Origin of the sequence: Moorena sp. SIO1F2 (assembly GCF_010672755.1) — a bacterium.
Classification (GTDB): Bacteria; Cyanobacteriota; Cyanobacteriia; order Cyanobacteriales; family Coleofasciculaceae; genus Moorena.
This window is the reverse complement of sequence record NZ_JAAHFV010000008.1, coordinates 1-48,372: the sequence shown is the minus strand read 5'-3', so window position 1 is coordinate 48,372 and position 48,372 is coordinate 1. Positions and strand designations below refer to the sequence as shown.

Annotated in this window: 54 protein-coding genes, 1 tRNA gene and 2 pseudogenes; 24 read left to right on the top strand and 33 right to left on the bottom strand. The window is 43.3% G+C overall.

Translation table 11 applies throughout. From position 1 onward, the window contains the following. Nucleotides 1–451: 451 nt before the first annotated feature. From F6J94_RS02285 to F6J94_RS02275, 3 genes are all read right to left on the bottom strand, one after another. Nucleotides 452–583: a hypothetical protein gene (locus tag F6J94_RS02285; protein ID WP_293036493.1), complete on the bottom strand. Its 132-nt coding sequence runs from the start codon at nucleotides 581–583 to the stop codon at nucleotides 452–454. A gap of 316 nt (nucleotides 584–899) precedes the next feature. After that, nucleotides 900–4,067 (bottom strand): CHAT domain-containing protein, encoded by a 3,168-nt coding sequence (locus F6J94_RS02280; protein ID WP_293036491.1) that lies wholly within the window; start codon nucleotides 4,065–4,067, stop codon nucleotides 900–902. Nucleotides 4,068–4,101: 34 nt separating this feature from the next. After that, nucleotides 4,102–5,052: a hypothetical protein gene (locus tag F6J94_RS02275; RefSeq protein ID WP_293036489.1), complete on the bottom strand. Its 951-nt coding sequence runs from the start codon at nucleotides 5,050–5,052 to the stop codon at nucleotides 4,102–4,104. A 678-nt stretch (nucleotides 5,053–5,730) separates the two neighbouring features. On the opposite strand from F6J94_RS02275, the gene F6J94_RS02270 reads away from it, so the two are divergent. The 3 genes and pseudogenes from F6J94_RS02270 (at nucleotide 5,731) to F6J94_RS02260 (ending at nucleotide 7,713) form a co-directional block, all read left to right on the top strand. After that, entirely contained in the window at nucleotides 5,731–6,594 is an 864-nt protein-coding gene (locus tag F6J94_RS02270) for an Rpn family recombination-promoting nuclease/putative transposase (protein WP_293036487.1), read from the top strand. Between the two features lie 535 nt (nucleotides 6,595–7,129). Beyond that, nucleotides 7,130–7,423, top strand: a pseudogene (locus F6J94_RS02265) (pentapeptide repeat-containing protein); the annotation flags it as partial. A 47-nt stretch (nucleotides 7,424–7,470) separates the two neighbouring features. Beyond that, entirely contained in the window at nucleotides 7,471–7,713 is a 243-nt protein-coding gene (locus F6J94_RS02260; RefSeq protein ID WP_293036485.1) for a hypothetical protein, read from the top strand. Between the two features lie 203 nt (nucleotides 7,714–7,916). Here F6J94_RS02260 and F6J94_RS02255 read toward each other — a convergent pair whose 3' ends face one another. Both F6J94_RS02255 and F6J94_RS02250 read right to left on the bottom strand, forming a co-directional pair. Continuing rightward, nucleotides 7,917–8,291, bottom strand: a complete 375-nt coding sequence (locus tag F6J94_RS02255) for a Nif11-like leader peptide family natural product precursor (RefSeq protein ID WP_293036483.1) — start codon at nucleotides 8,289–8,291, stop codon at nucleotides 7,917–7,919. 82 nt (nucleotides 8,292–8,373) lie between these two features. Further along, a complete protein-coding gene (locus tag F6J94_RS02250) occupies nucleotides 8,374–9,216 on the bottom strand; it encodes an inositol monophosphatase family protein (RefSeq protein WP_293036481.1) in 843 nt (280 codons plus the stop codon). A gap of 21 nt (nucleotides 9,217–9,237) precedes the next feature. On the opposite strand from F6J94_RS02250, the gene F6J94_RS02245 reads away from it, so the two are divergent. Next, nucleotides 9,238–9,468 carry a hypothetical protein gene (locus F6J94_RS02245; RefSeq protein ID WP_293036479.1) on the top strand — a complete coding sequence of 77 codons (231 nt, stop codon included), beginning with the start codon at nucleotides 9,238–9,240 and terminating at the stop codon, nucleotides 9,466–9,468. A gap of 97 nt (nucleotides 9,469–9,565) precedes the next feature. Here F6J94_RS02245 and F6J94_RS02240 read toward each other — a convergent pair whose 3' ends face one another. Together F6J94_RS02240 and F6J94_RS02235 are read right to left on the bottom strand one after the other, a co-directional pair. Beyond that, nucleotides 9,566–10,012, bottom strand: coding sequence for a thermonuclease family protein (locus F6J94_RS02240; protein WP_293036477.1), 447 nt, complete (start codon nucleotides 10,010–10,012; stop codon nucleotides 9,566–9,568). 109 nt (nucleotides 10,013–10,121) lie between these two features. Beyond that, nucleotides 10,122–10,490, bottom strand: coding sequence for a 2Fe-2S iron-sulfur cluster-binding protein (locus F6J94_RS02235; RefSeq protein WP_075905329.1), 369 nt, complete (start codon nucleotides 10,488–10,490; stop codon nucleotides 10,122–10,124). A gap of 84 nt (nucleotides 10,491–10,574) precedes the next feature. Here F6J94_RS02235 and F6J94_RS02230 point away from each other — a divergent pair. The 5 genes from F6J94_RS02230 (at nucleotide 10,575) to F6J94_RS02210 (ending at nucleotide 13,576) form a co-directional block, all read left to right on the top strand. Beyond that, a tRNA-Ser gene (locus F6J94_RS02230) sits at nucleotides 10,575–10,661 on the top strand. A gap of 76 nt (nucleotides 10,662–10,737) precedes the next feature. After that, nucleotides 10,738–10,863: a hypothetical protein gene (locus F6J94_RS02225; protein ID WP_293036474.1), complete on the top strand. Its 126-nt coding sequence runs from the start codon at nucleotides 10,738–10,740 to the stop codon at nucleotides 10,861–10,863. Between the two features lie 233 nt (nucleotides 10,864–11,096). Further along, nucleotides 11,097–11,783, top strand: a complete 687-nt coding sequence (locus F6J94_RS02220; RefSeq protein ID WP_293036472.1) for a carbonic anhydrase — start codon at nucleotides 11,097–11,099, stop codon at nucleotides 11,781–11,783. Between the two features lie 214 nt (nucleotides 11,784–11,997). Continuing rightward, complete coding sequence (locus tag F6J94_RS02215; protein WP_293036470.1) at nucleotides 11,998–12,375, top strand: transposase; 378 nt, start codon at nucleotides 11,998–12,000, stop codon at nucleotides 12,373–12,375. A gap of 94 nt (nucleotides 12,376–12,469) precedes the next feature. Next, the gene (locus tag F6J94_RS02210) at nucleotides 12,470–13,576 is read left to right on the top strand and encodes a hypothetical protein (protein ID WP_293036468.1); all 1,107 of its coding nucleotides are present in this window, start codon (nucleotides 12,470–12,472) and stop codon (nucleotides 13,574–13,576) included. A 75-nt stretch (nucleotides 13,577–13,651) separates the two neighbouring features. Here F6J94_RS02210 and F6J94_RS02205 read toward each other — a convergent pair whose 3' ends face one another. Continuing rightward, complete coding sequence (locus tag F6J94_RS02205; RefSeq protein ID WP_293036466.1) at nucleotides 13,652–13,882, bottom strand: hypothetical protein; 231 nt, start codon at nucleotides 13,880–13,882, stop codon at nucleotides 13,652–13,654. Between the two features lie 121 nt (nucleotides 13,883–14,003). Then, nucleotides 14,004–14,150: a hypothetical protein gene (locus tag F6J94_RS02200; protein ID WP_293036464.1), complete on the bottom strand. Its 147-nt coding sequence runs from the start codon at nucleotides 14,148–14,150 to the stop codon at nucleotides 14,004–14,006. Between the two features lie 23 nt (nucleotides 14,151–14,173). Here F6J94_RS02200 and F6J94_RS02195 point away from each other — a divergent pair, with 23 nt between their 5' ends. After that, a complete protein-coding gene (locus F6J94_RS02195) occupies nucleotides 14,174–14,458 on the top strand; it encodes a hypothetical protein (RefSeq protein WP_293036462.1) in 285 nt (94 codons plus the stop codon). A 171-nt stretch (nucleotides 14,459–14,629) separates the two neighbouring features. After that, a complete protein-coding gene (locus F6J94_RS02190) occupies nucleotides 14,630–16,792 on the top strand; it encodes an ABC transporter substrate-binding protein (protein WP_293036460.1) in 2,163 nt (720 codons plus the stop codon). Here F6J94_RS02190 and cofG read toward each other — a convergent pair. The 3 genes from cofG to F6J94_RS02175 form a co-directional block, all read right to left on the bottom strand. Further along, nucleotides 16,767–17,789 (bottom strand): 7,8-didemethyl-8-hydroxy-5-deazariboflavin synthase subunit CofG, encoded by a 1,023-nt coding sequence (gene cofG, locus F6J94_RS02185; RefSeq protein WP_293036458.1) that lies wholly within the window; start codon nucleotides 17,787–17,789, stop codon nucleotides 16,767–16,769. The genes F6J94_RS02190 and cofG overlap by 26 nt on opposite strands. Nucleotides 17,790–17,922: 133 nt before the next feature. Continuing rightward, nucleotides 17,923–18,555: a helix-turn-helix transcriptional regulator gene (locus F6J94_RS02180; protein WP_293036456.1), complete on the bottom strand. Its 633-nt coding sequence runs from the start codon at nucleotides 18,553–18,555 to the stop codon at nucleotides 17,923–17,925. 419 nt (nucleotides 18,556–18,974) lie between these two features. After that, nucleotides 18,975–19,280, bottom strand: coding sequence for a hypothetical protein (locus F6J94_RS02175; protein WP_293036454.1), 306 nt, complete (start codon nucleotides 19,278–19,280; stop codon nucleotides 18,975–18,977). 543 nt (nucleotides 19,281–19,823) lie between these two features. Here F6J94_RS02175 and psbA point away from each other — a divergent pair. After that, complete coding sequence (gene psbA / locus F6J94_RS02170) at nucleotides 19,824–20,903, top strand: photosystem II q(b) protein (RefSeq protein ID WP_070395652.1); 1,080 nt, start codon at nucleotides 19,824–19,826, stop codon at nucleotides 20,901–20,903. Here the strand turns inward: psbA and F6J94_RS02165 are convergent. Continuing rightward, nucleotides 20,900–21,154, bottom strand: coding sequence for a hypothetical protein (locus F6J94_RS02165; protein ID WP_293036450.1), 255 nt, complete (start codon nucleotides 21,152–21,154; stop codon nucleotides 20,900–20,902). The genes psbA and F6J94_RS02165 overlap by 4 nt on opposite strands. A gap of 155 nt (nucleotides 21,155–21,309) precedes the next feature. On the opposite strand from F6J94_RS02165, the gene F6J94_RS02160 reads away from it, so the two are divergent. Further along, the gene (locus F6J94_RS02160; RefSeq protein WP_293036448.1) at nucleotides 21,310–21,699 is read left to right on the top strand and encodes a hypothetical protein; all 390 of its coding nucleotides are present in this window, start codon (nucleotides 21,310–21,312) and stop codon (nucleotides 21,697–21,699) included. A 164-nt stretch (nucleotides 21,700–21,863) separates the two neighbouring features. Next, nucleotides 21,864–23,270, top strand: coding sequence for a transposase (locus tag F6J94_RS02155; RefSeq protein ID WP_293036446.1), 1,407 nt, complete (start codon nucleotides 21,864–21,866; stop codon nucleotides 23,268–23,270). On the opposite strand, the pseudogene F6J94_RS02150 reads toward F6J94_RS02155, so the two are convergent. From F6J94_RS02150 to F6J94_RS02135, 4 genes and pseudogenes are all read right to left on the bottom strand, one after another. Next, nucleotides 23,220–23,945 (bottom strand): annotated as a pseudogene (locus F6J94_RS02150) (formylglycine-generating enzyme family protein); the annotation flags it as partial. The gene F6J94_RS02155 and the pseudogene F6J94_RS02150 sit on opposite strands and share 51 nt — an antisense overlap. A gap of 156 nt (nucleotides 23,946–24,101) precedes the next feature. Beyond that, complete coding sequence (locus F6J94_RS02145; protein WP_293036444.1) at nucleotides 24,102–26,762, bottom strand: formylglycine-generating enzyme family protein; 2,661 nt, start codon at nucleotides 26,760–26,762, stop codon at nucleotides 24,102–24,104. Nucleotides 26,763–26,774: 12 nt separating this feature from the next. Then, entirely contained in the window at nucleotides 26,775–27,872 is a 1,098-nt protein-coding gene (locus F6J94_RS02140; protein WP_293036442.1) for a MoxR family ATPase, read from the bottom strand. A gap of 1 nt (nucleotide 27,873) precedes the next feature. Then, nucleotides 27,874–29,070, bottom strand: a complete 1,197-nt coding sequence (locus F6J94_RS02135; protein ID WP_293036497.1) for a hypothetical protein — start codon at nucleotides 29,068–29,070, stop codon at nucleotides 27,874–27,876. A gap of 118 nt (nucleotides 29,071–29,188) precedes the next feature. Here F6J94_RS02135 and F6J94_RS02130 point away from each other — a divergent pair, with 118 nt between their 5' ends. Next, on the top strand, nucleotides 29,189–29,605 hold the full coding sequence (locus tag F6J94_RS02130; RefSeq protein WP_293036439.1) for a DMT family transporter: 417 nt from the start codon (nucleotides 29,189–29,191) through the stop codon (nucleotides 29,603–29,605). A 60-nt stretch (nucleotides 29,606–29,665) separates the two neighbouring features. On the opposite strand, the gene F6J94_RS02125 is transcribed toward F6J94_RS02130, so the two are convergent. From F6J94_RS02125 to F6J94_RS02115, 3 genes are all read right to left on the bottom strand, one after another. Next, nucleotides 29,666–30,562, bottom strand: coding sequence for a hypothetical protein (locus F6J94_RS02125; protein WP_293036436.1), 897 nt, complete (start codon nucleotides 30,560–30,562; stop codon nucleotides 29,666–29,668). 271 nt (nucleotides 30,563–30,833) lie between these two features. Continuing rightward, on the bottom strand, nucleotides 30,834–31,427 hold the full coding sequence (locus tag F6J94_RS02120) for a hypothetical protein (RefSeq protein ID WP_293036433.1): 594 nt from the start codon (nucleotides 31,425–31,427) through the stop codon (nucleotides 30,834–30,836). A gap of 8 nt (nucleotides 31,428–31,435) precedes the next feature. Continuing rightward, entirely contained in the window at nucleotides 31,436–31,564 is a 129-nt protein-coding gene (locus tag F6J94_RS02115) for a hypothetical protein (RefSeq protein ID WP_293019670.1), read from the bottom strand. Between the two features lie 440 nt (nucleotides 31,565–32,004). On the opposite strand from F6J94_RS02115, the gene F6J94_RS02110 reads away from it, so the two are divergent. Beyond that, nucleotides 32,005–33,741, top strand: a complete 1,737-nt coding sequence (locus F6J94_RS02110; RefSeq protein ID WP_293036431.1) for an ABC transporter ATP-binding protein — start codon at nucleotides 32,005–32,007, stop codon at nucleotides 33,739–33,741. Between the two features lie 521 nt (nucleotides 33,742–34,262). On the opposite strand, the gene F6J94_RS02105 is transcribed toward F6J94_RS02110, so the two are convergent. The 5 genes from F6J94_RS02105 to F6J94_RS02085 form a co-directional block, all read right to left on the bottom strand. Beyond that, complete coding sequence (locus F6J94_RS02105) at nucleotides 34,263–34,517, bottom strand: hypothetical protein (RefSeq protein ID WP_293019667.1); 255 nt, start codon at nucleotides 34,515–34,517, stop codon at nucleotides 34,263–34,265. Between the two features lie 291 nt (nucleotides 34,518–34,808). Then, a complete protein-coding gene (locus F6J94_RS02100; RefSeq protein WP_293036430.1) occupies nucleotides 34,809–35,156 on the bottom strand; it encodes an SDR family NAD(P)-dependent oxidoreductase in 348 nt (115 codons plus the stop codon). Nucleotides 35,157–35,340: 184 nt separating this feature from the next. Beyond that, nucleotides 35,341–35,472, bottom strand: a complete 132-nt coding sequence (locus tag F6J94_RS02095; protein ID WP_293036429.1) for a hypothetical protein — start codon at nucleotides 35,470–35,472, stop codon at nucleotides 35,341–35,343. A 3-nt stretch (nucleotides 35,473–35,475) separates the two neighbouring features. Then, entirely contained in the window at nucleotides 35,476–36,057 is a 582-nt protein-coding gene (locus F6J94_RS02090; protein ID WP_293036426.1) for a TetR/AcrR family transcriptional regulator, read from the bottom strand. Nucleotides 36,058–36,076: 19 nt separating this feature from the next. Next, complete coding sequence (locus tag F6J94_RS02085; protein WP_293036422.1) at nucleotides 36,077–36,238, bottom strand: hypothetical protein; 162 nt, start codon at nucleotides 36,236–36,238, stop codon at nucleotides 36,077–36,079. A 586-nt stretch (nucleotides 36,239–36,824) separates the two neighbouring features. Between F6J94_RS02085 and F6J94_RS02080 the strand changes: the two genes are divergently transcribed. Genes F6J94_RS02080 through F6J94_RS02070 form a run of 3 tightly spaced genes read left to right on the top strand, consistent with a single transcriptional unit; the run spans nucleotide 36,825 to nucleotide 38,670 of the window. Next, complete coding sequence (locus F6J94_RS02080) at nucleotides 36,825–38,030, top strand: tetratricopeptide repeat protein (RefSeq protein WP_293036419.1); 1,206 nt, start codon at nucleotides 36,825–36,827, stop codon at nucleotides 38,028–38,030. A gap of 14 nt (nucleotides 38,031–38,044) precedes the next feature. After that, entirely contained in the window at nucleotides 38,045–38,425 is a 381-nt protein-coding gene (locus F6J94_RS02075) for a hypothetical protein (protein ID WP_293036416.1), read from the top strand. 50 nt (nucleotides 38,426–38,475) lie between these two features. Continuing rightward, nucleotides 38,476–38,670 (top strand): hypothetical protein, encoded by a 195-nt coding sequence (locus F6J94_RS02070; protein WP_293036413.1) that lies wholly within the window; start codon nucleotides 38,476–38,478, stop codon nucleotides 38,668–38,670. A gap of 78 nt (nucleotides 38,671–38,748) precedes the next feature. On the opposite strand, the gene F6J94_RS02065 is transcribed toward F6J94_RS02070, so the two are convergent. Together F6J94_RS02065 and F6J94_RS02060 are read right to left on the bottom strand one after the other, a co-directional pair. After that, the gene (locus F6J94_RS02065) at nucleotides 38,749–40,200 is read right to left on the bottom strand and encodes a BCD family MFS transporter (protein WP_293036410.1); all 1,452 of its coding nucleotides are present in this window, start codon (nucleotides 40,198–40,200) and stop codon (nucleotides 38,749–38,751) included. A 387-nt stretch (nucleotides 40,201–40,587) separates the two neighbouring features. After that, complete coding sequence (locus tag F6J94_RS02060) at nucleotides 40,588–41,397, bottom strand: hypothetical protein (RefSeq protein WP_293036408.1); 810 nt, start codon at nucleotides 41,395–41,397, stop codon at nucleotides 40,588–40,590. 232 nt (nucleotides 41,398–41,629) lie between these two features. On the opposite strand from F6J94_RS02060, the gene F6J94_RS02055 reads away from it, so the two are divergent. After that, the gene (locus tag F6J94_RS02055) at nucleotides 41,630–41,806 is read left to right on the top strand and encodes a hypothetical protein (protein ID WP_158069405.1); all 177 of its coding nucleotides are present in this window, start codon (nucleotides 41,630–41,632) and stop codon (nucleotides 41,804–41,806) included. Nucleotides 41,807–41,877: 71 nt separating this feature from the next. On the opposite strand, the gene acsF is transcribed toward F6J94_RS02055, so the two are convergent. The 3 genes from acsF to F6J94_RS02040 form a co-directional block, all read right to left on the bottom strand. Continuing rightward, complete coding sequence (gene acsF, locus F6J94_RS02050; RefSeq protein WP_293036404.1) at nucleotides 41,878–42,954, bottom strand: magnesium-protoporphyrin IX monomethyl ester (oxidative) cyclase; 1,077 nt, start codon at nucleotides 42,952–42,954, stop codon at nucleotides 41,878–41,880. 624 nt (nucleotides 42,955–43,578) lie between these two features. After that, nucleotides 43,579–43,776 (bottom strand): hypothetical protein, encoded by a 198-nt coding sequence (locus tag F6J94_RS02045; protein ID WP_293036401.1) that lies wholly within the window; start codon nucleotides 43,774–43,776, stop codon nucleotides 43,579–43,581. A gap of 62 nt (nucleotides 43,777–43,838) precedes the next feature. Continuing rightward, nucleotides 43,839–44,870 carry a pentapeptide repeat-containing protein gene (locus tag F6J94_RS02040; protein WP_293036399.1) on the bottom strand — a complete coding sequence of 344 codons (1,032 nt, stop codon included), beginning with the start codon at nucleotides 44,868–44,870 and terminating at the stop codon, nucleotides 43,839–43,841. A 471-nt stretch (nucleotides 44,871–45,341) separates the two neighbouring features. Between F6J94_RS02040 and F6J94_RS02035 the strand changes: the two genes are divergently transcribed. Both F6J94_RS02035 and F6J94_RS02030 read left to right on the top strand, forming a co-directional pair. Next, entirely contained in the window at nucleotides 45,342–45,524 is a 183-nt protein-coding gene (locus F6J94_RS02035; protein ID WP_293036397.1) for a hypothetical protein, read from the top strand. A gap of 277 nt (nucleotides 45,525–45,801) precedes the next feature. Further along, on the top strand, nucleotides 45,802–46,137 hold the full coding sequence (locus F6J94_RS02030; RefSeq protein ID WP_293036395.1) for a DUF433 domain-containing protein: 336 nt from the start codon (nucleotides 45,802–45,804) through the stop codon (nucleotides 46,135–46,137). On the opposite strand, the gene F6J94_RS02025 is transcribed toward F6J94_RS02030, so the two are convergent. From F6J94_RS02025 to F6J94_RS02015, 3 genes are all read right to left on the bottom strand, one after another. Continuing rightward, nucleotides 46,108–46,470: a pentapeptide repeat-containing protein gene (locus F6J94_RS02025; protein WP_293036393.1), complete on the bottom strand. Its 363-nt coding sequence runs from the start codon at nucleotides 46,468–46,470 to the stop codon at nucleotides 46,108–46,110. The genes F6J94_RS02030 and F6J94_RS02025 overlap by 30 nt on opposite strands. Before the next feature lie 286 nt (nucleotides 46,471–46,756). Continuing rightward, nucleotides 46,757–47,329, bottom strand: a complete 573-nt coding sequence (locus tag F6J94_RS02020; RefSeq protein WP_293036391.1) for a DUF2996 domain-containing protein — start codon at nucleotides 47,327–47,329, stop codon at nucleotides 46,757–46,759. 36 nt (nucleotides 47,330–47,365) lie between these two features. Then, nucleotides 47,366–47,539, bottom strand: a complete 174-nt coding sequence (locus tag F6J94_RS02015; RefSeq protein ID WP_293036389.1) for a hypothetical protein — start codon at nucleotides 47,537–47,539, stop codon at nucleotides 47,366–47,368. Between F6J94_RS02015 and F6J94_RS02010 the strand changes: the two genes are divergently transcribed. Both F6J94_RS02010 and F6J94_RS02005 read left to right on the top strand, forming a co-directional pair. After that, nucleotides 47,525–47,656 (top strand): hypothetical protein, encoded by a 132-nt coding sequence (locus tag F6J94_RS02010; protein ID WP_293036387.1) that lies wholly within the window; start codon nucleotides 47,525–47,527, stop codon nucleotides 47,654–47,656. The genes F6J94_RS02015 and F6J94_RS02010 overlap by 15 nt on opposite strands. A 25-nt stretch (nucleotides 47,657–47,681) precedes the next feature. Next, a complete protein-coding gene (locus tag F6J94_RS02005; RefSeq protein WP_293036385.1) occupies nucleotides 47,682–47,822 on the top strand; it encodes a hypothetical protein in 141 nt (46 codons plus the stop codon). Nucleotides 47,823–48,372 lie beyond the last annotated feature (550 nt).

Genomic DNA, 48,372 nt, shown 5'->3' with positions numbered 1-48,372 from the left:
TCTTAATTCTTAATTCTTAATTCTTAATTCTTAATTCTTAATTCTTAATTCTTAATTCTTAATTCTTAATTCTTAATTCTTAATTCTTAATTCTTAATTCTTAATTCTTAATTCTTAATTCTTAATTATCCTTGACAAATTAAACTATAATCATTATAATTATAGTTATAACCTAAAAAACAATTTCTCGATTATGCATCAAAATTATCAGCCCAATTCAAACAATAATTCAAACGGATTCATTGTTCCGTACATTTTGAAAGGGTCTCGCCAGCAAATCACCCATACCGCCTATATCCTGAATGCTCTTGGCTACATCCAAATTTCGGAATGGGGTCCTCTTCAGCCCACTGGAACTCCAGACGAATATATTACGATGATCACCAGATATTGGATTTGGCGTTAACACCTTAAATTTCTGGGGGGGTTTCCCCCCCTGGCCAAAGGCCAATCACATCCGATCAGGATTGGATTGCTGAGAAAATTGAGTGCATAGTCGAAAAATCCTAGCCGTGGAAAGTATTTCTGCGGCTACTTTTTTTTGGTTAGCAGGTTGAAGGTTAGTTGGTTGAAGGTTAGTCATAATTTAGAATTTAGAATGAAGAATGAAGAATGAAGAATTTAGTTTTGTAGGGTGGGCAAGGGGAAATAAATTGCTTGGAGCGCTTGGGTTGAGCAATCACCTTGCCCACCCTACAGGATCTGACTTTTTGGTGGGCAAAATTCCTAGAGTTTTCCCTACAGCTGATCTGTGCTCACCTTTTGCCCACCCTACAGGATATCAATTCTAAATTCTCCATTCTCCATTCTCCATTCTAAATTCTTCATTCTCCATTCTCCATTCTAAATTCTTCATTCTTCATTCTTCATTCTTCATTCTTCATTCTTCATTCTTCATTCTAAATTCCTTGGGAAACAAAACCAGCCCAAAAGAAAGGATGAGCAAAGGGAAAATCATCCTTACTCAAAGACTCCAAACGCTTTGGCTGTATCTCGAATTTATCGACAATGTCGATCCACTTATCTAACTCTTCTTCATCTCCCTGATCCTTAGCATTCTGTTTAGCAGCTTTGGCCTCCGTTAACTTGTGTTCCAGATGTTCCGTTAACTGACGCTGATAGTTATCAGCAAACTCCTTTCCCGTTAAATTGCGCAATTTAATTTGCCCTTGCTGTAGTGCTTGGCAACAGCTCATCCCTGACCTGCGGCCATGGTAGTAAAAAATTGCTAATAAAGCACTGGCCAAATCATCTACGGACCACTGGGTACTAACCACACTCCTGGCTCCAGCACAGAGAAAACCCGTAGCTAGACTAAGCAAATCATCAGTTTCTTTGGTAACAGTGAAATTAACCTCGCAGGCTGAGGCAAAAACTTCTGAAAGATTGGGCATGCGCCAACCAGGAGTTAAGAGTTGACCGAGGGTAAGGGAACCATCTCCTAACCTTAACTCAGATTTCAAGGGCTCCATGAAGTTAGATTTGGCATGATGGCTGGAGTGGAAGATATGCACTTGCTGGGCTAAGGTTTGGTATGATTTGACCGTGGCATTCCGTCCTTGTAAGCGCTGCTCAGCAGGAACTTGATACATTTCCGCCAGGGTTTTGCATTCAAAACTGGTAAAGGGCAGATCCTCCGTAGCATCTTCGACTATACCCATTTCCTGACCTGCAATTGCTGGGCGTTGGTGACAATAGTGCAGGATTTGGCAACTGGGAACCAAGCGAATACGAAAGCGATCGCATAAATAAGTAGTGTTGGTAACAGGTTTAGTGGCAGAGACTTTGGAGGATTTGCTGGCGAAGACCATACCGCGAGTTTGGGGAAGATCCCCCCTAACCCCCCTTAACAAGGGGGGGACGATTGCGGCATTTTCTGTTAATAAACCCTCTTGCTCCGCCGTTTTTAAGGGTAATAAACCCTCTTGCTCCCCCCTTATTAAGGGGGGCTGGGGGGGATCCACAATCGGCAACGCAGCAAAAGGAATCTGATGCAAAGCTAAATGAGGCACAATAATCAACTCCTCAATCCCAGTCAGATATTTTGCCACCAGCTCCTGCAACTGCAAGCGCTCAGCAAGTTCCTGAAGAAAATCCCCCATCTTCTCTTTCCATTCACTTTGTGCCTTAAGATAGGGATTGAACCAGTTTTTTACAATCCAATTCTGTAACTTATCCACCCCCTGCCCAACACAAGTAAAAACTTGAGGACTGCGATCCTTACGTAGGATAAAAATATGAGTATCCTTTATTGTTGTGTAAAAACTAAGCAGAGCAGTCGTTGGTTCCTCGATTAACTGCTGGATTTGCTGCCAATCGAGATGCTCCACTTGAATTTGTCCTGCCAAAACCGGGTCATAGCGGCGCAGTTGTTGCCAAACTTGCTGTTTTTGTGCCTCTAATTCCTGGATTTCTTTCTGGTATTGTAATAAAGCGTCCCTAGTTAAGGATTGACCAGATTGCTTTGCTCCCATTCCCAATGACAGGGTTTTATCAGGACTTCCTGCCAAAACTGGAACAGCTTCCGAAGCAGAACCAAAACGGAGGAGATTGATACGCTGTTGCAATTCCTCGTAGTCCAGCAAAAGCTGTTTTAGTTCTGGGAGAATTTTTCCCCCTTGGTAGAGTTCATTACTAGCCATCATATCTACCAAGCCTTGGGCACGAGAACGTTCAGTATATTCCACTGCTTTCTCGATCTGACCTAAATTGAGGCAAGCTTGTACTATGTTGTCATACACGTCAATGGCATCACGCATAATTTCTTGGCGACGCTCCTCATCAATTGCCCAACTCCGGCTTTGTTCTACCGCTTGGATAGCTAGGGCATAGCTTTCGATAGCTAGTTGCCAATTGTTATTTTCCAGAGCAACGTTACCTAAATTGCTAGCTGTTTGCATAGAATCGAAAGGGAAGTTTGCTGGAGTAAGGATTTGTAGAGCATTTCCATAAGCAGTGATGGCTTGTTCTATATTATCGGCTCTCTCCCTTTTAATTCTTTTTTTATAAGCATTGCCGAGATTGTTTTGAGTGGTTGCCCAATCTTGGGGAAATGCCGACTTTGTACGGATTTGTAGGGCATTTTCATAATGAGCAATGGCTTGTTCGATATTATCGGCTCTATCTCCTTTTATTCTATCACAGTAGGCATTGCCGAGATTGTTTTGAGTCATTGCCCAATCTTGGGTAAATGCCAACTTTGTACGGATTTGTAGGGCATTTTCATAATGAGCGATCGCTTGTTCGATATTATCGGCTCTATCTCCTTTTATTCTATTAAAGTAGGCATTACCGAGATTGTTTTGAGTGGATGCCCAATCTTGGGGAAATGCCAACTTGGTAAGGATTTGTAGGGCATTTTTATAATGAGCAATAGCTTGTTCGATATTATCTGCCCTATCTCCTTTGATTCTGATCGAGTAGGCAGCGCCGAGATTGTTTTGAGTGGTTGCCCAATCTTGGGGAAATGCGGACTTGGTACGGATTTCTAGGGCATTTTGATAATGAGCAATGGCTTGTTCTATATTATCGGCGATCTCCCCCTTTATTTTGTATAAGTAGGCATTGCCGAGATTGTTTTGAGTCATTGCCCAATCTTGGGGAAATGCCGACTTAGTACTGATTTGTAGGGCATTTTTATAATGAGCAATAGCTTGTTCGATATTATCGGCTCTCTCCCCTTTGATTCTGTCAGAGTAGGCAGCACCGAGATTGTTTTGAGTGGTTGCCCAATCTTGGGGAAATGCCTCCAAGGTAAAAACTGTGGCAACGACTTGATAACTAGCAATGGCAATTTCTAGGTTATTAGCTATGTTACCTAGAGTTAATTGTCGAATTAAATTGCCGAAGTTGCCAATAACTTTAGCAAGATATTCAGCTTCTTTTGGCTGAAGTTGAGGGAGGGTTTCCCTTGCCCGAAATTGCAGTATTGGCCCTAAGTTGTCATCTAGCTTGTCTAGGTTGTCTTTTAGTAGGGGGTAAACTGACTGAGGGCTAGGGTTAGTTGCGACTGCCCATAAAATGGACATTAAGAAGTTGCAATACTCTTGAAATCGTTGTTCATCCATAGTATTTTCCTATTCTATTTCCTGTTACCTAATTCTAAGCAGATGCTTCTACTACCTGGAAAGAGCGATAAAATGCTTGCCAATTATGGCTATCTTCTGCCAACCTTGTCCACAATTCCTTAAGCCGTTCGAGATTCCAAATGGGAGCTGGTTCTTCTTGATTAGGCGTTAACCAAGGTAAATTTAAGGAATCTTCTAAGACAATGGCCATAAACTCCTCTTGCCCTACCCTATCAAATTTTATCTCTTCACACATTGCCCCTGACTGAGGCATCAGCATTTTCTTCTCTTTGAGTCGATTAACTGGAGCAAAAGCTTGGGAAGGACAAACTACATAGTTGGTATCTAAACCCCGATTTAATAACAACAGATGCTCTTGGTCACAATCTAGATCCACATGCATATAGTAGGGAATGTTTAAACCAATTACAGGCTTCTTGCCTCGGGGTACAACCAAAGCTTTGTTGTAAATAGGATCTGGAGTAAAACGAAGCCAATGGGAAGGCGATGCCGCTTCTTTAATCAGGGTTTGCCAAAGCCCATCCATTTCCCAGTAAGGAAATTTATGCTCCCATAACCAGCGATAAGCAATTCGCCAGGGAGATTGTTTATCATCCGCTGGTCTTCCTTTTGAGCGGTTGTCCAAATTTACCCCATTTTTTGGCATTTCCTCCCCAAACTGCTTTTTCAGCTTTTTCAGGACTTCCGCCAGGGTAGCATTAATGCTTTGTTCATTAAACGCTCCCAGTTTTTTATCCATTTTGCGAGCAATCTCCACATTCTCTTCTTGCCAGTTTTCAGGACTAAAACGCAGTTGAAAGCATAGTTTTTGGGTTTCGGAGCTTTTCGATATCGGGAAAATATTGTCAGCTATATATTCAATGAACTGTTGTTGTTGAGATTGTTGGTTGGTCATGGTATTTATCCTAAGAAAGGGAGCAGGGAGCAGGGAGCAGGGAGTAGGGAGTAGGGAGTAGGGTGGCACAGGCTTCTAGCCTGTGAAACTTAACTCTCATAAGCTGTTCGCGTAGCGTGCGCATAGCGCATTAGCTGATAGCTGACCGCTGAATGCTTAACTAAATTATGCCATGTAGATTGCGAATTGTGTTAGCTAATTCAAAATTTTTATTTGTTTTTATTTTAGCATATTTTAGTTTATTAATTAATACTTAAAACGCCTATTTTTATTTAAGTATATTTTCCAGTAAATACCGTCACAAATTTTTATATCAAAGCCCTATACACCTATTTTTTTACTCCATAAGCTAGAAGTCAGATGCATTTAATTTAAACATCATGGCCATGACCAAGAAGACTAATCGCAACCGAAAACGTTGGCTATTAATAGAGTTCGTTGTGGAGTTACTAGCTTTGTTCCTTGATGCAAACCTAATCATAGTGTTGAATCTTTGCTTGTTGATTTGGCGTTGGCTCAGGGAAAAAGAAGAGGAGTAGGGTCGATATCATAGTTGTAAAAAAGAAAGTAAGTGTGGGAATGGTGGGGAGATGGGGAGTGTAAGCTCAACAGGATTTTTTTCCCTCTTCCCTGTTCCCTGTTCCCTAAAATCAAGCAATTTGTACCTAACAGCAATTGCAAATTGCTGTATCATAGTTGTAGTCTACTAATTTTTTGAGTAAACGCACCCTCAGGCCAATATCAGCCATGAAATTCATCAGCCCCAAAACCGACTTTGCCTTTAAAAAAATCTTTGCCTCCCAGGAAAGTAAGCCGATTCTGATTAGCTTCCTCAATGCTCTTGTCTATCACAATCAACCTCTCATCGAAGATTTGGAAATTATTGATCCTTATCAGTCTTCTCCTCTGCCAATCCTCAAAGACTCTTTCCTCGATGTGAAAGCTAAGCTGAAGGATGGTTCTCTAGTGATTATTGAAATGCAGGTTTTGCAGGTAGAGTCTTTTGCTCGTCGAGTTTTATATAACGCAGCTAAAGCTTACTCACTACAATTAGGTAAAGGGGAAGGCTACCGTTATCTCAAACCAGTGATTGCTCTGACCATTACCGATTTTATTATGTTTCCTGAGCATAATCAGGTAATTAATCATTTTGAGTTCCGAGAAAAAAGTACCAACATCAGCTACGTAGAAAATCACTTACAATTATTGTTTGTAGAGTTACCGAAGTTTGAGAAACAGTTGGAGGAGTTAGAAGAATTGGATGAGTTGTGGATGTATTTTTTAAAAAATGCCCCTTCCTTAGATACAGTCCCAGAGAAAATGGCACAACTCCCAGAGTTTAAACAGGCATTTGGGATTGCTTCTCAGGCGAATTTAACCAGGAAAGAGTTGGAGGAACTAGGAAAACGAGAAATGTTTATTCATGACCAACAAGGGCTGATTCTATTTGCTGATAAACAAGGGATAGAAAAAGGAATGAAACAAGGGAGAGAAGAAGGGGAGAAAGAAAAAGCCCAAACAATTGCACGCCAACTTATGCCTCTTTTGGATGATGAAACGATTAGCCAAACTACTGGCATACCTGTAGAGGAAATTAGGAAGCTTCGCTGAACAAGTCAAAAGGCAATAGACTAATGAAGAATGAAGAATGAAGAATTTAGAATGAAGAATTTAGAATGAAGAATTTAGAATGAAGAATTTAGAATGAAGAATGAAGAATTTAGAATGAAGAATGAAGAATGAAGAATGAAGAATTTAGAATGAAGAATGAAGAATTTAGAATGAAGAATTTAGAATGAATTTTTAGCATTAGCCAGTTTTGTAGGGTGGGCAAGGGGAAATAAATTGGTTGGAGCGCTTGGGTTGACCAATCACCTTGCCCACCAGGATTAACTGTGGCTAGCTCGCTTGGCTTTTGGCGTTGCTGAATCAACTAATGAATAGCAGTAGAGTGGGCATCTTGCCCGCTCGACCAGATATTGATAACGGGCAAGATGCCCGTTCCACCAAGATGCCCATTCTACAGGTGCGACCCAAGGGCGCGAGGGATTGCTCGCGCCCTTGGAGGCGCGCACCTACTCTTAAAACCAGATGATCGCGCATTCATTCGAAGATTCAGCAACGCCAACCCTGACGGGGTGTCAATCTCAGTAGTCTTAATCTCAGCCATGCTGACTTAAGTGATACTGACTTAAGGGATGCCAAACTCAGTGGGGCTGACTTGAGTGGCGCTGACTTGAGTGGCGCTGACTTGAGTGGCGCTAGCTTGATTTCAGCAAACTTAAGCCATGCTAATCTCAGTAATGCCCAAGTCACAGGAACTCGGTTTGGCAAAAATCCCGGTCTGCTTGAACAGACCAAGGATAACCTAATCAAGGGAGGAGGGATATGGGAACCTAGTATCACAGAAGTGCTTCTGGCATTGATCGAGTTAAATTAACCCATAAACTAGAGCAAGACCCCCGTTTTGCAGCTCGTTTTTATCGATTGCTTGCTGCTGCTATTGCTGATCGAATACACCTGACCACAATTAGCTTACTTTACTTCGAGAAAGAGTATCAGATAGAAGACCCGATGGCGACTCACCTGAAGATTGATGAACTAACAACCTCTAGTCACTATCGGTTCATGGCGAAACCGATTCATAAGGACTCAATCAAAACCTATGAAAAAGTTATTTTAGACAAAACTAAGGCAGCGTTACTGATTAATGGAGTGATTGAATCGTGAGCTATCAGCTATCAGTTATCAGCTATCAGCTATCAGCTATCAGTTTATGCGCTACGCGCACGCTACTTGAGGTGCTATCAGCTTTTGAATAAAATAAGCTGAAAACTGATTAATGACGGCTGACGGCTGACCACTGATGGCTGACCACTGATGGCTGACCGCTGACCGCTGACCGCTGACCGCTGACCGCTGATAGCTAAAAATTAATCCTCTTTTTTAATCACTTTAAACTCATCTAGTAATTGCACCCAAGTGATAGCATCTCTCTTGTCATAAACCCACCCGATCAGATTGATATCTCCTGTTTCCCAAGCAAATTTCCACCAAGCATCTAACTGTTCTTCTGTAACATCTAATCCTATTATTTCTTTTTTAAAAGTATCACTGTTAGGCTGACTGGACTGATGTTCCTGAATAAACTGTTGCCAGTCAGCTACGCTAAACTTAAAATCGTAATTCTGTGCTATCTTAACTACCTCGTCTGGATTTATAGTAGCTATTAGCTGCTGTTTTAAATCCTCTTGTAGAGAAACAGCATGGAAAAATTGAATAACCGTTTCTGTAGAAATTGTAGACATTAAGTATAAAAAATGCGTCACTCATGGACGCTAGTTAATCGACTTTACATCTACAATTATAATTAATGACAATTATTAATTATTATTCTTTCGAAAAAGATAAAGGCCAAGAGGATAAAGGTGGTGTCTCTAACAAGGCAGCGCTGAGACTGTCGTGAATCTTGGCATTAGTTGCCAGAATCCGCCCAGAATTAATATCAATAGGACTGCCATCATATGCGGTAACTTTACCACCAGCTTCCTGTAGGATAACGATGCCAGCGGCTATATCCCAAGGAGAAAGCCCTCGTTCCCAATAGCCATCCAATCGTCCAGTAGCAACATCACACAAATCGATGGATGCAGAACCACTACGACGAACGCCTTGAGTCAGATGAGTCAGGTAACAGAACTCGGCATAGTTGTTATCGGAAGTCTGCCGCCGGTCATAGGCAAATCCAGTCACTAACAAGCTCTTACCCAGGTCCGAGACTTGAGAAACCTTTATTGGCTGACCATTGCAGGTTGCGCCCAAGCCCACAGCTGCACACAATAACTCATCCCGAAAGGGATTATATACTGCTCCCACCTGAGGCTTGCCGTCAATCAACAATCCTACAGAGGTAGCAGCAATGGGGTATTGATGGGCATAATTAGTAGTACCATCGAGGGGGTCAATCGCCCATAGGTATTTACTTTGATTGTCTCCGAGTTGACCGGATTCTTCTGCCAGAATCGCATGGTCTGGTACATCGTTTTTGAGTATATCTAAGATTACTGCTTCTGCTTCTTTATCAGCTGCAGTGACTAAATCTCCAGGACGTCCTTTCTCTTCTACAGTTTTGAGATTGCCCCAGTAAGTTTTCAAAACATCACCAGCAGCAGTGGCAGCTTTAGCGGCAATATCAAGGAAAGTTTGTAGTTGTTCGGAGGTATGTTCTGTCATTGAGCAGATAACCTGTAGTTTATGAATTGTAAGCAGTCAGCGGTCAGCTCTCAGCAGTCAGCTCTCAGCAGTCAGTGGTCAGCGGTCAGCTTATTTTATTCAAAAGTACTTCAACTAGGGTGGCACAGGCTTTGGCCTTGGCCTTTGGCCACGCTACGCGAATGGCCACGCTGTGCGAACGACACTGTGACTGTACCAATAAGCACCTCAAGTAGCTTGGCCACAGGCCGAAAGCTGATAGCTGATAACTGATAGCTGATAGCTGATAGCTGATAGCTGATAGCTGATAGCTGATAACTGATAGCTGATAACTGATGGCTGATAGCTGATGACTAATAACTAATAACCACTAAGGATTTTGACGGCGAAATTCTGCTGGTGTCAAGCGCAAAGGCTGATCTGGGTTCCAAATCCCATAGCCCATAATTCTGGCGTATTCTTGAGCACGGGCTATTTTAGCATCATATTTGTTATTGGGGACTAGGGGTGAAGCTAAGGCACAGCCCTTAGCTACCAACTGCTCATTGACCAACACACCATCTAGCCATACATAGGCTAACCAGCGGCTATAGCGGTCTTTTTCCTCAACATCAAGCTCTAACATAACCGATTTTTGATCACCAGTTTCACTAGTTTCACTGAGCATCTTCTGTAAACAGGTTTTCGCCTGATCTCCCCAAGGCTTTTGTTTCCAGCTTGGTGCCTCTATACCAATCATCCGGATTCGTGCCATTAATGGTGGATCTTGATTGGATATCAACACATCCACCGTGTGTCCACTGATCACCCGTTGCACTTGAGCTTCAATCTGGTTGGGGACATTTGTTAATTGGCATCCCCCAAGCAAGAGCAGAAAGCAACTAAGCAGGCTCCCCGCTCTACTGCAGCTCTGCTCGGCTATTGTCCTAATCCTCATCCAGTGGCAGCCCAAACCGAACCTTCCCTTTAGCAAAATATCGACCAAACTGAAGTTCATAGACTTCATCTTCATCCTGAGTCTCTACCTCTAGGTCTGACCGGGGATAACTCACACATAATAGAGCATAGCCTTGGTCCCGCAATTGTGGAGATAGTCCCATGGCTTCCGGTTGGTAGACTTTTCCTGCCAATACTCGCACTGCGCAAGTGGTACAAGCTCCATTGCGGCAGGCAAAGGGTAGCTCTACACCCTGCTTTTCTGCGGAATGCAAGATATAGCGGTCAGTTGGCACGTTTACCTTGTGCTTAGCACCAGTTTGGCGATTATGAATCTGAATGGTGTACGATTGAGTCATTGACTTCGTATATAATTTTCTGTATAATAAGAAATCGGGCGATGAATTGAAAAAGATTCAAAGCTCCAACTGAATACTTTACCTGGAGAGGTGGCCGAGTGGTTGAAGGCGCAGCACTGGAAATGCTGTTTAGGGGCAACTTTAACGAGGGTTCGAATCCCTCCCTCTCCGTTCCAATTCAATCAATAATATCAGCATTCAGCGGTCAGCAGTCAGCGGTCAGCGGTCAGCGGTCAGCGGTCAGCCGTTGGCCAAAGCCTGTTCGTGTAGCGTGGCACAGGCTTTGGCCTTGGCCTTTGGCCACGCTACGCGAATGGCCACGCTGTGCGAACGACGCTGGGAGCTAACCCATAAGCTGATAACTGATAGCTGATAGCTGATAGCTGATAGCTGATAGCTGATAACTGATAGCTGACCGCTGATAGCTGCTAACTGATAGCTGCTAACTGATAGCTGCTAACTGATAGCTGCTAACTGATAGCTTACCGCTGATAGCTGACCGCTGACCGCTGACCGAAATACAAACCTGAAAGTCAATTAAGACGGCTATTGCCTATAAAATTATTGAAGATCCCAATTCATAGAACATCTAGCTGTAAGCCTTAAATGAAGCAGTTGATTCAAGGTCTGCATCAATTCCAGACCAATTACTTCCAGACCCACCGAGACCTATTTGAGTTACTGTCTCACGGGCAGCATCCCAGGATACTATTCATCACCTGTTCAGATTCTCGAATTGACCCGAGTCTGATTACTCAAACTGAGCCTGGTGAAATGTTCATCATCCGCAATGCCGGGAATATCATACCGCCTTATGGAGCAAGTAATGGCGGTGAACCAGCAGCAGTAGAGTATGCTATTTATGCCTTAGGCATTAATGAAATTGTCGTATGCGGTCACTATCGCTGTGGAGCGATGAAAGGTTTACTGAAAATCGACAAGCTAGAAGAGGACATGCCAGCCGTTTACCAATGGCTCAAGCATGCCGAAGCTACTCGCCGGATTATCAAAGAACACTATCAAGACTATGAAGGTGACGAACTCCTGAATGGGGCGGTGGAGGAAAACGTCCTTAACCAGCTACAAAATTTACGTACTTACCCAGTTATTCAATCTCGACTCAGAAGTGAGGACATTCGGCTTCATGGCTGGGTCTATAAGATAGAAACGGGAGAGGTTCTGGAATATAGTCCACTGCAAAAGCAGTTTGTACCCCCTCAATCCCAGTTTTCAAGAGGAGCATGGATAACACCTCAGCAGCAAGCAAGAATTTATAAAGGTTCTCCAGAATAAACTCTAAACTAAGTAATAATAAACCAGAAAAAAAGTAGATGCAACCCTGATTAGAGGTGCTATAATCCAATTAGCATCATTTTTCCTCTTAGCCTCTGGTAAACTGTTGTCAGTAGTCGTCAACAGTTTACAGCCAACAGTTAAATCAGCTTCTTAGTTTACAACAACCTATTTGCAACCCTATGTGTAGATGCCCTTGTTTGAGACATCACAGATGGTTGTCAAAAAGAAACGAAAGCTAAAAAACAAGACAGCTAGAGCAATGATGACTTGGGCATTTTATCAGTTTTCTCAAGTCTTAGAACACTTGTGTAACCGTTATGGTTCCAAGTTAGTGAGAATAACAGAAGAATACACTTCTAAAACTTGCACAAAATGTGGGCAAATTCATAGAAAACTTGGTAGTTCTAAGAATTTCAAGTGTCCACATTGCGGATACGAAATACCTAGAGATTTTAATGGAGCCGTCGGGATTTTCCTGAAGGCGATGTGGGATACCACCTTCCTTGACAGTGTTGGGGATGTAGTACTCAGCTTATCTGACTCAGACGACGTCATAAACGTCCAAGATGTCGTGATTTGTCGGGGTTAAAAGTATCAGGCACGATCCAGAATTCAGTAATAAATAATATAGGGCTAGATAAGTTAACCCGATTTATCCCATTTAATTTTAAGGACATCATGCCATGACTTCAGAAAATCCAATTCCGCCACAGTTAGGTGATATGCCAAACCCAGAAATTCAGTCCACGGATAAAAATCCGTCTAGTGAAGCACTAGTGCAAGAAGGTGTTAACCGCATCGTCACCGAGATTGTTGATTCAGCGCTAGCACGGATTAGCGACCAGCAAGAGCGGCAACTAGTGCGCCATGGTATTGCTGATATCCTCGGTAACACACTCCAGGAGTTAGTTGAAGAAAAACTGAATCAGCAGCAGTCTCAGATATCCATGGTTGGAGGCATGGCTATCGGTGATGCTGTTAATACCGGTATTAATGCCGCCAAGCAAGTACAAGACCTAGGCTTTGTGGAGTTTACTGCTGGCTTAATTAACGGCACTTTCGATGCTATTATCGCTGCGACAATCAGACAGATCGAAGCCTATGCTGAGCTGGTTGCTAACCTAGCTAAAACCCTCAAGCAGTTCGAGGCTGAGAATGTCTCTGATGCGGAGATTAACGCACACCTTAATGAAAACTACCCGGATGGAAATGGCGGCACTGTTGTACGCCCGAGCTATAAATTTCCAAACACACCTAGAGACCCAAAAACAGGGAATCCTGGCAAGGCTGGTGTTACTAAGTTACAGGAGGTAGCAAGAGCATTAGAAGCAGAAACGGCCAACCTGGAAAAACCCCTTAAACTCACTATCACACCAGAGCAGAAGAATGCTTTCACAGATGTTCAAGTCCAACTAATTCGTCGGAAACTCTCTGAGTCACTGGCACAAAGCTTGATTGATCATCTCCGGGAGATGGCAAGGCAGGGCATGGCACGGATTGTGATCACCGATGGTGAAATCCTTTCTAAACTTACCTTTAACGTTACTGCCACCGAAACAGAAACTAGACGAAAAAGCGAGTACGACCGTTTACAAGCTGGCGCTTATCTCCGAGCCAGTGCTAGGTGGGGATGGGGTCGCGCTTCTGCAAGAGCGAACTTCAACAAACTTAAAGTCAAAGCAACTAATGAAAGTTCATTTGATAACGTCACCATGAGTACTGAAATCATTGGTCAGGTTAAAATTCGCTTCCGCACCGAGACCTTCCCAATAGTAGAATCGAACGGATAACTTGATCATCTGTAAGCATTCAGCAATCAGCGATCAGCGATCAGCTATCAGCTAATACGCTACGGGCACGCTACTTTAAGGGCGTTGCTGAATCTTCGAATGAATATTCCTAGAGTGGGCATCCTGCCCGCCCCACAAGAATGAATATTCGTAGAGTGGGCAGGATGCCCGCTCCACAAGAATTAATATTCGTAGAGTGGGCATCCTGCCCGCCCGAAAATAAGCATGAAACTGGCAAGATGCCAGTTCCACGCCTGATGCCCATTCCACGGCAAGATGCCCATTCCACCTCACTCTTAAAATCATTCCATTATTAAGCAACGCCACTTTAAGTCCTATCAGCCAAAGGCTGACGGCTGACAGCTGACGGCTGAGTGCTTAGGATTTTTATTAAGGGTAATTATCCGTAAATTATATCTAGCAGTGCTCACATTACTGTTCTAATAGTAATAAGGTACACAAGATTTTGTTCCAATTCCCGATTCCCGATTCCCGATTCCCGATTCCCGATTCCTAATTCCCGATTCCCGATTCCCGATTCCCGATTCCCTGCTCCCTTATTAAATAACCTCAATCATCCCCTGTGCATCATTACCTATGGCTGACATCACACTAGGCAACTTAATTGCCCTAATCCTTGAAGAAGTATCTGACACCCTCGACCAAAAAAGTTCTGACACTACAGCAGGAACGAATTTAGAGGTTACAGATGTTTATTTTGATATTCCAGCCCATTTATACCTACAAACCGATGGGCAATTTTTAAATCAAGAGGAAACCACATCACGAGTAATGATTAGTTTACCTTCAACCCTAGAAACTCCCCCTGTCGGTAAACTAGGTCGGATCCGCATGACTATCGCTCCTGAAAAATCACTATAGCGCTACGGGCAAGGCAATAGGCAATAGGAACCCACCCCTAACCCCTCCCAGGAGGGGAAACAGATCTAGAGTTTTATTGTCTAATAAAAAAAGACCATACAGGTTTAAATATCAAATACAAACGCGCTGATAAGACTACTATTCCGAAGTTTAATTTGCTTGTAAACTACTATGACTAATGAGGAATCATTAACAGCCAGCAACGGTAATACAAAAAACAATACAAACAGCAATAAAGACGAAAACACGGAATGGCAGCTAGCGGAGATGGTTGATGCGATCGCTGCTGAAATTGACCGTGCTGAAGATACCCTTTCTTTGAAATCTTATGCCCGTGGCAAGTCGATGGCGATTAAACAGCTTAAACTGGATATAGAAGTTAAGCTGCGCCGTACCTCTGACGGGAAAATATTATTTCGGACTACAGACCCTGGAGAAAATAGCGCTACTGTTATCAAACTGGATTTTGCCCAAGTCCTAGAAAGCCAGTTACAAGGAGTGCGTAAGCAACTTGATCAACCCATCAGCACCAGGCCCCTGGCTACTCTACCTGGTATTACCGAAGCTGAAATCAAACAATTAAATGGAATTGGGATTTACTCAGTTAATGACCTTGAAGGCTACACCCAAACAGCAGCAATGGTAGCTGAACTCAGCCGCAAAACTGGAATTGCTGATTCACGGATTCGGATATGGCGACAGCTACCGTTCTTGAGTGAGGTCAAGCCAGCAAAAGGACTACCGGGAAGTCAGGTTGTGATTGAGGGAGATAATTTTGGCGATCGCGACCCTAATGCGGCAGTTTTGTTCCAAGGTCAACCAGCACAGATTCTGGAGTGGAGCAAGTCCCGTTTAATAGTTACCATGCCCGAAGTAACTGGCTCTGGTGTCTTGTTTGTGGTTATCGATGGTCAAACCACTAATCTGCTGTCTTGGGAAGCAATCAGCGTTGATTTAGGAGTGCGCAATATTACTATCATACCAGATCAACCATCAGCAGGAGAGCTGATTACCATTGAAGCTGATCTAATCAATCAAGGGAATAGTTCTTCTGATGCCTTCGAGGTACAGTGGACAGTGGATAACAAGCCGCAGCCAATCCAATCCCATGGTCCCTTGCAGCCCAATCAGCGATCGCAAGACAGCAGTATCCGTCGCCAGCTCACACTCGAAGCTGGCTCCCACACCATCCGCTTCACTGCTGATCCCAACCACAAGCATTTAGACCTCAACCGAGCTAACAGCACCTTTACCAGACAGATTGAGGTTAAAGGTCTAAACCAACTAACCATTGCTGATTTTCGTGAGATCAATACCCTTGACCCATTAGTGAACATCAACTACCCTTCAGCGGATATAAACTACGGTCCAGGGGATGTGTTGAGCCTAGTCTTCCGTGGTTTGGGTCGTCTTGATCCAAAAAGAGGGGCTTTCGTGCCGGATATTGCCACTCGTTGGTGGTGGAGTGAAAATAAGGACAAGAATACTCGACTAATTTCTTTCCAGCTGTCTGAAAATGTGAGTTTCCATGACGGAAAACAGCTTACTACAGCTGATGTGGAGTTTACCTATCAGGTATATATTAAAAAACTTAACTCAAGCCCAAATACGCGGGTAATAAACATAATCAGAGGTATCAATGTCGTTAATGATCGGATAATCAGCTTTGAAGTACTGTGGCCTTTTCTCAAAGAAGAGGAACGCAAAGACGATAATTCTGATCAAGTTGATATTGATAAGGATGATACCATTACGCCCATTGACCGGGATCAGATTCAGTCTAGGCAGAACATTGATCAGATTGAGTCTGATCAGATTGAGTCTATCGAAATCGTTGACCAATCACGCCCCCGCCCCATTGACATTGTTGAGTCTCAACTACCACGCTACATTGCCTCTGTGATGACTATCGGTATAGTACCGCGCCACGCTTACAATCAAAAAAGCTTTCAGCTGAAGCCCATTGGCAGTGGACCTTTCCAGGTTGAGACATTTGACTCAGGCAAAGAAATTGTACTGAATGCCTTTCCCAACTATGTAAAAGGTTCGCCACGATTGGATCGTATTGTGATTTCTGTCCTAGGGCAGCTTGATGCAGTCACAGAGGTGGTAAGTAGTAACAAGTATAGTGCGGCAGTGCTACCATATACTGAGAAACTCCATAGCCAGTTCAAGAACAGGAAAAATTGGACTGTAATCCCAATTCCCCTCAAAAAACCAGAGCTACTTCACCTACAATCTTCTAGTCTTCAGGAGCGATTACCCAACGATTTCGATACTAATTGGAATGCCCATCTTTGGTACTTTTCTAATGCCGTCGCTGATGGGGATTAGCTATCTCCTTAATCCGCCATCTCTCAACCACCCGTTGCAATCTCGCAGGTAACCAACTGTCATACTTAGGATAAACAGGCAAACGGGGTACTAACGTCCACCCAGCTGGTTCGATCACGTCTCGCAATCGATAACTATGGGGATGAGGATAATCGGGATTCACCTCATCCTTGGGACTAATTCCTCCTAAATCCCGTGCGCCAGCCTCCAAACAAGCTAATAGAGCAGAAGACCGTTGAGGCAATTCCCCAACAGTATCAACTAAATTGGGAGGAATTTGGATAGTAATATCCAAGGGCAAAATCTGACGCGCCTTCCGAATCACCTTTGGCAGCTGATTAATCCCGAAAGACTGACTATGAAATATTTCTGTAGTGCCCTCACTGTAAGGTTGCAAGATGACCTCTTGGATATGACCATACTCACCATGAATTTGTGCGATCGCATTTAAACTTTCCCACCAATCCTGCTCAGTTTCACCAATGCCAAACAACAAACCCGTCGTAAAGGGAATCCCCAATTCTCCCGCCCATTGCAACTGTTGTAGTCGAACTTCTGGTATCTTACTCGGAGCATAGCAGTGAACGGTTTTGAGCAACTCCGGTGTCAATTGTTCCAACATCAACCCCATAGACACATTCACCTGCTTGAGTCGCGCCATCTCCTCCCAACTCAACGGTCCAACATTAGTATGGGGCAAAAATCCCAGAGACAAAGCCAGGTCACACAAATCATAAATTCGTTGAAACCAAGCCTTGCGCCGTGAAGACCTAGGATGAACCTCACCACTAAGAATCAGAATTTCACAAACACCCTGAGACTGAAGCAACCTTAACTGATTTTCAGCATCCTCCAGACTCAACCAAGGACTGCTACCCGGTTCAGCACGAAAATTGCAGTAGCTACAGCGATTAAAGCATTCATAAGTGGGAACCAAAGTGTAGGCAGGGCTGTAGGTAATGATTTGGGAATCAGATTGGCAATCAGAAACGTTCATAGGAAAAAGCAGCAGTCAAAAGAGTCCTTTGATAATTGTTAATGGTCAATTGACACTTATCAATGATTCCCTGTTCCCTATTCCCTGTTCCCTATTCCCTACTCCCTACTCCCTACTCCCTACTCCCTATTCCCTATTCCATACTAACTAATGACTGTTGTTTAGCATAAATATTTTTCATATGCTTCTTAACAGTATTGGTAGTAATATAAAGCCGAGCCGCAATTTCTTTGTAAGACAATTTAGCTTTCCTAAGCAACCAAACTTCAGCTTCCCGGTTAGTCAATCCATATTTTTTAGCATCAGTAAGAGCAGCATTATAGCGAGAATTATGGCGATTTTCTAGAGTTACTAACAGATAAGGTTGTGCTTGATTATCCAAGACTAACCATCTGACTCTCACTCGAAAGGTTACCGAATTATCCGTTTTTATTTCTGACTCAAGAATCATTTTTTGCCCAGAAAACCAATCGCGACTATCAATTAATGCTTTGCACACTCCCCAAATTGACTCAGGTATAGAACTCATCTGTGACTTATCTTGACAGAGTTGACGACAAATGCGACTCCCACGTTCATTAGCATGAACCCACTTTCCTTGAGACGTCAGAATCAATACACCGTCAACAAACCCTTCAAGAATAGCTTGTAGAAGGAATTGAGAGTTTTTCGATTGTAAACTAGAAATTTTAGACTTATTTTCTGAATGACTGAGCTGAGCGAAACTTTTAACTTGCTGGTTAATCTGGGACTGTAAGCTATACATGTTGAATCTCCTTCAATACCCATAACGCATGCGAATTACCCAAGAACTCTATACAGAGATGGCTGAATTGAGTAACTCGTTCTGGCTTACTGATACAGTCATTGTTATAGGCGAACTCCTGTAGCTACAATGAGCAAGCTACAGATTTCTCAAATTCGTTGCATTTGTTTGCAATCAAGGGCAGCCGGGTGAAGGGACCGGGGTGCATCTCATATTTGTAAAAAAGATCGGAAGTGTGGGGCCCGGGCGCCTCTCAAGTTGTGATTTTCCTGGGTTCACACACCGATTGGTAGTCGTTCGCGTAGCGTGGCCTACGGCCAATGATTGGGTTTTTAAGGAGGATTTTCCCTGCCCTGGGAGCATTACTACTTTCAGGTCGATAAGTTACGGGTCTCTCTCCCGGCTCAGCCTGCGGTTTTTCAGCCTGTACTCATACTACTACGTCTTTTCTCTGCCGACAGTAGTAGGGTGGGCAGTGGATCAGACAGATAATCAAGCTTGCAAAGCACTTTGGTAAGCACTGCCCACCCTAGGATTCTTCTTGCTTGCCTGTTCTCTGCCGACAGTAGTAGGGTGGGCAGTGGATCAGACAGATAATCAAGCTTGCAAAGAGCCTTGGTCGGCACTGCCCACCCCAAGATTAATCCTGTGGAATCGGCATCAGGCGTGGAACGGGCATCTTGCCCGTTGTGGAACGGGCATCTTGCCCGTTGTGGAACGGGCATCTTGCCCGTTTCCTGCCCACAGGTCTAACAAACCTAATATATGGTCACGAAAGCGATCGCACCTTTTGTATTAAGTAATGTTAAGTTGTTATAGCAGTTAATCAGATAGATTCAGAAGCTTGTCATAGCGTTGGTAGGCAGTGCCCACCCTAGGATTAATCCCTAGGATTAATCAAAATTTTTCCAGCTCTGAGCAATCATTGACTAAAGCAATCACTGCTATTTTTGTTAAGCAATGTTAAGCTAATATAGCACTGGATCAAACGGATTAACCAAGCTGGCCATATAATGGCCTAAGTCTTGCCCAGTATAGGATTAATACCTTTGATTCATCCCTCGGATTAAGCAAAATGGTGCCAGCTTTCAGTAATCATTAACGAAAGCGATCGCATAGTTTTTCTTAAGTAGAGTTAAGTAGTTTTAAATAAAGTTACGATTAAACCCCGAAAATGTATTTATCTTCAGCATTGTATTAGGATAAATACAGACAGGCGAAACAAGCCTGCTGAACCTAGATAATCAAATAAACGCAATCATCCGAACATGACTACCACATTAAACCAGCGTAACGCTAACGTGTGGGATCGGTTCTGCGATTGGATCACTTCCACCAACAACCGCCTTTATGTAGGCTGGTTCGGTGTACTGATGATCCCCACATTGCTAACCGCTACCATCTGCTTCATCATCGCCTTCATCGCTGCTCCCCCTGTGGACATCGATGGCATCCGTGAGCCTGTTGCTGGCTCCTTGATCTATGGCAACAACATCATCTCTGGTGCTGTTGTTCCTTCTTCTAATGCCATTGGCTTACACTTCTACCCAATCTGGGAAGCAGCTTCCTTAGATGAGTGGCTCTACAATGGTGGTCCTTACCAGCTAATCATCTTCCACTTCCTTGTTGGTATCTTCACCTACATGGGTCGTCAGTGGGAGCTGAGCTACCGTCTAGGCATGCGTCCTTGGATCTGCGTTGCTTACAGCGCTCCCTTGGCTGCTGCTACTTCCGTGTTCCTAATCTACCCCATTGGACAAGGTTCCTTCTCCGATGGTATGCCTTTGGGAATCAGCGGTACCTTCAACTTCATGTTCGTGTTCCAAGCTGAGCACAACATTCTTATGCACCCCTTCCACATGCTGGGTGTAGCTGGCGTATTCGGCGGTTCACTGTTTAGTGCTATGCACGGTTCTTTGGTGACCTCCTCCTTAGTGCGTGAGACCACCGAAACCGAGTCTCAGAACTATGGTTACAAGTTCGGACAAGAGGAAGAAACTTACAACATCGTTGCAGCTCACGGCTACTTCGGTCGTTTGATCTTCCAATATGCGTCCTTCAACAACAGCCGTTCCTTGCACTTCTTCTTAGGTGCTTGGCCTGTAGTAGGCATCTGGTTTACCGCTTTGGGCATCAGCACCATGGCGTTCAACCTCAATGGCTTCAACTTCAACCAGAGTGTTATTGACTCTCAAGGTCATGTAATCAACACTTGGGCTGATGTACTAAACCGCGCTAACCTAGGTTTCGAGGTAATGCACGAGCGTAACGCTCATAACTTCCCTCTAGATCTAGCTGCTGGTGAAGTTACTCCTGTTGCTTTAACTGCTCCAGTTATCAACGGCTAATCTAAATTTGGCTTAATTGGCTGAGTTTGAAAAAAGCGCTCTCCGTTTGGGGGGCGCTTTTTTGTTTTTATGTAACGGGAATCGGGAATCGGGAATCGGGAATCGGGAATCGGGAATCGGGAATCGGGAATCGGGAATCGGGAATCGGGAATCGGGAATCGGGAATCGGGAATCGGGAATCGGGAATAGTGATAATATTTGACTCTGTCAGTTATTAATTTTTTTTGTACTGGTGCAATATCTAATATCAAGTTCAGATAATCAGTTATAAAAAAAATATATAGCGTTTATAGGATTTATGAGGTACGCTTTTCAAGCTCAAAGTCCCCCTTGATAAGGGGGATTTAGGGGGATCCCTTTGTACCTCATGGCATAGCGATGCAGCGCGGTCTTGGGGGTTTCCCCCATGAGCGACTGCATCAAGACAGAGAATTGCTATAGCTTTCTTCTAGTAGGTAATATCCATCCCCTGTTCCCTATTCCCTGTTCCCTATTACCTAATATTTATAACTGTTCAACCGAAAATGATATAAGTTATATGTTTCGCGATCGCTCCCTTCCTATTACTAGCAATACTCTGAAAACATTAATTACAGAGTTAGGCTCAGAATGCCAAACCGTTACCGCTTTAATCTATCAGCTTCAGTCACCTCACCTGAGTGCTAGACAACAAGCTGAGATTCTGGCAGAATTGCTGGCTGCTGCAATTCATTTGAATGTTCATTGTGGAGAAGAATTTCAGACGCTAATTGCTCAGGAGATGGAAAAATTACCGGATGATGATGAACAGGAGTAAATCGGGATTTGAAGTCAGAAGTCAGAAGCTTGAAGTCAGAAGTTTTTATAGCGTTTCTAGGACTCATGAGGTACACAGGATTGTTTCACTCTTGCCTGCTCCCTGCTCCCTAAAAGCCAAATATTTGTACCTCACAAGTCGTAGAATTGCTATATAATGATATTATGAGCAAAAAACAATCATACTGGAGATGCCAACAGGTATTATTATCCCCAAACAAAGACCTATTATCTATCTTTGAGTACATTGGTTCAGAGTCTAATAAAATCTACAATTGCTCGGTCTATTACGCCAGACAAATTTGGTTTAAAGCTAAGCGTATTGTAGGGAAATCTGAGCTTTGTGCTCAAATGAAGCATAACCCGCACTTCACAGCCATGTATGTAAGTGCATCTCAGCAAGTTTGTAATGGAGTAGCCGAATCATTTAAGTCGTTCCAGAAGCTTAATAAATTGTTTTGGAAGGGACAACTTGGATATCGACCAAAACCTCCAGCTTACAGAAAGAGTGGGTTGTTCACAGTGTCGTACCCAAAAAGATGGCTAAAGTTAGTTGGTAATAAAGTTCGATTACCCCTTGGCAAACAGGTTAAAGCATGGTTTGGGTTATCTGAGTTTTTTATTGATATGCCATCCAATTTGGATTGGAGACAGATAAGAGAAGTTCGCATCCTGCCCAGAAATGGGGTCTTCTATGCTGAATTTGTATACAAAATAGAACCGGAAGTTGTTGATCTAGACTTCAGTAAGGCCCTAGGCATTGATCATGGAATTGATAATTGGCTGACATGTGTGGATACAGTTGGCAACAGCTTTATTGTTGATGGAAAGCACATCAAGAGCTTGAATCAATGGTACAACAAACGTGTTGCTACTTTAAAAAAAGGCCGGGATAAAAACTACTGGACAAAACAGCTTGCTGCTGTTACAGAAAAGCGCAACAGGCAAATGCGAGACGGGATAAATAAGGCAGCTCGACTAGTTGTTAACCACTGTCTCAAAAATGGAATTGGAACTCTAGTATTTGGTTGGAATCAAGGACAAAAACATAATGCCAATATGGGCAAGCGCAATAATCAACAATTTGTCCAAATCCCCACAGCACGCCTGAAGCAACGTATTTTCCAGTTATGCGATCAATATGGCATTAAATTTCTAGAGACAGAGGAAAGCTATACCAGTAAAGCAAGTGCCTTAGATAATGATGAGATTCCCGTATTCGGTGAAAAACCCGCAGAGTGGAAACCCTCAGGAAAAAGGGTCAGACGTGGATTATACCGGACTGCTTTGAACTGGTATATCAACGCCGATTGCAACGGAGCAATGAATATCCTCAGGAAAGTAGCGGGAACCATTGGCATTGACCTGATGGGACTCAGTAGGGGCGCTTTGACTACGCCTTTAAGAGTTCGTTTGTGGACTCTTAACGAATCCCCGCGTCTAATGACCGGGGAGTGTCAATATACGAAAACCATTAACGAAGATGCGGACCCCGCGCCTATTGTCGTCGAAGCGAATCGCAGAACGGCAGTTAACAGGATTGAGAATCCAGGAGCCGCCCCGCAGGGGTGATATTGGCTTATTTTCGTCATTTTTGTCTGAATTTGACTCATTTTCACCATTGACATTTTCTGCTTCATTACCATCAATCCAAGCACTGCCATCTGTGGGCGCATCCTCATAATTATCATGCCAATCATCTAAACACCATTCCCACACATTCCCGTGCATATCATATAACCCAAAAGGATTCGGAGGAAATTGACCCACAGGGGTGGTTCCCTTGCTTCTTTCTCCTGGTGGTTCATCCCGATAAGGTCTTGAGGCATCGTAATTGGCTAACTGTCCGGTAATCGTCTCTCCAAAGTAAAATGGGGGATAGGATGCTCCGTTTTCGAGGTTAAGGGGTTTTGTAACCCCTCGACAGGCATATTCCCATTGCGCTTCAGAAGGTAGTCTATATTCCTTTCCTGTTAGCTTAGAAAGGCGGTGACAGAACTCTACTGCTTCATACCAATTGACTTGTTCAACAGGTCTTTGCCATCTATCTATTCCTTGATAGGGCTCTTTAAAATAAGAGGGGTCTGGATCTAAATCTTGATTGACCTTAAGGTCAGATCGAGATGCGATCGCGTTCCATTGATCTTGAGTAATGGGGTAACGTCCCATTAAAAAGGAGGAAATAGTTACATGATGTTGGGGTCTTTCATTGTCACGACTCCCTTCTTCACTTTCCGGTGCGCCCATTGTGAAGGTTCCATCAGGGATTAAAACCATTTCGAGAGGAATGCCGTTTATGTATTCTCTGTAGCCTCGAAAGGTTTGTTTTGGGCGTTTTATTGCCAATTTTGGCATAATTCTTCAAACTTCAAACTTCTGACTTCAAACTTCAAACTTCTGACTTCATCCAGTTCTCCCGGACACGCACACTAAACGAACACCATCATCGCCGTTGTATACCTCGCGCCTAATGACGTCGATGCGAAACGCAGAACGGCAGTCATCAGGATAGTTGTCCCAGGAGCCGCCCCGCAGAGGCGATTTTGGATTATTTTCGTCATTTGTGGCTGAATCTGACTTATTTTCACCATTGAAATTTTCCTGTTCATTCTTATCAATCCAAGCACTGCCATCTGTGGGCGCACCTTCGTAGTTATCATGCCAATCATCTAAACACCATTCCCAAACATTCCCGTGCATATCATATAACCCAAAGGGATTCCGAGGAAATTGACCCACAGGGGTGGTTTCCTGGCTTTCTTTTCCTTCTGGTTCATTCCCATAGGTTTTTGAGGCGTCGTAATTTGCTAACTTTCCGGTAATCGTCTCTCCAAAGTAGAATGGGGGGTAGGATTCTCCACTATCAAGGTTAAGGGGTTCTCTAACACCTCGACAGGCATATTCCCATTGGGCTTCGGAAGGTAGTCTATACTCCCTTCCTGTTAGCTTAGAAAGGCGGTCACAGAACTCTACTGCTTCATACCAGTTTACGTTTTCTACCGGGCGGTTCTCTCCTTTAAACTCTGAGGGGTCTGGATCTAAGTCTATTTTTACTTTCAAGTCTGTCATTGATGCGATCGCTTTCCATTGGGCTTGGGTTACAGGGTATTTCCCCATAAAGAAGGGTTGGAGTGTGACCTCATGTTGAGGTCTTTCATCGTCATAGCTATCTTTTTCGCTTTCAGGGGAACCCATGGTAAAGGTTCCTCCAGGGATAGCCACCATTTCCAGTTCCACATTATCGGTTAGGGTTTCGGTGAAGTAAGAAGCAGTGTAGGTTGTGGTTTCGGTAATTTCTCCGCGACGGTTAACAGTCGGGGTTTGAAATGTCCACTGTTGTAATTTCTCTTCATCCTCGTCTGGCTCCTCTTCAAAAACAATGGTGGGGACTTCCGCTTCAAATTCAAAAGGTTCTAAGTTGTCAGTGAGCTCAACTGTCCCCTTACCAATCTCATTTCTCTCCCGTTTGCGTTTTGCTACTTCTGCCCTGACTTCCTGTGCAAAATTGGCGTATTCTCCTCCCCAAGTGGTGAAAACTGCTGCTTTGACTTCAGCAAAATAGAGGTTTCGATCCCCAGCAATACCTGGAACAGACCCGGCTGGGTTGGGAATCAGTGCTGGAAAATCCCGCAGACTACCATAACGGTGCTCTATGAAATCTCCAATTTCCCGCCAAATCTCAGTGGTGCGTTGAACTGGACTATTTCCTAGCAGTAACTCCCGAATTCCCGGACGAAATTCATACCAAGTTTCGGCAACAGTTGCCTGGTCTGGCCCCAAGGAAGACTTTTGGATCAGACCACTAAAAAAAACTTCTGCCAGATGCCAGTGTTCGCTATCGGGTAAAAACCACTGTTGTGCCAAGCGCATCACTGGAGGAATCAGGGGAACAGCAGCCAGAACTTCAGCAAGTTTTCGGGCTTTGGGACTAGCATTGGCCAAGAATTCTCTCAGTAACTGTTCGGGAGTTTCCGCCACTGATTCAGTAGGATTCGTTGTGTCTGTTTTGGGCTTATCCTGTCTAATTAAAACCCCTTGAATCGAATTGCTGCCACTCCCCGTCGTAAAATTCGCCCAAGTGCTAAAGTGGTTAACGGATATATTGAAAATTGGAAATTGATATAACCTAGCAGTTGTAAGAAGCCTAGCTCCTACTTGTAACATGGAGTTAGCAGACTCTGCCTCACGAGCAATCAATGGTCGTTGAATTGCCTGATCTAGAGCTGTGCGCTGCCATAGGGTTTGAGGAAAAACATGGGCAATACTAACAGGATGCTGTTCTCCTAATTTTGCTAAAACTTCAAAGGCTTGACCGGAATACCAAGCTTTTCCCAAAGTATCCGTTAAGGCAATAAAGAGTCGATGTCCTCCTGGTGCGATCAGGCTACCAACACTCCGTTCAATCCGGTCAACACCTGAAAACAATTGGGGGGTAGGTTCTGTTGTCTGGAAGTGCCAAATCCGGACATCCCGGAAAAACCCTTGCCAGCGAAAAAGCGTTGCCACCCCTTCCGCTAAATCTCCCCAAAATGCCATGGAAGGGGAGCAATCAATCAATAAATGTACCTCAAACCATCGCTCTAGGGGAGAACGAAATGCCAGCATTGGCAATCCATTGGCTTCCGCTGTTTGTTCAACCGTTGCCTCAATATCCAGTTCATTGGCTAGCAGTCCAGGAACACGTTTAGATAAGGGCAACAGTGCCTTACTGATTTCCCTAGGTTTCGGTAAGGGAAAGGGGTCAGGAACACGAATAGGAGAGCTGTAATTACTGGAGGATGATTCGGGTTTTTCAGGGGAAGTCTGGGCATGGTCAGGCTGTTTAAGATTAGCCGCAATGGGTATCTGTGGTTCTTCTTTTTCCTTCACTGAGGGAGGAATATTTGGATAATCGTTTGAGGGATTGTCAGTGGATGATTCCGGATGATAATCCTCTACATCCTCTGGTGGTTTGATGTCTTGAGACAATGGAGGAGCAACAATACGATCTAAGTGAGCCAAGCACCAGATCAGTTCTGCCACTTGTCTATCATCTTGCCACCATTGATTGTTTTCACTCACCATTTCCCCCTGACCTCACAGTGATTTTAAGATAGTATTCAATACATCTTTCCGTTTTTCTTCAGTCAGGTCATCTCCTTGTAGTAATAAATAGATAGCATTCAACAATTGATCCGTTGCTAATTTTGTGTCTCTTGCCTTAATCCGTGCTAAAAATTCCTTGATTAATTTCCGAGCTGGCTCATCCAGTTGCTTTAAATGGGTGGCATCAAAGCGGTTTTCTAAAATTTTATAAAAACCCTCTTCTGTATCAGGTTGCTTAAGAGATAACCGTAAACATCGGCGTAGAAAGGCTGGTGGAAACTCCCGTGCTTCATTACTGGTCATCAAGACTAAGGGAAACTCTTGACATTGAATTAATCCTTTGTCAACCGAAATTTTTTCATCACTATCATTGCTGTGACTGCGGTAAGGAAGTACCTTTTGGAAGTCCCTGTTTAAGCGACTCAGTTCTGGAATCTCAAAAAATCCTTCCTCAAATATATGTAAGAGATCATTGGGCATATCAATATCACTCTTATCAATTTCGTCAATTAACAGCACTGCGGGTCTACCGGGTTGAGATTGACGAAATGCCATACCCATTGGTCTTAATCTTAAATAGTTACCAATATCAGGCTCTTTTATTCTCTCTGTATTACCAACTTGTTGCCTCAGTAAAGACACTTCTTGTAGTCGCCCAATAGCATCGTAGGCATAGAGACCATCTTTCAAAGTAGTGCGAGAAACAATTGACCAGCGGTAAGGCCCCGGTAGTCCCAGTTCAAGCGCTACTGCATAGGCTAAGGATGTTTTGCCGCTACCGGGATTTCCTTCAATCAGTAAAGGGCGACGTAAACACAATGCGGCATTGACCAATTCTACCGCTTGCTTGGTCGGAACAAACCCCAATGCCCTTGGATTAATCTTTCTTACGATGTCTTGGGTATTTTGTGATTCTGCTTTTTCACGCCATTGCTCAACTGACAGACCAAAGGTGCGCCAAGGCGGGGGCGGTGGCATACGACTCAGATGCTGTTGTTGGTCTTCTGGGGTTGGTAAACTGTCCGCACTGAGGGTTAAGCCCCGGTAGATGCGACGATCCGGCTGGTCAGATGTTGGGTTCTTTGGCATTTTAGTCCACCACGTTGGTATTCAAGGGTCTACAGCGTTGGGAAGGCTTCGGATATAAATCATCCCAGAGAAGGGTTACCTCCAAACCCTTTTTCTTTTTTCGTAAATCACGTATTTTGTTAGGCCAATCTTGCCATTCTGAGAGGTTTAGATGCTCTCCTTCAATCAGAGGTTGGTTCACGTCCCGACTCCAGACCGCAATGGGTAAAGCTTCCTCAATTCTTTCTAGATCGGAATCTGATGGGTCTGTACCCATATAATAGATATCATCCCCTTCAAATTCCCCAGGGACACTCGGTTCAGTCACAGAATTATTTACATCATTCCATAACCCTTGCTTCTTTAGTTCAATTTCATCACGAATCTCAAGAAAATCTTGATCAAAATATCGTTCAAAGGAGTTGATAAAAATTGGGTACTCTTCACCGAGGGGTGTTAGGTTTCTCCCTCGCTTAAACCTAATCTTATCCAATTTTGTTTTGAAATAGTCGAAGGGAATAAAATACTCAATTGTTAAATTAACTCGTTCCGGTAAACTATAACGAGCCTTGCGAATTAAGTTGGGCAAAATCTTTTCAAGATTAGTGTATAAACTCTCACTCTCTTGCTCAGAGACACTTTTTCCACTGTCGCAAGGTTCTAACCGTATCTTTTCTGCAAACCGACCAAGTGGTAAATCCTGACTTTCAAGCCAAAGATTCATACTCAAAAGTAAGGCACCAGAGGCTTGTCCTGTACCATTATCATTATCAACCTCTGGTTCAATCTCAACTTGAAGTCGCAGATTTTCTGTCGTAATCAGTTCTTGAAATTTTAAATCAGCTTTTTTAACAGATTCTTGGATTGTAGAGAGGTTTGCATCTTCTCGATATCTTAGAACTTCCTGTTGCCAATTTTTAATAGTCTTAGCAAGTCTCCTCAATTTGTTATCCTGTTTAGAAAATCTTCGCCGACACCATTCTGCACAAGCCACTAGAGGGCATATTCCTCTTGAAACTGGTTTTTGTCCTAATTCAGTCAGTCTTTTTTCGATTTCTATACAATCCAGAATAAATTCATCGTCTAAGACAAGCTTTTCAATAGTTTTATAACTTAAAATAAAAGAGTTTACCTGAAGTAAGCTATCTTCTGGGTGTTTCTTTAATCCAGCAAAAAGTTCCCTAATGAGTTCATCTTGCTTTTCTTCCCATGTTTGTATAGTCTTAGGCAGAATGGGGAAGAATTTAGCAGATTTTTCAGAGCCAGAAGCTGAGTAGGAAGCACGTTGCTCTGAGGAAATAATCTGATTAATTTGGTCAACTATATAATCTAGAGGAATGTATAAATTACCGTTTTATGCTGGTGCATTTTTAGCTCGTGAATCCTTGTGCAATAAATACTCAGTCAGCACAATCTTGCTATGGAGCTGCTTCTTAAGAGCGATCTTAGCTTTGGGATTTACTTTAATCATGGAAGATAACCTCTTCCCCTTGACACAATCAGCATGGTTTTCTGTGGTTGCTTTAGGCATTGTTGTACAGGTTTTTGGACATGGCCTTTTAACATACAGCTTTAAGCATTTTTCCTCTAGCTTTGTCAGTGTATGCCTCTTACTCGATCCACTGATTACAGCTTTATTCGCTTGGATTATCTTCGCTGAAAAATTGACGCCACTCAATATGGTTTCCTTCCTTGGCGTTATTGCTGGAATTTATCTCGCTAGGTTAGGCAAGGGTTCTCAAAAGGCAGGGTAAACCCCAGAAGTGTTGAAGATTTTAAACCTTAAACACTTCTGCACTATACCATACTTGGAGTTAAACTTTAGTGGAAGTAAGCAAGTAATCAGTTGCTAAAAGGTGTGAATTAATGCTATTAACTTCTAAAATTTTGTTTGAATGAAGCCATTTTAACACTGTTCTTTCCTGTTGTAGTTTTACCTCTTTTGAAAAATTTTGACGATTAAATTCTCCGATATATTTAGATCCTTTGTATAAATCAGACCTTGTGATCTCAACTAGAACTAAACCTGTTGATAAAATAGCTGATTTAAGAAGAGGATTTTCTAGAGGATTATTGCCATCTTCATAAAAGCAGCGAATCTCTTCTCCATTTATAGTATAATTTTTTTCCTGAAAACCAAGTTTATTCATATAAACAGTTGTTTCTGAGTTTGTTGATAGGCTTCTCGGGAAAACAAAAACCGGTAAATTATCAAACAAAGGGAGACCGTCATTGATTTGATGTGGTTCAAAGAGAATCTTCCACATATCTAAAGATAGACTATACTTATCTTGTTGATCATTTCCGGCATGCTCTATATTACTTCTATCGTAATCATGCATATATGTTGAAAACATACCTGCAATTGAAGATAATTTGAAATTGTCTGTATTATTCGCAACAGATACTTTTGTGAATTCATAGAGGGGGAAACCAGGTTCTTTATTATTGTTTTCATCAGAAAAGCAAATAACTACCAACCAAGCAATATCAAGAGTTATGTTCCCTAGTCTTACATCTTTTCTAAGTTGCTCGTCATGCAGATTCTGAAAGAATAAACCCCTACATCTTTCTAGGAAAGCTTTCTTTTGCTCTGTTGTCTTTTCTAAGATATCGGCAACTGCATTATAGCGTCCCAAATCTCCGGTTATCTTCTTTCTATGCTCTTTGGTTAGGATATCCAAAGATACTTCAACACTAGATAATTTCACTTGATTCAACGTTTAGGTAGACAATAAACCTCTTGCCAAAGTTATTGTTGCGGGTATCTGCGGTGGCTTCCGGTCTTCCAAACAGCCAGTGGTTGTTTGTTCGAGCTTGGCTGCTCGACTCCTTACATATATAGGAGTCAAGCCAAATCTGGTAAGCTGCTATGCAGTTATATTGTATAATGTAAAGTTAACCCTCTTGTGTCACTCTAGGCAAAGGAACAATAACGATTATCCCACAAATCGACCAAGTAACCTAAACAATCAAATTCCTTCATTCATACCCAATTGATAATTTGGGTCGAATCACTCGAAAGTAAAGAAAACTAGTAAGGTATAACACATTCACAACAATTAGTAAGCTTTTACCTATCCAAGATTCAATCATACCGAAAGTAACAATTGTTGCTACTAACACCAACAATTTTTCCACTGTGGATACGGTATAACCATGATGCTTGGGATCCCAATAAGAGAAAGGACTAATAAAACGATAGTTACTAACAGGAAAAAAGTGCCGGTGAGCATCATCGTTGTGAACTGGTAAATCTAGTAAAGAGTGCAGTATCATACTCCAACATAGAATTTCCCAAAGTTGCCATCCCCAGTAATGGCTGATAATCACTCCACACAGGGCTAGGGGAAGGGAATGAAAGGTAGCAACAAGGTTTTGCCAAAAGGGCAATTCGTAGGTTTGTGACCAAATCTGGTACTCTGATTGACGACGAATCAATTTTGCCCAGATATAAAGGATAAAAATTGGTAAATCGGGTAAGATAGCACCAATTGTAATGGGTAAAGCTGCCTGAAGTTGAGTCTGGTGATTCAAAACAGCAAGGTTAATAATGGCGTGGCTAGGAGTATTCAATGGTTAGTTTATTGATGAATTTGGTTGAGCGATATTATATAGAAATAATACAATCGGTGAGGTACTTTGGTACTGGTTTTTAGGGAGTAGGGAGCAGGGAGTAGGGAGTAGAGAATATGTTCAAAACTACAATACAAACACTATATAGCACTACGCATTAAGATGTTTGACATTCCTAAACTCAGCAAACTTAGTCATAGCTTACTTCTGACTTCTAACTTCTGACTTCTGACTTGCGCGTAGCGCTATATTACACGCAGTGCTATACGGTATAATAATCAACCATTGATTTGCTCTCTGGACTTATAGCGTTTCTCATAGCTATGAGGTACACATTATTTTTTCCATCTTACCTCTTACCTCTTAACTATTAACTGCTCCCTGCTCCCTGCTCCCTGCTCCCTAAAACCCAGAGATTTGTACCTCATGGGTATAATAATTGCTAGAATAATCCATTCCGCCTGATCAGTCAGGGTTAATTACTGTGTTGAATTCAAGGTCAAAGTCAAAACGAAATTCAAGGTTAAAGTCAAAACCAAATAAGCGTAAGCATTCCAACTCTCCCCTGCAGCGGCTGATGGGTTACGCTCAGCCCCATCGTTCCCTAATCGGGAAAGCGATCGCATGCTCAATCCTCAACAAAATCTTTGACCTAGCCCCTCCGGTCTTGATTGGGATGGCAGTGGATGTGGTGGTCAAACAACAAGATTCCTTGATTGCCCATCTAGGAGTAACGGATATCTTTAGCCAACTGGTATTGCTGGCATTCCTGAGCTTGATTGTCTGGGGATTGGAATCGGTCTTTCAATATACTTACCAACGATTATGGCGGAATCTGGCTCAAACCATTCAACACGAATTGCGCCTAGATGCTTACTCTCATCTGCAATTGTTGGAACTAGCGTATTTTGAAGATAGTAGTACAGGGGGATTGATGTCTATCCTGAGTGATGATATCAACCAACTAGAACGCTTTCTCGATATTGGTGCCAACGAAATTCTCCAGATAGCCACAAGCATTATTACTATCAGTGCGGGCTTCTTTATCGTTGCTCCCAATGTAGCTTGGATAACTCTGATCCCTATCCCCTTTATCCTCTGGGGTTCGATTACCTTTCAAGGTCTGCTTGCTCCCCGTTATGCAGAGGTGCGGGAAAAGGTAGGGTTACTCAATGGACAGTTAGCAAATAATCTAACTGGGATTACTACCATTAAAAGCTTTACAGCGGAAGACTATGAAGCCAAGCGGATAGAGGCACAAAGTCTAGGGTATCAGCACAGTAACCAGAAAGCGATCGCATTTTCTGCTGCCTTTGTCCCCTTGATTCGGATGTTAATCCTATTTGGGTTTACCGGAATTCTGCTCTACGGTGGTAAGTCCGCAGCCGCCGGGGAACTAGCAGTAGGCACCTACAGTGTCTTAGTTTTCATGACTCAGCGCTTGCTGTGGCCATTAACTCGACTGGGTAACACCCTTGATCAGTATCAACGGGCGATGGCATCCACTACTAGGGTAATGAATCTGCTGGATACCCCGATTGCCATGCACTCTGGGGATACACCATTGCCTAGGTCTGAGGTTAAAGGGGAATTGGTATTAAATAATGTGACATTTGCCTACCGTAATCGCCCCCCTGTGGTAGAAAATCTCTGCCTCCACATTCCCGCCACCAAGACTATCGCGATAGTAGGTTCCACAGGGTCTGGTAAAAGTACCTTAGTGAAACTGTTATTAAGACTATACGAAATCCAAGCAGGTTCGATAACTCTTGATGGGATTGACATCAGACAGCTGAAGCTCAAAGACTTACGCCATGCTATTGGTCTAGTTAGCCAGGATGTATTTTTATTCCACGGCACCGTAGAAGAGAATATCACCTACGGCACTTTTGATGCCACCACCGAGGAAATAGTTGCTGCCGCTAAGACCGCAGAAGCCCATGAGTTTATCATGCAGCTGCCCCAAGGCTATGACACCATTGTGGGAGAGCGGGGTCAGAAACTATCTGGAGGACAACAGCAACGAATTGCGATCGCACGAGCACTCTTGAAAGACCCCCCAATCTTGATTCTAGATGAAGCCACCTCCGCTGTTGATAATGAAACCGAAGCCGCCATTCAGCGCTCCCTAGAAAAGATTACCCAAAATCGCACAACCATTGCGATCGCTCATCGGTTGTCCACAGTCCGCAATGCCGATTGTATTTATGTAATCGAGCAAGGCAAATTAGTAGAACAAGGACGACATGAAGAGTTGTTAGAGCAACAGGGAATTTATGCCATGCTGTGGCGGGTACAGTCTGGAGTGAAGTAATAGGAGTGTGGGGAGGGTGGGGAGATGGGGAGATGGGGAGATGTTTATTAAGTTCGTAGGGTGGGTTAGGTGGGGCCAGGATTTTGAGCAATGACCAATCAGTTTTTATCCGCACCGTAACCCACCTTCTTAAAATTTCGCCCCTGACTACTAACGCTTTGTAATTAATGAAAGTGCCAAACCACTATAACTTGCTAACTTGCTAACCTTAAACCTGCTAACCTTGGCCAAAAGGCCACGCTTCGCGAACAACTTTCAACCTTCAACCTGCTAACCTTCTGCTAACCTTCAACCTTCTAACCTTGGCCAAAAGGCCACGCTACGCGAACAACCTTCTAACCTTCTGCTAACCATAAAAAAAATAGCCGTAGAAATTATTTCCACGGCTGGCTGAAATCCACAGTAAGTTGATTTCACTACTTATGTTATATGACTTTGTTCCATGACCAGTCCGATCATTATCCTACTTGATTAGACCTGGTCTTTTAGCTAGGGGGGAAACCCCCCAGCAGCTTAAAATCTTAATCCAGAATTAGGTACCTCGTCAAAGTACTAATCACTTCTCCAGGAATGCCACTCGGCTCAAGAGGAGTCCACTCATAAAGTTGTGCGTAGCCCTGGGTATACAGGGAATAGATGGTATTCATTACTGCCTTACGGGAGCCCTTTAACCTGTGCTCAACCGGTTCTTTATTCCCGAAAACAAATTGAGTAGTATTCCCCGGAATTAGATACTCTGGATTATTGTCAGGATTCGGAACAAAGTCTGTAAACATGATTAACAACTTCAAGGGATTTGTGTACTATAATAATTGTTATATTTTTATTTTTCAAGAGATTTTATATTTTTTTTTGTAAGCTATCAGCTATCAGATTTTGAATAATAAATTTAGCGTATTATTGGAAATTATATAAAGCTATAAACCTTATTATTAGAGTTAATTAATGTTAAACTATGCTCTTAAATAGCCGCTATATTATCGTTTTTTTTATTTTATTTTTTATAAAGTAATTATCAATTTTTTGATAAACTTTTGGGGTGCATCTCACTGTATTTATGCCGCCACTCATGGGGAGATGGGGAGATTGGGAGATGGGGAGATTGGGAGATAGGGAGATGGGGAGATGGGGAGATTGGGAGATTGGCGGAAGAGAAAGTTGTACCTTTGACCGCAACTTAGTATTAAACGATCAATTAAAGCATTCCTCATCTCTGGATCAGAGATATTAGCTAACTCACCCACTACCGTTCCATATTGACTAAGTTCCGTTACTGCTTCTTCCAGTTTAGGCTGACGTGAGCCAATTAAAACCGCAGCACCACCCTGCTGAAGAATTAATTGAGCAACCGCTTTACCCATACCACTTGTGCCACCAACAACAACGATTTTTTGTCCGGCAAATGCTTGTGTCATGATTATCTCCTTAATTGATTGATAGATTGATTAGAACTTAATTACCTACTAGAAGGTAGATACTAAAAAAAAATTATTCCTTTATCAGCTGTCAGCCGTCAGCCGTCAGCCGTCAGCTGTCAGCTTATTTTATTCTCAAGTAGTGTGGAACAGGCTTCTAGCCTGTGACTTTCGCATCAGCACCTCAAGTAGTGTGGAACAGGCTTCTAGCCTGTGACCCATAGCCCATTAGCTGATAGCTGACCGCTGACCACTGACCGCTGATAGCTGATAGCTGACCGCTGATAGCTGTTCGCGTAGCGTGCGCGTAGCACATAAGCTAATCGCTGACCGCTGATAGCTTCTCTTTCAAACATGCACCAGTAATCTGATCAAAAGCAGCACTACTATCTTCCGCTACCCGGGCTAATAATTGCGCTCCTTGTAACATCGAAAGTAGCATTTTTGCTTCTACTTCCAACGATTGGCTACACTGCCAATCCTCGGTTTCACAGCCACGGTGCAATAGTCTGGCTACCCAAGATTCAGTGACAGAAAAGAAACTTCTGATCTCTGCTTGGATTTCGGAATTTAAAACACTCAAATCTGCTGTCAACATTCCACACAAACAAATTTTATTGTCTTGCAAACCATCTCGATAGAGATTCACAAACTCTCTCAATTGTGCTTGTGGTGTTGTTTCCTGTTGCTCAATCTCAAGACATTTTCGTGTGAAGTTTTTTTGGTATCGTTTAACTAATTCCTTTACCAAATCATCCTTAGATGGGAAATGGTAATGGATACTAGCCTTACGGATACCTATTTCTTTGGAAATGTCCGCGTAACTAAAGGCGCTGTAGCCTCGGTTGCGCACCATGGATTGAGCTACGTCTAGGATTTGTTGAGCAGTTTTCTGTTTCATGACTTTATGCTACCTACTACTAGGTAGGTTTGTCAAGTCTTTTTTGGAAAGGGAGTAGGGAGTAGGGAGTAGGGAATCGGGAATCGGGAATCGGGAATCGGGAATCGGGAATCGGGAATCGGGAGTCGGGAGTCGGGAGTCGGGAATCGGGAACACAGATGTAGGGTGGGCAGTGGATCACACCGATTCAGTTGCTTGCGTTCGCGTAGCGTGACCTACGGTCAATCGCCTGACTAAGCACTGCCCACCAACGGACTAGTTGATGTCGGTGAGTAAAAACACCTCCAGACGGCATTAACCGTGATATTAAGAATTAATACAGCAATAGCAAAACTTAGTGATACAAGTGGTATAACACCTCTACTTTAGATTTATGCTGTGAGTAAACCTCAAATCGGCATTAGGATTCCTCCAACCCTTCTCCCAAAACTCAATAGTTGCTAGGTTGAGCAAACTAGCCGGTCAAAGACTGATGTGATTGTTGGTGCGATCGCGCTTATACCTGACTGTGCTGAAAACATTCCCATCACTCAGACAATGGCTTAATTTTAGAAAAGGTTGTTGTAATCTGAGGCAATCAAATGTCAAGTCAGCTTATGCCAGGAGAAACTCCTAAGACTAACTCTGCTATATCAGAGTTAGAGTCTGCTATTCAACGTTATACTCATGCACTTACTAAACTTGAAGATACTAGCTCGTCAGGGAGCATCCCATTTTGGCAAATATATCTTTTTATGTGGGCGGTAGAATCACGATCATACAGCTTAATGCGGTATGTTTCTTCCAAAGTGGGATCCTCTCGTTGGCCAAAAGGCCACGCTACGCGAACGCCATCAAAAGAAATCGTTCTAGAAGTTTTGACTGCTCGTGATACAGTTCAAGCAGAATTAAGCAATCAATCACAGATTCCTATAGGAAGCTTGATTAAAGTTAATGATCTAGATAACCGATTAAAGCAAGAGACTAATAAGATTACCACAGTAGTAGATCTAACTGAATGGCATTCTATTTTGAATCCTAAAGTAGACGCTTGGTGGTGGTTCTTCAAACCTCCAAAGCATCGATGGGATTATTTTGACTGGCTATGGAAAATACTGACAGTTGTATTTCTAACATCGTCTTTGAGCTTAACAGTAGATATTTCCTCACGCTTTCTCAGTGGTGGACCAGAGACCTTAGGGGCTTTTGTTACTGCTACTCAGAGCGTCCTAACACTATTGGCCGGTAGAAGCGCTCTAACAAAACCTGGACAGGAGTCAATCAAACGTGCTCTTACCAGTTTGAATATTCCTAACTATTTGTGGGAAGAAGTAAGTTGCGGTATTGCCTTCAGTATTTTACTAATTTCTGTTACCTTTCGTTTGTCATTACCTCAGATTGCAGTAATTTACAAAAATCTTGGTGATCGATACATTTTTGAAAATAGTCCTCCGGAATTTGCTGCCGCCATATCAAGCTACAAACGAGCACTCTTCCTTAATCCTGATTACGTTGAACCTCATTATAAATTAGGATTAGTTTATGAGGAACTACAAGAAAATAAAAAGGCTTTATCTGAATACAAAATTGCTGTCCAAGATGACTTTGAAGTTGCTTATAATAACTTAGGAAGAATGTATATTCTAGACAAAAAGTATTATCAAGCTAGTTCCTTATTACTACGAGGTCTAGACTTAAATGAGAATGATGAAGTAAGATACTATTTGCTTAAAAACCTGGGGTGGGCTCGGCTAAAACAAAATCGCTATGCTGAGGCAAAACGTCATCTCCAGGATGCTATTACTTTAGATAAGGAAAAGGCACCAGCTTACTGTTTGCTAGCGCAGGTATTAGAAGAAGCAGGTGACAATAATACTGCAATAATCATGAATAATTGGGCATCTTGCCTGGGATATTCCTCCAGTTATAATATAGATGAAGACAAATGGATTGACCAAGCTAGACAGCGCTTGGAAACTGGGTTCAATAAATAGTTGCCCAATAAAAAATGAAACACATAGTAGCTGCTTTTACAATCGTTGGTATTACCGTTGCACAAGGTTTTACCAATAAAGTTATTGCCGATGAATTACCTGTAGGAACTGTGGACACAGCTCAGGGAGTGGGTAAGATCTTCCGCTTACCTGAAAACGTTTCCATTCCTGTATCGATAGGTGAAAAGCTTTATCCTGGTGACTTCCTAAGAATAGATAAGGGAGCTTATGTAGTCATTGAGTGCCACAACAACAACAACAACAACAAATGGACTATACCTGAAGGTATTTTGGTGGGCGTGAATAATGGTTGTGAGCGACCAATCAACCCATTTAGCGGAAACGTTCCGGACAAGGGTGTTCCCGGGAGACGTGTTGGTGGCGCTACCAGGTAGCCCGAGCTTCCCAAAGCGGAACTGTAGCATATAGTGCATACAGATGTAGGGTGGGCAGTGCATCACACCGATTCCTTTGTTTGCGATCGCCAAAGTACCCACTGCCCACCCTACAATTAATCTTCAACAAACTAACCTTCAACCTTGGCCTTTTGGCCACGCTACGCGAACAACAAACTAACCTTCAACCTTCTGGTGCGTTACGGGGCGGGCTGTCCCAACACTGGCTACGAGGTTTAATATGATGGCAAGCCCGCCCCTAACGCACCCTACGCCTGCATTCTAAATTCTTAATTCTTCATTCTCAATTCTACATTCTGCCTTCAACCATCCAAATCCCCTTCCATCACAGCAGCGATCGCATGTTGAGCATTATCCTGGAATTCCTTAAAATTCACTTTACCCAGGAACCAAATTGCCACTATCATCCCTGCGGATTGGAGAGCAAACACGACACCATAAGCCAAGACTGGGGTAGAAAAAATGGCTCTACCTATATCAAGGATCACACCACCGCTGGCTACTGCTATGCCTCGTGCCATGGCTTGCGCTAATCCCCACGCCCCCACAAAGGTGCCAGCCGCTTCTGCTGCGGTTAGGTCTAACATCAAACTCAGAGCCCCTGTGGTAGCGATACCAGTAGATAAACCAAATAAGAGTAAGGTTCCCTGGAATAGCTGAGCATTTCCGGTAAATCCTGACATAATAATCAAGATAAAGCAGATAGATACCGCTAAACAGCCTAATTGAGTGGTTTTGCGCTTACCTAAATTGGGAATTAGGAAAAAGCCAGTTGCGCTCAAGCTCATCAACATCCCAATCCCCCAGTAGCTATTCAGTAGAGAGGTTTGAGGAATTGACATATTAAAGACCTCTCCCCCATAGGGTTCTAGCACTGCTTCCTGGAGAAATAGGCTGATGGTCATGATCACCAAAAAGGTGAAAAACAGGCCAGTTTGGGGACTAGCCGTTAATAGTTTTAGGGATTGGCCCAAGGTAATCTGGTCTTCGCGATTCGCTAGGATAGAACGGGAAGAATAGCGCGAGTATTTTTTCTCGATTCCAAAGGTGGCTAATACCGCTAGCCCGAACACCATTAAGGGTACGAAGAAAAACAGCCCAGTAATTGATGACCGCAATACTTCCAGGGATGTATCAATATTATCTAATCCCTTCAGCAAAATTGTGCTACTGATGCCGCCAATGGCAATACCTACAGTCATCATTGACCAGATAATACCGATTAATTTGCCACGGTTGTCTTCATCAGAAATATCCACTAATAAGGTAAAAAAGGTAGTGGAACTCATACTGAGGGCTAGACCGTATAAAGCAAAAACTAGAGCCCCAAGAGCGACCCAACTATAAGCTGGAATTGACCATGTCCAACCTCCAGCCCCTTCCACGAGATTGCCCAATTGCCAAGTGATTTGTACCGCTAAGGATAGGATAATCATAAAGAAGCCGCTTCCCATCCAGACGTAACCAGTACGGTGATATCCAAAGACCGGTTTAGTATCCGAGAGCTGACCAAACCATACCCGGGCTGGGGCAACAAACAGCGAAATGGCTAGGAGGCTCCCGGTAATTGAGGCTGGAATACCTAGCTCGTCGATCATCACTCGGTTGAGCACTCCTAGGGTAAGCACTGCCAAAATCCCTAATCCCATCTGGAATAGACCAAGCCGGAACATGGTAAATAGATTAATCTTGGGAAGTCTGTGGTGCTGTGCTGAGGAGGGAAGCTCAGACTTGACTACATTACTGGTTTTCATCGGTATAGTTTCAGTTTAGTGTGGGGAAACAGAGGGAATCGGGAATAGTAGGAAAGAGATCCGAGGATTGTTTGGTGTTATGACAAATTAGCATTGGGTTTCATGATCAATTTGGATATGTTATAGGTAAATCCTATAGCGAAATGGCTGAGATCAAATCCCTAAATGGCTTAGCTTGATGGGCTCGATAAATGTGATTGGCCTACGGCCAAAAGGCCACGCTAGGCGAACGCTCCCGATTCCCGACTCCCAATTCCCGATTCCCGATTCCCGAACCAAATATAAAAAACCTACCCCTGTGAGCTCCGTGGAATGGGCATCTTGCCCGTTTCCTCCTTATTTTCGCGCGGGCAGGATGCCCACTCTACTCCTAACCCTCTCAACATCTCAGGGCATCCATTCCAACCCAATCCCCACCCGACTATCCTTATTTTCGATAGAATTCTGTTTCTCAATATCCGTAGCAAGCCGCAAATTGGGAGTAAGGGCATAACCAAAGGAAAGCTTGCTTATCCCCACCTCCTCACTACTGCCAATAGACACAAAACTTTGAGTGAAGGAAATATCAGCGGCACCAGTCCTAGACAAAACCAATAGCAACCGCGCTCCCACATTTACCCCATCGGTAGAGTAACCATCAGTCTCCAAATTGCGATAACCCACCATCGGGGCAACATTAAAATAACTCCCTAAGGGCAGTACATAATACCGCAAATCTACCCCAAAGGTTTCTCGCTCACCATTAAACGAAGCCTGATAATCCCCACTCACCGTCAAGCCAGAATTACCAATAAACACATCTTCCACTCCCACATTCACCCCTGCGGCTTGTCCATTAGAGGGAAACTGGGAGTAACCGAACCGCAACCGAGTGCGAAAACTGGGTTGATTGCGAATATCCTGCCAAACATCCGGCACCTCCTCTAGCCAACGCTGTAGCACCGGACTGCCTTCGATTACCTCTGGACTTAAATCCAACTCCTGGGCTGCTGAATTACCAGGAGGATCAGACTGGGGGGACTCTGGTAATTGATCTGGAGTAGGCTGAGGCGGATTGCCCTGGGTTTCCTCTTGGTTGCCTGTAGTCGAGTCCGGTACTGGCACAGTTTGACTCCCAGCTCGGTAAGCAACTGTGAAGGTAAACGTTAGTCCCAGTAATCCCGTTTTTAGATACTTAAGTCCCAAATTTTTTAACACTCAACAATAAAAAATACACTAACAGAACTGACGCACCTATACCGATAAAACTTCTGTCATTCTTGTATCATTTCCGGATCTAAGGGAATAGGGAATAGGGAGTAGGGAGTAGGGAGTAGGGAGTAGGGAATAGGGAGTAGGGAATAGGGAATAGGGAATAGGGAATAGGGAATAGGGAGTAGGGGGAGAGGGTTTTACGGTTTGTTTTATAACGGAATAATATTCAATTTAAATGCACAACAGGTTAAGTATTAGAAACGCTATAATTACCCTTACTAAAAATCTCCCCCATCTCCCCATCTCCCCATCTCCCTATCTCCCCATCTCCCTATCTCCCCAAACTTACAGCACTTACAACCCGATTCCCGATTCCCGATTCCCGATTCCCGATTCCCGACTCCCAGGGTAAATCAAAAAAAAGTGATCCTACATAAAGTAGGATCACCACAAAAACGAAGCTAACAGTTAGCGGAGCAAACTTTAGATCATAGAACCCTGTTTAGCCGTCATATCAATGGGCTTAATCAGGTACAATTTTAGGAGCTGCCAGGCATTAGACATGTAGAGTGGCAACTTCTGGAATATTTGCAAGAACTTAGGCGTATTTGAATTAGCGATCGCTCTTAGCTTATCATTATTCCGGACACAAATCTCCAGACGCTCATAAAATTCCGGATGGTCTACATCCAGAATAACTGGGAAGACCCGTCCTGAGGTGTCGTTAGTCTTCTCAATCACATGCTTATCATACTCACGAGCATCTAAACCAATGGAGGCATAAAATCCAGACCGCTGAACATCATTCAGATACATAGTGGCAAACACCGACAGCAAGAAGAATCTCGACCAAAGCTTAGCCTGCCAATCATTCAGCGTATTCGGCTGAGCTCTCATGATCGCATCAAAGAAATCCCCATGACGGTTTTCATCCTGACACCAGTTTTCAAAGAAGCGGAAAATTGGATAGACCCGGTCTTCAGGATGAGCTTCTAAATGGCGATAGATAGTAATATACCGCCAATAGCCAATCTTCTCAGACAGATAGGTAGCGTAGAAAATAAACTTCGGCTGAAAGAAGGTGTACTTCTTGCTCTTAGTCAGGAATCCCAAATCCAGCTGTAGATTGAAATCTGACATAGCCTTGTTCAGGAATCCCGAATGACGTGCTTCATCACGAGACATCAGGGTAAAGCACTCTGCCAGCACAGGATTTTTATGCTTTAAGCGCCGTCCCAATTCCTTATAGAGCAAGAAACCAGAGAATTCCGCTGTACAGGAACGTTCCAGAAATTCAACAAATAACCGGCGTTTTTCCCCATCAATGTGATCCCAGGATTGATTAAACTCCTCATCCCGGACAAAATGGTGACGATTGTAATCAGCTCGAAACTCTTCCAGGATGGCTTCCAGTTCATCCTGATTAGGCGAGAGGTCCATCTTCGCCATTGCTTCAAAGTCAGTAGTGTAGAACCGGGGAGTTAGGATCGTGTCCTTCGCCGGTACCTTTATACCGGGTCGGATTTCATCAAAATCAGGTTTTTTAAGGGAATCTACCATCTTAAGCTCTTGCTTGCTTGTTATAGTTGCTTACCATTCTCGGTGGCCTGGTGTGGACAGATCCGGGTCACTCAACCCAAGCCCAAACCAATGACTAAGCATTCAGCGGTCAGTTATCAGCTATCAGCTCATGGGCTACGGGCAAACTACTTGAGGTACTATCAGGGGCTTTAAGTGTACGGGGTCTGATGAGTAAAACGAACAGGGATTTTAAACCAGCCGTAGCAGCACCCCCGATGCTTGTTTACTATCTCCCGTTGATTAGCTGACAGCTGATAGCTGAATGCTTAAACAGTATATTGCTATATATTGCTTTCTGAGTTTACCAGGGTATTGGTGATCTCAAACGCCTGTTTAGGTTAAGAGTTACAACGTAATTTAAAGTTTTATTACATTTTGCCCCTGCCGTAGCTTAAACCTGAATCCTTAAGCAAACCTGAAAGCTTAAGCAAACCTGAACGGTGAAAGCTGTTACATAACTTAACTAAAAGAATTATTTAATAAAGTTATTTAACAATCAAGTTATTACCTTTTTCGTTATCATCTTTATAGTTTTGACCTAAAAATCGGGATTGTCAAGGGGGAACCGTTTCGACTCCCCCTTTTTTTTAGGTAAGCATTTAGCTATTGGCTGATAGCTAAATGCTTAGGGAATAGGGAATAGGGAATCGGGAATAGGGCACAAATATTGTGTACCTCATTACTATGATAAAGGCTATATACTCTAGAATAAATGGTTGAGCATGTTGAGTATTTGTAAGCGATCGCTTTTAGCGGAAGCTTAGCTTCATCGCACCCCCCGTGGTCTACGGCCAATCGCATTTGTTTGGTTCAAGCTTACCGGATTCCCAAAAATTATCAGTACTCCCTAATTTCGGTCATTCCTATCTTTTGCTAGGGGTGAGAGTTTTAGAGCTATCCCCTGGAAAAGAATCCTCAAAAATTGCTCCTCGTTTAATTAGGTCAAGCTTCATCAATGGATTAATTCCTGAGTTATTTCCAAATAGTGCATTTTGTACTTCAGCACTACTGAGTTTGGCACCACTGAGGTCGGCACCCCTCAGGTTGGCATCACTCAGGTTGGCACCAATCAGCTCCGCACGAATCAGGTTGGCACCACTGAGGTTGGCACGACTCAGGTTGGCACGACTGAGCTTGTCACCCATCAGGAGCTTGGCACGACTGAGCTTGGCAACCCTCAGGATGGCAAAGCTCAGCTTGGCATCACTCAGGTCGGCATCACTCAGGTCTGCACCAATCAGGTCTGCACCCCTGAGGTTGGCACCCCTCAGGTCAGCATCACTCAGGTCCGCATCACTGAGGTCGGCACCCCTCAGGTCAGCACCACTCAGGTCGGCACCACTCAGGTCGGCATCACTGAGGTCAACACCCCTCCAGTCTCGACCCACAGCTCTACGGCTAGCAATCTCTTCAACTAGACGCCATTTAGAATCAAGTTCATTATTTTGATCATGCTCTGACCTTTCGCTCAAAATTTGAATATCTTGAACAGGAAAACCGCTTAATTCTTTGATTTCTCCTGATTCTATTCGAGCTCTAAGCCGTTCGATATCCTCTGGAGAACCCTCTATAATTAATCGGATGCTGCCTGGTTTAATATCAATAATGTTTATACTGTATCCTGAATAGTCTCGTAAAATAGATTGAATATGTTTTAAATTTTGAACTGAATCGATATCCCCTTCTAAGACAATAGAAGCTTTAATGGTTTCACTTTGTTTATCGATTACAGTCACTTTGCGCCTAGGTGCTTGCCCTTGCTCCACCCCCTCCAACAGCTCTGAACTACTGCCATCATTTATGCTTAGCAGTTCGGATTGGTTTTCGTCTGCTATTCCCGCGATTTCTTTCCAGTCTAGGGTCAGGGCCTGGCATATCCTTTTAAAAGAATCCAACTGAATTGGCTGGGATTGAAAAAACTTTGTTACTGTACTGCGACCTATAAGTTGTGACTTTGCAAATTTACTTTTAGATTCAAATCCTAGCCTGATTAAAGCTTTTTCAGCTTTCTCTATACCTTTTGACGAGGCGATGATAGTTAGTTTTTTATTTTTTTTTCCTGGGCTACACTTTTTCATCGTATGAGTAATTTTTTATAACTATAGTAATAGCTGTAATGGTGTTTAAAAAATCAAGGTAGTAAGCGATGCAGCCCTAAATGACCAAGCTAAATAATTCACTGAGCCAAAGTTTCCTATTCCCTGCCGCCAGCGCCATAACGTTTAGCGCAATCACAACTTAGTCACAAGGCAATCAAACGAAACCCAAATCATATTAGCAACTAATCCATTGGACAGTCAAGGGTTGGGGTTTTGTCGGTAACCATTAAAAGTAGCAGTCAAGCTTAACAGTTACAACAAAAATCGATGGCTAACAAAACCCTAACTATCAAAGAAATGGTTCAAGCTGCTATTATATCCATATTACTTGGGGGGTCACTTACCCTAGCGGTAATGGATGAACAATACCGTCCCACCTTTATGGATATGGCAAAAATAGGTCTTGGAGGCTATCTGGGACTGTCACTTCCTAAGTCTCAAGGGAAATAAAACTATAGCGCTAGTATAGGGAACAGGGAACAGGGAACAGAACCTGACACTTTTTTAGAGGTTGTCTGGGAAGTTTCATTTGCTACATACAAGCCCCCTAAATCCCCCGAGCGAGGGATTGCTCGCTCGGGGGACTTTTACCATAAAATTGATTCTTGTTCCCCCCAGAATTGGGGGGCTAGGGGGGCAAAAATCAGTATCAAAAAACTTTTAACATATCCTCTTATATGTCAAAATTATAACTATAATACTTGCTTTAATTATTGGGTTTTAGATAATGAATTCTGAACAAATCCCTATCCAACAGATCAGCACAGAGTATATTGCTATAGATCCTGATTTTTGTGGTGGTAAACCTCGCATTATTGGCACTATAATGCCTGTCGCTACTATTGCCAAAATGTATTTGGAGATGGGAGAATCGTTAGAAGAAATTGCCTCTGAGTATCATTTATCTAAGCCAGCGGTTTATGCGGCAATGGCCTATTATTACGATCATCGGGAAGAAATTGACCGCCATACCGCAGAAAGTGCAGCGTTTGTGGAACAAATGAAGCGCAATAGTCCCCCTTCTCCTTTAGAATCACGATTGAGGGCTATTCGGGGTGAGTAGTCGGATGTATGACGTATATACTCCAGAGGAAATGGTTGGGCGTATTGAGTATTTGTAAGCGTTGGCGTAGCGTGGCCTACGGCCAATCCCATTCTTTCCTTTGATCGCATTTGTTTGCGGGATTTGGCTAGGGGTAAGACTTTCCGAGCTATCCCCTGCTACATCCTCAAACATTGCGCCTCGTTCAATTAGGTCAAGCTTGATGGATTCATCAAGTCCCGAGTTATCTCCGAATTGGGTATTGTCCACAATAGCACGACTGAGCTGGGCATGAGTAAGGTCGGCATTCTTTAGGTTGGCATCACTTAAGTCAGCACTACTAAAAAATGGCATTGCTGAATCAAGGAATGAATATGAGTGGGGTTGGCATCCTGCCTGCCCGGGAATTGTAACGGGCAAGATGCCCGTTCCACAAAACTCTTCAAATCATTCCATTGTTAAGCAAAGCCGAATTTAATAGTTTCATATTTTACAGACTTGAAAGTCTGGATAAAATCCCTTGGCTGTTGGCCACGCTACCCGGATCAGCTGATACGCGACACGCTGATAGTTGATAGCTGATACGCGACACGCTGATAGCTGATAGCTTAAAATCTACCTAAACATTAGCCAAGACTTACTAATTCCACATTAGCCACTTCTGAGCATTTAGCCGTTGTATGGTGTAATGAACCATTAGATCAAGAGTCACTTTCCGTTCATCAATCATAAAAGACTCGATCGTACTAGGGTTAACACCATTAGCCGACGCAGAGAAAGCCTTTTGTTTTTTAATATCTTCGTCTAGGAAATAAACGTTAAATTTACGTTGCCCATTTTGCCAACTACCCATTACTTGCCAACAGTCATCCATTTGACTCAAACTCGGAATCGGGATTTTCTGTTTAGCAAACGTCACATCTACATCATCAATACCTTGTTTGGCAAAAGCAGTCTTAAGGGCTGGTACATAATGTTGTTCCACAAATTCAGTAAAGGGTTTCTTTTCAATTGCTGGTGGTTTGGCTTTTTTAGCTTTTGCCTCTGTAGCCGCAGGCTTTTTGGCCGCAGGGGCCTTAGCCGCTGGTTTGTCTTCTGATTTGGCCGCAGGCTTTTTGGCCGCAGGGGCCTTAGCCTGCGGTTTCTCTGCTGATGTATCAGAAGGAGTATTGGCTTCCTCAGGGTTAGGCAAGGGTTGGGTTTCTTCCGCCATAGCTAATGTAAGTCATTATCTTTACTCTGGATGATCCTATCTTACTGGCGAAGGGCTAGACAGATAGCTCGGGAGTCGGGAGTCGGAACCCACCCCTAACCCCTCCCAGGAGGGGAACGGGAATCGGGAGTCGGGAGTCGGGAGTCGGGAAAAGCGGGAAATGGGAAGAATTCTTCGGACTTGAGCTAAATGCGATTGGCCTATGGCCACCCTACGCGATTGACCGTAGGTCACGCTACGCGATTGGCCTATGGCCACCCTACGCGATCGCATTTGTCAGTAGCTTTCATGAGTATAGCGCTTTCTAACCTAATGAGGTACACATAATTTTTTCTCTCTTGCCTCTTGCCTCTTGCCTCTTGCCTTCCCCTCCTGGGAGGGGTTAGGGGTGGGTTCCTCTTGCCTATTCCCTATTCCCTATTCCCTATTCCCTATTCCCTATTCCCTATTCCCTATTCCCTATTCCCTATTCCCTATTCCCTATTCCCTATAGCTAGCCTTTTTCTCTGCACAGAGTAATTAACGGCTAACACCTGATGGTCGAGAGGATGGCAAACCTGAAGGAATTATACTAAAGTATATGAGTACTGAAAATTAATCCTATAAAAATTAATTATCAGATTTAATAGCATCTCAATAATGTAAGCATTCAGCCATCAGCCGTCAGCCGTCAGCCGTCAGCCGTCAGTTTTGTGGCACAGGCTTTGGCCTTGGCCAAAAGGCCACGCGGGGCGCGTTTGGCCACGCTGTGCGAACGACGCTGGGAGGTGACTTTACTCAGCATTATTCCAATGCTTACTTATTTTATTCAAAAGCACCTCAAGTAGCAACTCAAGTAGCGCATTAGCTGATAGCTGATAGCTGATAGCTGATAGCTGATAGCTGATAGCTGATAGCTGATAGCTGATAGCTGAATACTCACTCAATAATGCTATAGCAGTAATTGTATTATCAATAGTATTTGAATTTAGGGTGTATTAAAATAGTTGATAATCTCCCTAGGAGCCAGGGTAAATCTACTAAACCTAAACACGAATCATAAA

Excerpts from the sequence above, each read along its gene's own strand:
- F6J94_RS02075 (WP_293036416.1), top strand. The coding sequence starts at position 38,045 with ATGAAACACATAGTAGCTGCTTTTACAATCGTTGGTATTACCGTTGCA.
- F6J94_RS02180 (WP_293036456.1), bottom strand. The coding sequence starts at position 18,555 with ATGTATAGCTTACAGTCCCAGATTAACCAGCAAGTTAAAAGTTTCGCT.
- F6J94_RS02100 (WP_293036430.1), bottom strand. The coding sequence starts at position 35,156 with ATGACACAAGCATTTGCCGGACAAAAAATCGTTGTTGTTGGTGGCACA.
- F6J94_RS02270 (WP_293036487.1), top strand. The coding sequence starts at position 5,731 with ATGAAATTCATCAGCCCCAAAACCGACTTTGCCTTTAAAAAAATCTTT.
- F6J94_RS02130 (WP_293036439.1), top strand. The coding sequence starts at position 29,189 with ATGTATAAATTACCGTTTTATGCTGGTGCATTTTTAGCTCGTGAATCC.
- F6J94_RS02110 (WP_293036431.1), top strand. The coding sequence starts at position 32,005 with ATGGGTTACGCTCAGCCCCATCGTTCCCTAATCGGGAAAGCGATCGCA.
- F6J94_RS02280 (WP_293036491.1), bottom strand. The coding sequence starts at position 4,067 with ATGGATGAACAACGATTTCAAGAGTATTGCAACTTCTTAATGTCCATT.
- F6J94_RS02090 (WP_293036426.1), bottom strand. The coding sequence starts at position 36,057 with ATGAAACAGAAAACTGCTCAACAAATCCTAGACGTAGCTCAATCCATG.
- F6J94_RS02250 (WP_293036481.1), bottom strand. The coding sequence starts at position 9,216 with ATGACAGAACATACCTCCGAACAACTACAAACTTTCCTTGATATTGCC.
- acsF (WP_293036404.1), bottom strand. The coding sequence starts at position 42,954 with ATGGTAGATTCCCTTAAAAAACCTGATTTTGATGAAATCCGACCCGGT.
- F6J94_RS02215 (WP_293036470.1), top strand. The coding sequence starts at position 11,998 with ATGGTTGTCAAAAAGAAACGAAAGCTAAAAAACAAGACAGCTAGAGCA.
- F6J94_RS02210 (WP_293036468.1), top strand. The coding sequence starts at position 12,470 with ATGACTTCAGAAAATCCAATTCCGCCACAGTTAGGTGATATGCCAAAC.
- F6J94_RS02220 (WP_293036472.1), top strand. The coding sequence starts at position 11,097 with ATGAAGCAGTTGATTCAAGGTCTGCATCAATTCCAGACCAATTACTTC.
- F6J94_RS02175 (WP_293036454.1), bottom strand. The coding sequence starts at position 19,280 with ATGCCCGTTCCACAACGGGCAAGATGCCCGTTCCACAACGGGCAAGAT.
- F6J94_RS02065 (WP_293036410.1), bottom strand. The coding sequence starts at position 40,200 with ATGAAAACCAGTAATGTAGTCAAGTCTGAGCTTCCCTCCTCAGCACAG.
- F6J94_RS02195 (WP_293036462.1), top strand. The coding sequence starts at position 14,174 with ATGGCTGACATCACACTAGGCAACTTAATTGCCCTAATCCTTGAAGAA.
- F6J94_RS02020 (WP_293036391.1), bottom strand. The coding sequence starts at position 47,329 with ATGGCGGAAGAAACCCAACCCTTGCCTAACCCTGAGGAAGCCAATACT.
- psbA (WP_070395652.1), top strand. The coding sequence starts at position 19,824 with ATGACTACCACATTAAACCAGCGTAACGCTAACGTGTGGGATCGGTTC.
- F6J94_RS02190 (WP_293036460.1), top strand. The coding sequence starts at position 14,630 with ATGACTAATGAGGAATCATTAACAGCCAGCAACGGTAATACAAAAAAC.
- F6J94_RS02045 (WP_293036401.1), bottom strand. The coding sequence starts at position 43,776 with ATGCGATTGGCCGTAGACCACGGGGGGTGCGATGAAGCTAAGCTTCCG.
- F6J94_RS02205 (WP_293036466.1), bottom strand. The coding sequence starts at position 13,882 with ATGATTTTAAGAGTGAGGTGGAATGGGCATCTTGCCGTGGAATGGGCA.
- F6J94_RS02025 (WP_293036393.1), bottom strand. The coding sequence starts at position 46,470 with ATGCCATTTTTTAGTAGTGCTGACTTAAGTGATGCCAACCTAAAGAAT.
- F6J94_RS02140 (WP_293036442.1), bottom strand. The coding sequence starts at position 27,872 with ATGCCAAAGAACCCAACATCTGACCAGCCGGATCGTCGCATCTACCGG.
- F6J94_RS02080 (WP_293036419.1), top strand. The coding sequence starts at position 36,825 with ATGCGGTATGTTTCTTCCAAAGTGGGATCCTCTCGTTGGCCAAAAGGC.
- F6J94_RS02055 (WP_158069405.1), top strand. The coding sequence starts at position 41,630 with ATGCACAACAGGTTAAGTATTAGAAACGCTATAATTACCCTTACTAAA.
- F6J94_RS02035 (WP_293036397.1), top strand. The coding sequence starts at position 45,342 with ATGGCTAACAAAACCCTAACTATCAAAGAAATGGTTCAAGCTGCTATT.
- F6J94_RS02145 (WP_293036444.1), bottom strand. The coding sequence starts at position 26,762 with ATGGTGAGTGAAAACAATCAATGGTGGCAAGATGATAGACAAGTGGCA.
- F6J94_RS02235 (WP_075905329.1), bottom strand. The coding sequence starts at position 10,490 with ATGACTCAATCGTACACCATTCAGATTCATAATCGCCAAACTGGTGCT.
- F6J94_RS02245 (WP_293036479.1), top strand. The coding sequence starts at position 9,238 with ATGAATTGTAAGCAGTCAGCGGTCAGCTCTCAGCAGTCAGCTCTCAGC.
- F6J94_RS02285 (WP_293036493.1), bottom strand. The coding sequence starts at position 583 with ATGACTAACCTTCAACCAACTAACCTTCAACCTGCTAACCAAAAAAAA.
- F6J94_RS02160 (WP_293036448.1), top strand. The coding sequence starts at position 21,310 with ATGAGCGACTGCATCAAGACAGAGAATTGCTATAGCTTTCTTCTAGTA.
- F6J94_RS02030 (WP_293036395.1), top strand. The coding sequence starts at position 45,802 with ATGAATTCTGAACAAATCCCTATCCAACAGATCAGCACAGAGTATATT.
- F6J94_RS02155 (WP_293036446.1), top strand. The coding sequence starts at position 21,864 with ATGAGCAAAAAACAATCATACTGGAGATGCCAACAGGTATTATTATCC.
- cofG (WP_293036458.1), bottom strand. The coding sequence starts at position 17,789 with ATGAACGTTTCTGATTGCCAATCTGATTCCCAAATCATTACCTACAGC.
- F6J94_RS02095 (WP_293036429.1), bottom strand. The coding sequence starts at position 35,472 with ATGTGCTACGCGCACGCTACGCGAACAGCTATCAGCGGTCAGCTATCA.
- F6J94_RS02255 (WP_293036483.1), bottom strand. The coding sequence starts at position 8,291 with ATGTCTACAATTTCTACAGAAACGGTTATTCAATTTTTCCATGCTGTT.
- F6J94_RS02105 (WP_293019667.1), bottom strand. The coding sequence starts at position 34,517 with ATGTTTACAGACTTTGTTCCGAATCCTGACAATAATCCAGAGTATCTA.